Source organism: Cohnella yongneupensis, from assembly GCF_042655785.1.
Taxonomy (GTDB): domain Bacteria; phylum Bacillota; class Bacilli; order Paenibacillales; family Paenibacillaceae; genus Cohnella; species Cohnella yongneupensis.
Window position 1 is genome coordinate 1 of record NZ_JBHSNC010000003.1, and the last position, 55,144, is coordinate 55,144.

Consider the following 55,144-nt stretch of genomic DNA (forward strand, 5'->3'; position numbering starts at 1 on the left):
AACGCATTGCTTCGCAATGCTGCCTACGGTCTGCGGTTCGCCTCGACTCCGTCGAGCGATGGTGCAGCCTTTTACAGATGTCTATTTGCAGCGACCCTCGGGTCGCTGTTTTTTTTGCGTTCTTAAAACGAAAAGTGTTCCTTCTTTACGTGTCATTAGTTGGAATCTTTCTTTTGAAGACTCGACATTCTATTACAAAAAAGAATAAATTATCTATTAATTTACTATATAACCCCGGGTTAATATGCTATCATCACCTAGAATAAATACGTTATTCAAAAAAATTATTTAAGGGTGGCTATTACAGTGAAGAAATTTATCATGCTATTATCCCTAGCGCTTATCATGCTCGGATTAGTTATACCCATCAATTCTTTTGCTGCTACTGCCTATAGCGGTTCGAGCGGAAAGGCTTGGTACAACAGCTTCCCGACATCTACCAGCACAACGGACTTAGATCCCTCATTCAAACCAAACGTAGATAAGTTTATTGAGGCGCTCAAGGCCGCAGGAGTCAAAGTGACGATCAACGCGTCAAAAAGGCCGGCAGAAAGGGCTTGGTTAATGCATTACTCCTGGTTGATTTATAAAAATAAAATAAGCCCCAAAGATGTACCTGTTAATACAGACATTAACATTCAATGGGTTCATCCTAATGACGATAAAAAATATACAAAGTCTAAGCAGGCTGCGAAGGAAATGGTTATGGCGTATGAAATAAGTGTATTAGACGTAGCGCCTGCGCTTAACTCTTACCACATTTCGGGGAAAGCTATTGATATGAATACGACTTGGACAACAAAAACGATTACGATTAAAGACGCGAACGGTAAAGATGTAAAGATCTCCAGCGGTAAAAAAGACGGAACGAACCCCGAATTGATCAAAGTCGGAGCTACATATGGTGTTATTCACTACTCTCCAGTTAGCAAGGATAAAGTTCACTGGTCTACGGATGGTCATTAAAATTAATGGCGAGGCTGTTCTCATGGTCATCGAAAGGTGACTTAGGGGCAGTCTCATTTTTCAATTACGTCATCAAATTGATCTCGTTCTTATTAAATGAGGAGTCGATTGTAAATACTTAAAACATCGGTAAGCGCCGGGTTCGACACATGGATAATTGAATAAAAGCCTGCTTCAAGCACTGATCCTACAATGTTGCAAATTATCTGAATATGAGTATAATGATGTTATAGTCAAAGAAAGTCAAAGTCAGATGCACTCCGGAAGGAGATGAGCGATGCGTAACATTTCTGATCTAATCGAACATTACTTAAAGCAAATTTTACAGACCAGCTCGGAAGGTACCGTCGAAATCCAAAGGAGCGAATTGGCTGACAAATTTTCTTGTGTCCCATCACAAATCAACTACGTGATCAGCACCAGGTTCACCCTCGAGAAGGGCTATTACGTGGAGAGCAAACGCGGAGGCGGCGGTTATATTCGCATTCAGCGCGTAGATCTACCTTCGCTCGAGGCCGTTCAGCGGCATGTGTCGCACACGGTCGGGGCGGAAATCGATCAGACGTCGGCTGAAGGGTTGATCTACCAATTAGAGGAAGCAGATTTTCTATCCGAACGCGAGGCGCGGCTCATAAGGGCTGCGATTACCCGAGAGGCATTATCCATCGGGCTCCCGCTTAGAGATCAAATTCGCGCTAAGCTGTTGAAGGCGATGTTAGTGACGCTACTGACGAAGTAGCGGTCTCGAGCTTTTCCGCAACGGCTGTACTTTTGAAAGGAGGCGATGCCATGCAGTGCCAGGAGTGCGGCAAGCGTCCAGCTACGCTGCATTTTACGAAAATCGTTAACGGAGAGAAGACGGAGCTTCATATTTGCGAAGCGTGCGCCAGAGAGAAAGGCGAACTGATTCCAGGCACGCAAGCCGGGTTCTCCATCCACAATCTGATCTCCGGGTTGCTCGACTTCGAGACGACGAACGCGAGCGTGACGAAGCAGCAACCGCTCAAATGCGAGACGTGCGGAATGACTTACGCGCAGTTCAGCAAAATCGGACGTTTCGGCTGCAGCCATTGCTACAAGCAATTCGCGGAGCGGTTAGATCCTTTACTTAAGCGAGTGCATGGCAATACCGTTCACGTAGGCAAAGTGCCTAAGCGCGCGGGCGGACGTCTCAAAACGAAGCGCGAGATCGATCGGCTGAAGAAGGAAATGCAGGGGCGCATCGAGCGCGAGGATTTCGAATCGGCCGCGCAGCTGCGTGACCGGATACGCGAGCTAGAGAAAGAAATGAGCAGCTGAAAGGCAGGTGAGGCGCTATGGCGAATCGAAAATATGTGAAGCATGCGCTAAGCGAATGGATGGAAGACGAAGGCGCGGAAGCCGACGTCGTAATCAGCAGCCGCGTTCGGATCGCGCGCAACTTGCGGGGAATGCCTTTTCCGATGATGGCCACCCCGGCTCATGCCTCTACGGTGATGGAGCAATTGCTCGGAGTCGCGGAGAACGGCAGGTTGAACGGATTAGGGAAGTTAGAACAAATCCGGCTATCGGAGTTGACCGAGCTCGAGAAGCTGGTCATGGTCGAAAAGCATTTAATAAGCCCAAACCTTGCGAATGAATCGCGAAGCGGCGCATTAATATTAAGCTATAACGAAGATGTTAGCATTATGATTAACGAAGAAGACCATCTTCGCATTCAATGTTTAAGCCCGGGTTTTCAAATTCGGGAAACGTGGGATCGCGCGACTAAGATCGATGACATCTTCGAAGAACAAGTCGATTACGCCTTCGACGAAAAACATGGTTACTTAACGAGCTGCCCTACTAACGTCGGTACCGGTATTCGGGTTTCCGTCATGATGCACTTACCGGCGCTCGTCATGACCGGGCAAATTAACCGAATCCTTACCGCCGTCACGCAAGTCGGGTTAGCTGTTCGCGGATTGTATGGTGAAGGTAGCGAAGCTACGGGTAACTTGTTCCAAGTGTCCAATCAGATCACGCTCGGTCAGTCCGAACAAGAAATTATCGAGAATTTGCATCAAGTTGCCAAACAGATGATCGAGCATGAAAAGGCGGCAAGAAGCAAGTTGTTCGCCGATAATCGCCCTCGCGTCGAAGATCGCATTCGCCGTTCATACGGCGTTTTATCGCAAGCGATTATTATGGATTCGAAGGAAGCCGCCCAGCGGTTGTCGGATTTAAGGCTCGGCGTCCATCTAGGGCTAATGCCCGAGCTGAACGACCGGACGATTAACGAATTGCTGGTCGCTACGCAACCGGGTTTCCTGCAAATGACGTTCGGGGAAGCAATGAATCCGGAAGATCGGGACCGGTCGAGAGCCCAATATATTCGTACCCGACTGGCAACAAATTCATAAATGATTTATTCCAATTTTAATAGGGAGGTGTTGTCTCATGATGTTCGGAAGATTTACTGAACGCGCGCAGAAAGTATTGGCGCTGGCGCAAGAAGAAGCTGTGCGACTGGGACACAACAACATCGGCACGGAGCATATCCTGCTCGGGTTGATCCGTGAAGGCGAAAGTATCGCCGCGAAAGCATTGATCGCATTAGGACTCGGATTGGAGAAAATTCAAGACGAGGTCGAGTCGCTGATCGGCCGCGGTCAAGAACAACCGACCAACATCGCTTATACGCCGCGCGCCAAAAAGGTTATCGAGCTATCGATGGACGAAGCGCGTAAATTAGGTCATACGTACGTCGGCACGGAGCATATCCTTCTCGGTCTTATTCGCGAAGGCGAAGGCGTCGCTGCCCGCGTACTCAATAACCTTGGCATTAGCCTGAACAAAGCGCGCCAGCAAGTACTCCAACTGCTGGGCAGCAACGAAAGCGTACAATCGAACCATGGTCCGTCGGCAAACGTCAGCACGCCGACATTGGACGGATTGGCTCGCGACCTTACCGCAAGCGCGCGCGACGGCAACATCGATCCGGTCATCGGCCGGGCGAAAGAAATCGAACGCGTCATTCAAGTGCTTTCCCGCCGCACGAAGAACAATCCGGTGCTGATCGGCGAACCGGGCGTTGGTAAAACGGCGATCGCGGAAGGATTGGCTCAACGCATAATCAATAACGAAATTCCCGAGACGTTACGCGACAAACGCGTCATGACGCTCGATATGGGCTCCGTCGTTGCCGGTACGAAGTACCGCGGGGAGTTCGAGGACCGTTTGAAGAAGATCATGGACGAAATTCGCCAAGCCGGCAACGTTATCCTGTTCATCGACGAGCTTCATACGCTCATCGGGGCTGGTGGCGCGGAAGGCGCAATCGATGCTTCCAACATCCTGAAGCCTGCGCTTGCGCGTGGCGAACTTCAATGCATCGGCGCGACGACGCTCGACGAGTACCGCAAATATATCGAGAAGGATGCAGCGCTCGAGCGCCGTTTCCAACCGATCACGGTCGATCAACCGACGCCTGCGGAGGCGATTCAAATTTTGCACGGCTTGCGCGACCGTTATGAAGCCCATCACCGGGTGAAAATTACGGACGATGCGATCGTCGCGGCCGTTAAGCTGTCCGACCGCTACATTACCGATAGATTCCTTCCGGATAAAGCGATCGACCTCATCGACGAGGCCGGTTCGAAGGTAAGGCTGAACTCTTACACGGTACCGCCTAACCTGAAGCAACTGGAATCCCGTCTCGAGGATATTCGCAAGGAGAAGGACGCCGCCGTTCAAAGCCAAGAATTCGAGAAGGCGGCAGCGCTTCGCGATACGGAACAGAAGATCCGCGAAGAGCTCGATCATACGAAGAACCAATGGAAAGAGAAGCAAGGTCGCACCGATTCCGAAGTAACGCCGGAGGATATCGCTCAAGTTGTGGCTAGCTGGACCGGCATTCCGGTAAGCAAGCTGGCGGAAGAAGAGACCGAGCGCTTGCTCAAGATGGAGAGCATCCTGCACGACCGCGTCATCGGCCAAGACGAAGCGGTTAAATCCGTCGCCCGTGCGATCAGACGCGCCCGTGCCGGACTCAAAGATCCGAAACGTCCGATGGGCTCGTTCATTTTCCTTGGCCCTACCGGCGTCGGTAAAACCGAGCTCGCCCGCGCCATCGCCGAAGCGATGTTCGGAGACGAGAACGCCGTAATCCGGATCGATATGTCGGAGTATATGGAGAAGCACTCCACGTCCCGTCTCGTCGGAGCGCCTCCGGGTTACGTCGGCTACGAAGAGGGCGGCCAATTGACGGAGAAAGTCCGTCGCAAGCCGTACTCGGTCGTCCTGCTCGATGAAATCGAAAAAGCGCACCCTGAAGTATTCAACGTGCTGCTTCAAGTGTTGGAAGACGGCCGTCTCACCGATTCCAAGGGTCGTTCCGTCGACTTCCGCAACACGCTCATCATCATGACGTCCAACGTCGGCGCCGAGCAAATCAAGCGTAACTCGACGCTCGGCTTTACCGCCGCGCAAGACTCGAACCGCGACTATCAGAACATGAAGGAAAAAGTGCTCGCCGAGCTGAAGAAATCGTTCCGTCCGGAGTTCCTCAACCGGATCGACGAATCGATCGTCTTCCATCCGCTTAACGAAGAGCACATCGCTCAGATCGTAACGCTTATGGCCGATGATCTTCGTAAGCGTCTGATCGAGCAAGACATCAGCTTCGATCTTACCGAAGCCGCGAAAAACTTCCTCGCCAAGGAAGGGTTTGATCCGCAGTACGGCGCTCGTCCGCTTCGCCGCGCGATTCAGAAGCACATCGAGGACCGCCTGTCCGAAGATCTGTTGTTGGGCAAAATCAATAAAGGCAACACGCTCGTCATCGACGAGGAAGAAGGCGGTTTAGTGGTCAGACAGAAGGACGAAGTGGCTGCTACCCAAAGTTAAACGTGGTTAAATAATAATATAAGCAATTGATTATTTATCACCCTTGGGCTCGGCTAGCCATAAGCTAGCATAAGCGCATTGCGGTTAGAATGACTCCCCGTGCCGCCGTTCATTCGGCGAATGGCGCGGGGAGTTTTTTTCGTGACCGTAGAAGGGAGCAGATTGCTTATGTTTCGTAGACGGGGCGGAAGCGGTTGGAGTCGGCTCATTCATGATCTTCTCGGGGGTATAATAGCCGTAGTATTGCTCATCGTATTTCTAAAGCTATTCCTAGTCTTACTGTGGATGTCGGGAGGATTAATTATTCTCGTGGTGTTGTTATGGCTGGCATGGAAATGGTTCGGCTAAAGTTTTAACTATCGCCCAGGACATGGTAAACTTCTTATGTAGAGGGAAGGGGCAACCTATCCATGGCCAAAGTCAAAGTGAAGTTCGCTTGTACCGAATGCGGAACGGAATCCCCGAAATGGTTAGGCAAATGCCCGGGGTGCGGCGCTTGGAACACGATGGTCGAGGAAACCGAGACCGTCGTCAAAGCACCTGTCGGACGGGGCGGACTGCATCGTACGAAAGAAAAGGCGCGTTCTATCATAGATATAGAAAGTAGCCGAGAACCGCGCGTGCCGACCGGCTTGTCCGAGCTCAATCGCGTGCTCGGTGGAGGGCTCGTACCGGGTTCGTTACTGCTCGTCGGCGGAGATCCGGGTATCGGCAAATCGACGTTACTGTTGCAAACTTCGCACATGCTTTCCGCTCAAGGCCTGAAGGTACTGTACGTATCGGGGGAAGAATCGGTTAGGCAGACGAAGCTGCGCGCGGATCGGCTAGGCGCGCTTAACGATAGGTTATACGTGCTTTGCGAGACGAACCTTGAAGTCATCGAGGAGGCTATCACGGAGGTTGAACCGGATTTTCTCGTCATCGACTCGATTCAGACCGTTTACCGGCCGGAGATCGCCTCGGCGCCGGGCAGCGTCGCCCAAGTCCGGGAATGCACGGCTCATTTCATGCGCATCTCCAAGGTGAACGGGGTAGCGACCGTGCTTGTCGGCCACGTCACGAAGGAAGGAGCCATAGCCGGTCCGCGACTGCTCGAGCATATGGTCGATTGCGTGCTTTATTTCGAAGGAGAGCGGCATCATTCTTATCGTATTTTACGCGCGGTGAAAAACCGCTTCGGGTCTACGAATGAAATCGGCATTTTCGACATGACGGAAGACGGCCTTCGGGAAGTGACGAATCCGTCCGAGTTGTTCTTATCCGAACGGCCGCTCGGCGTATCCGGATCGACCGTCGTGGCCAGCATGGAAGGAACCCGTCCCGTGCTCGTGGAGCTGCAGGCGCTCGTCGCTCCGACGCATTTTCCGTCTCCGCGGCGAATGTCTTCTGGATTGGATCACCATCGGATGTCGCTAGTTATCGCGGTATTAGAGAAGCGAATGGGCATGTTCCTGCAAAACCAGGACGCGTATTTGAACGTAGCGGGCGGCGTTAAGCTCGATGAACCGGCGGCGGATTTGGCGGCGGCGGTCAGTCTGGCTTCCAGCTTCAAAGATTTGCCGACGCGTCCGTATGACGTCGTGTTCGGCGAGGTAGGCTTGACTGGCGAGGTTCGGGCGGTCTCCAGGGCGGAGCAGAGGGTGAAAGAAGCGCATAAACTCGGCTTTAAGCGGGTCATCCTGCCGGAAGCTAGCATGAAGGGCTGGCAACCGCCGGCGGGTATCGAGCTGCGGGGGGTCAAGTCGGTCGCCGAGGCGCTCAAAGCAGCGTTGGAATAGGGGGTATCGATAACATCATGAAGGATGCCAAAGAAAAAGAGATAAAAGACAAGGAACAGCTACAGCAGGAGACGATGAACCAACTGCTTCAGATGGTCGCGCCGGGAACTCCTTTTCGCGCGGGACTAGAGAACGTGCTGCGTGCCAAGACCGGTGCGCTAATCGTAGTGGGCTACAGTCCGGAACTGAATGAAGTCATCGACGGAGGCTTCTCCATCAATTGCGAATTTAGTCCGAACTACTTGTATGAGCTCGCGAAGATGGACGGAGCTATTATTCTAAGCGAAGACGCGAAGCGCATTTTATACGCGAATACGCAGTTGATACCGAATCCGGGCATTAGCTCTACGGAAACCGGCATCCGGCATCGGACAGCGGAGCGCGTCGCGAAGCAGACGGGTAAGCTCGTCGTATCGATCTCGCAAAGACGCAACGTCATCACGCTCTATCAAGGACAATTACGCTATGCGCTGAAGGAAATGGGCGTAATTCTGACCAAGGCGAACCAAGCGATTCAGACGTTGGAGAAGTATCGCGCGGTGCTGACTCAAGCGCTTACGAATTTGTCTGCATTAGAATACGAAGAATTGGTTACCATGCATGAGGTCGCCCATGTTTTCCAACGCGCCGAGATGGTGTTAAGAATCAAGAACGAAATTAACCGGTACGTGCTGGAGCTTGGCAACGAAGGCCGATTAATTAGCATGCAGAAAGAAGAACTCGTCGGAACGGCGGATGAAGAAGCTTGGCTGCTGCTGAAAGATTACGCGAAGGACGATAGCGACGAGAAGGTCAAAGAAATCCAGACGGCCGTCCGCAAGCTGTCTTCCGAGGAGTTGCTCGATTCGGCGTTGCTCATTCGGTTGCTAGGCTACCCTTCCTTAAGCACGGTCGTCGAGGAAGGACTTATGCCGCGCGGTTACCGCATGCTTAGCAAAATCCCGAGACTTCCTAGCGTGATTATCCATAACTTGGTGGATCGGTTTAGCGCGTTGCCGCATATCGTGATGGCTTCGATCGAAGAACTAGACGAAGTGGACGGCATCGGCGAGGTTCGGGCTCGTACGATCAAGGACGGATTAAAGCGAATTCAAGAACAGGTGTTTATTGACAGACAGATTTAACGAGACTACAATTGAATCTGGTCTTTCATCACGAAACGCACAGTCAAATACGCGCCGAATCGCGCGCTTAACCTTCACACCCATAGGGCATAGTAAAGTCGAGGTGGCAACCATGATCACTAAATCCATACCGAATTTGTTCACCATCGGGAACTTGTTCCTGGGCGTGATCGCGATCATAATGGCGTTTAACGATGAACCGAACACCGCGGCGCTGCTGGTCATAATCGCCATGCTCATGGATGGGCTGGATGGTCGGGTCGCACGAGCGCTTAACGTGCAAAGCGAATTCGGCAAAGAATTGGATTCGCTGTCCGACGTCATCTCCTTCGGAGTCGCGCCAGCGTTCATTATGTACCAAGCGGCTTTTCAAGACGTCAACCCTGCAATGGCATGGATCGTCACGGCCGTTTTCCCGATCTGCGGTGCATTAAGGCTTGCGAGGTTTAACGTTATCGCAGGCATTCCGGGTTACTTTATCGGGTTGCCGATTCCGGCGGCCGGCGGAGTTCTCGCAACGCTCGCCTTGTTCAACTCGGAGCTTCACTTCTCGCTATTGCTCATTAGCACGCTAGCTTTATCGTTCTTAATGGTTAGCAACATGAAATACCCGAACTTCAAAAAGCTTGGTCTTCCTAAAGCGGCCATGTGGTCGATCCCGATCGTCGTAGCCGGCGCGGCAGTACTTGCGTACTTGTTCCAAGAAGCGATCCCGAAAGTCATACTCGCGCTGTTGCTCGTATACGCGCTTTGGGGCTTAAAAAAAAACGTTGAGCGACTGTTGCCACGACGACTGCGCGGCAGAAGACGCCATGGGCACGAAGAGGAAGAAAGCAGATCCAAACATAGCGCATAACGAACAATACATCAGGAAGCATCGGACAACCTTCGACGAAGGTTCCGGTGCTTTTTTTGATCAAATAAGCAATAACGCCTCCATTCCCTCTCGCTCGAGGGAATGGAGGCGTTACTCGTTAAGGGCGAGCCTTGCGTTAAGTTAAATTAAACCAACCAAGCGTGGAGCATTTCTCGGCTTCCTTATTGACGACGTCTTGGAGGTTGATCTCAAGAGCGTTGCACAACGCGGACATATAGAACAAGTTCTTGCCCATCTCGCTGCGGATCGCTTCGCGGCAATGCTCGCAAAGATGGCCTTCCATGTGAGACTTCGATTGCCGATTCGCTTGATCGAGCTCCATGTCGGCGGAAAAGCCTTGGTGTCTTGCGTTAAGTTCGATGCAACCGCACTCGGTGATCGACTTGGCTACGGCCCGATTGACGGCTGCGTTGGATTGGCTGTACTTGGTTACGACATCGAGCAAGCTGCGATGACGGAGCAACAGTTCCGACACCTGACTCTGGAATTGCTGGAGCGTAGGTGCGCTCATCCATTCCCACCTCGGTTACCTTAAATTTACTTTTCCACCTCTCATTATAGTGCAAGGAGCTAGGAATTTCAAAAGAAGTTCGCGATTTGGGCCAACTAAAAGATGCGTCGTCGGCGAACGATTAGGTTTCCGGAAATTGGAACATACTAGTAACGATAATTATGACCTTTTACGGGTTAGGAGTGATTTATTAATGATGATGAGAAGAGTTATCCAAATCGCCGGGGTGCTGATAGGGGCATTGCTTGGACAACAAATGTCGGTGTGGCGGACGACCGGCGGCGCTCAGTGGATGGATCCGTTGCTCGGCGCCAATTCGGGCTCCGGAAACACGTTCGCGATGGCGGTAGGCGCATTAGTAGGCTTCATGCTCGCGACGTCGATCGCGAATCCGCTTGCCCGCGCGTTGCAGCGCGGTATCGATCGGTTGTCGGTATTTCCGATGGCGGATTTGCTGTCCGGTTCGGTCGGTTTGACTTTCGGTCTAGCGCTATCGTCTTTCCTGTATCCGTTCGTGACCGATATTCCCCATGTCGGAGAAGTGCTCGCGGCAGGCATCGCGCTGACGTTGGGCTATGCAGGCATTAGAATCGGCATGCGCAAGCGAGACGAGATCGGCGATTGGATGCGTTCCCGCAAAGTCGCGGAGACGGGCAAGGAAGAAGGCCCGCGTTACGAGGAGCACAAAATTCTAGATACGAGCGTCATTATTGATGGACGGATCGCGGACATTTGCAAAACCGGGTTCATCGAAGGCACGTTGGTCATTCCGGAATTCGTGCTGGAGGAGCTGCAGCATATCGCGGATTCATCCGACTTGCTGAAGCGGAATCGCGGACGCAGAGGTCTCGACATTCTGAACAAAATTCAGAAGGAGCTCGACGTTCGGGTGCTTATTTACGAGGATGCGTCGGAAGAGCCCGGCGAAGTGGACAGCAAGCTGGTGAAGCTGGCGAAGGCGATGAAGGGAAAAGTCGTCACGAACGACTTCAACCTGAACAAGGTGTGCGAGCTGCAAGGCGTATCGGTGCTCAACATCAACGACTTGGCTAACGCGGTCAAGCCTGTCGTGCTTCCGGGCGAAGAGATCGTCGTGCAAGTGATCAAGGACGGCAAAGAACATGGACAAGGCGTCGCGTACTTGGACGACGGCACGATGATCGTCGTGGAAGGTGGGCGGGATTTCATCGGAACGACGATGGAGGTGCTCGTGACGAGCGTGCTTCAGACGTCCGCGGGCCGCATGATCTTCGCGAAGCCGAAGCTATTGGAAAAAGCGCTCTGACAAGGTATGATATTAAGAATACGGGCGGGACGCGCGTTACGGTCCCGTCTTTCTTATGTTTACATAACGGCCTTGTGAGGAGATAACGCGATGGATTGGGGAGCCGTCATCGTCGCCGCCGGTCGCGGAACCCGAATGGGAGCGGCGGACAACAAAATCTATTTGACGCTGGACGGACGCCCGGTGCTCGCTCATGCGCTCGAGGCGTTCGAGCTATGCGCCGCGGTAACTTCCGTCGCGATCGTGGTGGCGCCGGGAGAAGAGTCGAGAGTAGCCGACATCGTGCGGGCCGAAGGCTTCGCGAAAGTGTCGGAGATCGTCCCTGGAGGCTCGGAGCGGCAGGACAGCGTCTATATAGGACTAACGGCGCTTCGGACAGACGGCGTGCTTGTCCATGACGCTGCAAGGCCTCTCGTCACGTCGGCGCAGATCGAAGCGTGCTGCCGGGCGGCGGAGGCGGAAGGCGCTGCCGCGCTCGCCGTCCCCGTTAAAGATACGATCAAGGTGTCCGACGGAGCGGGATTTATCGTGTCGACGCCGGAGCGTCGAACTTTATGGAGCGTCCAGACGCCGCAGGCTTTCCGACGCGAAGAGCTCATGGAGGCGCATCGTCTAGCCCGATCGGAGCAGGCAACGGCGACGGACGACGCGATGTTGCTGGAGCGTCTAGGCCGCAAAGTGGCCATCGTGAGCGGAGACTACAGCAATTTGAAAATAACGACGCCGGAAGATTTGCCGATCGCGGAGCTTTTGCTCGCCCGGCGGCGTAGGGAGAGTGACGGAACATGATTCGAGTGGGACAAGGGTTCGACGTGCATCAGCTCGTAGAAGGCAGACCGTGCATCATCGGCGGCGTAACGATTCCGTACGACAAAGGACTGCTAGGGCATTCCGACGCGGACGTCCTGCTGCACGCGATTAGCGACGCGGTACTTGGAGCGCTCGCGCTCGGGGATATCGGCAAGCATTTTCCGGATACGGATCCGGCTTATGAAGGCGCGGACAGCGTTAGGCTGCTAGAGCACGTATGGGAGCTTGCGGCGGAGCGAGGCTACAAGCTAGGCAACGTCGACGCTACGATCATCGCCCAAGCACCGAAAATGGCGCCGTATATCGGACAGATGGTATCGGTTATCGCAAAAGCGCTAGGCGGCGAGGAGACCGACGTAAACGTGAAGGCGACGACGTCCGAACGTCTCGGCTTTACCGGTCGCGGAGAAGGCATCGCGGCGCAAGCGGTCATCTGCTTGATTAAGAAGTAACAGGCTACTTTCAAACGTTCAACGTTCTCAAGGGAGGAATCATCATGTCTACTAAAGTTCGCGTACGCTACGCGCCGAGCCCAACCGGACATCTGCATATCGGCAACGCTCGCACGGCGATCTTCAACTACCTGTTCGCGCGCCATCATGGCGGCGAGTTCATTATCCGCATCGAAGACACGGACCTGAAGCGCAACATCGCGGGCGGAGAAGAAAGCCAGCTTACCTACTTGAAATGGCTCGGCGTGGATTGGGACGAGAGCATTGATCGGGTCGGCAACTACGGTCCTTACCGTCAAACCGAGCGTCTCGACATTTATGCCGATCATACGAAGCAGTTGCTAGACAATAAGCGCGCGTATTTGTGCTATTGCAACGAGGAAGAGCTGGAGCGGGAGCGCGAGGAGCAATCCGCGCGCGGCGAGACGCCGAAATACTCGGGCCGCTGCCGCAACCTTACAGACGCGGAGCGCGAGAAGCTTGCGGCGGAAGGGCGGATTCCGAGTGTACGATTCACGGTGCCAGCTGAGCGTATGTATACGTGGAACGATACGGTTAAAAGCGAAATCTCGTTCCGGTCCGATGACTTCGGCGACTTCGTTATCGTCAAGAAGGACGGCATTCCGACGTACAACTATGCGGTAGCCGTCGACGATCATCTGATGGCGATCACGCACGTACTGCGCGGAGAAGACCACATTACGAACACGCCGCGCCAGTTAATGATTTACGAAGCGTTCGGATGGACGCCGCCGGAATTCGGCCATATGACGCTCATCGTCAACGATCAGCGCAAGAAGCTGTCCAAGCGCGACGAATCGATCGTCCAATTCATCGAACAATACGATAAGCTAGGCTTCCTTCCGGAAGCGCTGTTCAACTTCATTACGTTGCTCGGTTGGTCTCCGGAAGGCGAACAAGAGATTTTCGGCCGCGAGCAACTCATCGAGATCTTCAACGCGAACCGGTTGTCCAAGAGCCCGGCCGTATTCGATACCGCCAAGCTGAATTGGATCAATCAACATTACTTGAAGCAAGCGACGCCGGAGCAGGTCGTCGCGCTTTGTTTGCCGCATCTGAAGGCGGCAGGCCGTCTTAGCGAGGAACCGGGTGAGCAAGAGCTCGCATGGGCGAGCGTTCTCGTCAACTTATTCCGCGACCATTTGCGCTTCGGCGCCGAAATCGTGTCTTTATCGGACTTGTTCTTCGCGGACGTGCCGGAGCTCGACGATGAAGCGAAACAGGTTATGTCCGAAGCTACGGTGCCGACCGTACTCGCTGCGTTTCGCAATCAAGTGGAGGCCGCGGGCGACGAAGGCTTCACGGTCGACAACATGAAGGCGCTGATCAAAGCGGTGCAGACGGAGACGGGAGTGAAAGGCAAAGGCCTGTTCATGCCGATCCGCGTCGCGCTTACCGGTCAAATGCACGGTCCGGATCTTAACGGGACGATTTGGCTGCTCGGACGCCAGCGCGTGCTGGAGCGGCTCGGAGGCAGCTTGGCGTAGCGTCTGTAATCGCTCGATAAGCCCGACTCTCTTGTCACCATAAGGGCATTGGGATATACTTGTTTTATATCGAACATGTGCGTCGAACAGGAGAAGTACGTTTTGCCCCGCGAATGACCAGAGAAGGCGGCCAAGGCTGGAAGCCGCCCCATTCCGACGAAACCGAAATGCGCCTAGGAGCCGCGCCGCTGATTGGTCAACCAAAGGCATCGCGAAGCTACTCTTTGCGTTGTGCTAGGGAAGACAGGGTAAGCGGCGCCGGATCGTCCCCGTTAACGGACGATGGAGTTCGCCGGCTACGTCGGCGCAAGCAGAGTGGGACCGCGTATCGTACACGTCTCTGCAGCGAAAGCTGCAGAGGCGTTTTTTTATTTTATAATCGCAGTCCTCGATGAATAAGCTCGGTCACAGATGGGGGAATGGACATGGGGTTCTGGAGCAACGTTAAATCCGATATCGACGTCATCCGCGAGAACGATCCGGCAGCGCGTAATCGGTTCGAAATCATTTTTTCATACTCGGGCTTGCACGCCATTTGGTCTCATCGGATCGCGCATTTCTTTTACCGGCATAGGTGGTTTACGGTCGCGCGGTTCATCTCGCAAATCAATCGGTTTTTCACCGGCATCGAAATTCATCCGGGAGCGAAGATCGGGCGCAGGTTGTTCATCGACCATGGCATGGGCGTCGTAATCGGGGAAACGTGCGAAATCGGAGACGACGTCGTCATCTATCAAGGGGTTACGCTCGGGGGTACGGGCAAAGAAAAAGGGAAGCGGCATCCGACGATCGGCAACCGGGTCGTTATTGCTTCAGGCGCGAAGGTATTGGGCTCGTTCACCGTTGGAGACAATGCAAGCATAGGAGCGAACTCGGTCGTCCTGCGTGAAGTACCGCCTAATAGCACGGTCGTCGGCATCCCGGGCCGTATCGTAAAACGCGATGGCAGGCGAGTCGGGGATCGGCTGGATCATACCAGCTTGCCCGATCCGGTCATCGAGACGTTCCGCTTTATGCAGAAGGAAATCAACGATCTTAGACGCGAAGTGGAACGGCTCAAGGGCGAGAGCGGATGTTCCGACGAAGAGCAGAAGAAGGAAGACGAGAAAGCCGCGGAAGCCGTCGGAGCCGTCTATCTATACGATATTTAATCCATTTCTTTAAAGGAGCATGAATACGTGAATCTCAAAATATACAACAGCATGACAAGGACGGAAGAGCCGTTCGTACCGCGCGAAGCGGGCAAAGTCAACATGTACGTGTGCGGTCCGACGGTGTACGACTACATCCATATCGGCAACGCGCGTCCCGTTATTTTCTTCGATGTCGCCCGGCGGTATTTGGAGTCGCAAGGTTTGGCGGTCAATTACATCGTGAACTTCACGGACGTCGACGATAAAATGATTCGCAAAGCGAACGAGCTAGGTTGCACGGTGCCCGAGTTGGCGGAGCGGTTCATCGCGGCGTTCAAGGAAGATCGAGACGGACTCGGCGCCAAACCGGCGACGATTCAACCGCGCGTTACGGAGACGATTCCGGAAATCATCGAATTCATCGACGGCCTCGTGAAGAAGGGTTCGGCTTACGAAAACGGCGGAGACGTCTATTTCCGCACGGGGACGTTCCCCGAATACGGCAAGCTGTCGCATAAAAACTTGGACGAATTGCAATACGGCATTCGGATCGACGTCGACGAGCGCAAAGAAAGCCCTCAGGACTTCGTGTTATGGAAAGCAGCGAAGCCTGGCGAGATCTATTGGCCTAGCCCTTGGGGCGACGGACGTCCGGGTTGGCATATCGAGTGCTCCGCGATGGTGCGCAAATATGCCAGCGAAACGCTCGACATTCACGGAGGCGGACACGACCTTCAATTCCCGCACCACGAATGCGAAATCGCGCAGTCGGAGTCGCTTACGGGAGAGCCTTTGTCCCGTTATTGGATGCACAACGGTTTCGTTAACATCGATAACCAAAAGATGTCGAAGTCGTTAGGTAACGGCATTAACGTTCGCCAATTGCTTAAGCTGGCTAAAAAAGAATCCATCCGCTATCTCATGTTGGCGACGCACTATCGCAGCCCGCTGAACTTCAGCGACGATATCCTTCATCAAGCCGACAGAAGCGTAGAGCGACTCGCGAATTGCCGGGATAACGTCATGCACCGGCTATCCACCGTCGCGAAAGGTTCGCTGTCGCTACCGCAAGACGAAGCACTGCAAGCGCGGCTATCCGATATCCAAGCGGAGTTCAACGCGCGCATGGACGACGACTTCGGCACGCCGGACGCGATCACGGCGTGGTTCGGGCTCGTAGCGGAAGCGAACAATTATTTGCAGCGGGAATCGGTCAGCGAAGCGGATTTGCTGGCGATTCTGCAGCGGATCGAAGAGATGGACGAAGTGCTTGGCTTATTGCCGGCTAAAGAAGAAGAGGGCTTGCTTGACGAGGAAGTCGACGCGCTCATCGCCGAACGCGCGGAAGCGCGGAGCAGCCGCAACTGGAAGCGGGCGGACGAAATACGCGATTTATTGGCGGAGCGGGGCATCGTATTGGAAGATACGCCGCAAGGCATGCGCTGGCGGCGCAAATGACGAAGCTGCCGAACGAAGCCGTACAACCGCCCGTAATCGCTCCCGTTCTGCCGCCGGACACTCCGGTGAACTTATTAAATCCCGTCGTGCTTGCTTATGTCGGCGACGCGGTGTTCGAGATTTATGTAAGGCAGCGCCTCGTTGCCGGACGCGCGCGCAAGCCGCATGAATTGCACCGCGCGGCTACCCGTTACGTATCGGCGGCCGCGCAAGCGAAGTTGTTGACGAGATGGCAGCCGCTGCTGACGGAAGAGGAAGCCGACATCGTTCGGCGCGGCCGCAACACGAAGTCGGGACAGCCTCCGAAGAACGCCGACCCTGCCGATTATCGGTATGCGACGGCGTTGGAGTGTCTCGTCGGCTATTTGTACTACCATGGCGCTCAAGAAAGGCTGGAGCAGTTGATCGGGCTCGCCTTCGAGGATATCGAACGAGTAAGAGAGGAAGATAAACGTGAACAATCGTAACGAAGGCGGCAAACCCGTGGGAAGCCGTCCGTTCGGCAAGGGGCCGGGATCGGACAAGCGCAAGGACGGCTGGAACCGTTCGGGCGGCAACGGTCGCAGAAATGCCGCGCTACCTTCATCCGTAGCACCCGCGGCGCGCGTTAGCGACGTACGCGAAAGCTTAGAGGCGGACGAGTTGACGGATGAGCCGGTAATCCAAGGCGGCGGCAACGAAGAGGAAATGATCGCGGGCAAGCATCCGGTTATGGAAGCGATGAAGGCTGGACGCGCGCTTAATAAGATTTTCTTGTTCAATCAGGCACAGCGGCACCTCGTCCAGCCCATTATGGAAGAAGCCAAAGCTCGCGGAATCGTCGTGCAAATGGTCGACAAACGCAAGCTGGATCAGCTTGCGCCCGAGATGCAGCATCAAGGCGTCGTCGCGCAGGCGGCACCTATCGCTTACGCCGAAGTCGAAGATTTGCTCGCAAAGGCGAAGGAGAAGGGCGAATCGCCGTTCATCGTCCTGCTCGACGAAATCGAGGATCCGCACAATCTCGGCTCTATTTTGCGTACCGCGGATTGCACAGGCGTTCATGGGGTCATCGTTCCTAAGCGCAGAAGCGCGGGTCTGACGGCCGTCGTGGCGAAGACGTCCGCCGGAGCCGTGGAATACGTTCCGGTCGCGCGGGTAGCCAATCTCGTTCAGACGATGGAGAAGCTGAAGGAAGCCGGGCTTTGGATCGCCGGCGCGGACGCGGGAGCGCCTCAAAGCTTCCACCAGACGAAGCTGACCGGACCGCTCGCGATCGTCATCGGAAGCGAAGGCAAAGGACTATCGCGGCTAGTGAGGGAGAGATGCGACTTTATATTGTCGCTTCCGATGTTCGGCCACGTTAATTCTTTAAATGCTTCGGTCGCGGCCGGCGTCATTTTATACGAAGTAGTGCGTCAGCGCCATGCTGCAACGTGAGGATGTCCTGCTCGTCGACGGTTACAACATCATCGGCGCGTGGCCGGAGCTTGCGACGCTGAAGTATGAAAAGCTCGAGAACGCTCGCGATCGCCTGCTTGAATTGATGGCGGACTATCAGGGGTTTTCCGGCGTAACCGTCATCGTCGTATTCGACGCGTATCATGTGTCCGGCGGGACGGGCTCGGATTTTCGTCATCGCAAGCTCAGGGTCGTCTTCACGCGGGAGCGGGAGACGGCCGACGAATGCATCGAGCGGCTGGTCGGGGATTGGATATCCGTCAAGCGCAATGTGTACGTTGCCACGTCCGATCTGACCGAGCAGCACGTCGCGTTCGGAAGGGGCGCTTTGCGGGTTACCGCCCGGGAGCTGAAGCTCGCGGTCGAGCAGAGTCGCAGCGACATCCAGACGACGATCCGGAGGGAACCGGCGACGAAGCGCAATACGCTCGACAGCGTGCTTAATGACGACATTTGGCGAAGGTTGGAGTTAATGAGAAGAGGGCAAGGCGAGAAACCGAAGGGTGATGGCGATAATTAACATTTTTACCACGGTAGAAACGCGAGGAATAGCCGCAAATCCATTGACGCTATAGGGTTTATCAAGTATATTGATAGTAGTCTGGTAGTTTTCTAGGTTCCAGTGCGCCAATTAGACCGGAGGGATGTTCGTGAGCGTCGACTTGGAGAGGCTGGCAACACGTGAATACGACTTCAAGACCGACGAGGACATCGTGGAAGACGTCCGACTAGGCGACAGTGAAGCGCTGGAATTTCTTATTAATAAATACCGCAATTTCGTACGCGCCAAAGCGCGATCGTATTTCTTGATCGGCGCGGAGCGGGAAGATATCGTGCAAGAAGGCATGATCGGCCTCTACAAAGCGATCCGCGACTTCAAGGGCGATAAGCTGGCTTCCTTCAAGGCTTTCGCCGAGCTCTGCATCACGCGACAGATTATTACCGCTATCAAGACCGCGACGCGACAGAAGCATATTCCTTTGAATTCATACGTTTCATTGGACAAGCCGATTTACGATGAAGATTCCGACCGAACGTTGCTCGACGTCATTTGCGGCTCGAGAGTATGCGACCCGGAAGAGATGATCATCAACCAGGAAGAATTTTACGGGCTTGAAGATAAGATGTCGGAAATCCTCAGCGATCTAGAGCGTAAAGTATTGATGCTCTATCTGGATGGACGATCTTATCAGGAAATCGCCGTCGACCTGGATCGCCACGTGAAGTCCATCGATAATGCCCTCCAGCGCGTTAAGCGCAAGTTGGAGCGTTACTTGGAAGTACGCGATATCGTAAGCTAATGTTCATGAACTCATAACGATAACCAAGCAGCGCAATGCAAGCTGCTTTTTTATTTGTCCGTATGCCGGTTGCGCCGAGCCGCTCCTAATCTTTCAAACCGCAGGGTTAAACACAGCGAAAAGTTGGAAGAATGGTGCTATGCTCTGAGGCCAACCGTCAATTTCGACGCGTTTCGCTTGCGCGGCGGGCGATTCCGAATGACGTCTATTAAATTATTGCCAGTATTCTGCTCGACGGTTTTCGTTGACATCGATTTAGCCCTGTGATAAATTGTTTTAGTAACCTTAAGGTGGCGTCTTATGCGCAGGTCTGAATCATCGGCGAAACACCAGGTTTCGTTGTCGTGACGGTACGCCGTTGCCCAGCGAATCCTATTCGGCCTTGGTTCTCCAAGCTGGGTTTTCCGCCGTATGGTTGTCTTTTTATGAAGTAGTAATCCCGGGAGGTGGAAGGGATGCGGGTGATCATCACTCTCGCGTGCACGAGCTGCAAGCAACGGAACTATACGTCGAGCAAGAACAAACGGACGCACTCCGATCGCATCGAGTTGAAGAAGTTCTGCAAATTCTGCAACGAACATACTCCTCATCGCGAGACGCGCTAAGTCCTAGGAGGAATTGACGTGCTGGCCAAAATGAAACAGAGCTTTGGGTCCTTTTTTTCGTTTTTCGGCGACAGTTGGGGCGAACTGAAGAAAGTCCGTTGGCCTAGCCGGAAAGAGCTAATCAGTTATACGGTTGTCGTTATCGTGACCGTGTTGCTGGTAACGGTCTACTTCTGGGGACTGGACATCGGCATTTCATCCCTCGTTGAACTTGTCGTTTGACGCAGGAACCTAAAGGTGGCTTTTCCATGGAGAAAAGATGGTATGTAGTACACACGTACTCCGGTTACGAGAACAAGGTTAAAGCTAACCTGGAGAAACGCGTGGAGTCTATGGGTATGCAAGACAAAATCTTCCGCGTACTTGTTCCGATGGAAGAGGAGATTGTCAACAAGGACGGCAAGAAGAAGACCGTGATGCGCAAAGTGTATCCCGGCTATGTTCTCGTTGAGATGATTCAAACGGACGATTCATGGTATGTGGTTCGCAACACGCCGGGCGTAACCGGATTTGTTGGTTCCACGGGATCGGGATCGAAGCCGACCGCTCTATTGCCTGAAGAAGTGGAGCAAATTTTGCATCACATGGGTATGGAGGAGCCGAAGCCGGTCATCGACTTCGAGCTTAAGGAGAGCGTCCGCGTTAAAGTGGGTCCTTTCGCCGATTTTGTCGGGTCTGTTGAAGAAATTCTACCCGAGAAGAGCAAGCTGAAAGTTCACGTTAACATGTTTGGCAGGGAAACCCCGCTTGAGTTGGATTTCACTCAGGTGGAAAAGATATAAATATCTTCAGCATAGTTGGGGTTTCTTGAAAGAGCGGGAGGGACTTCTGTTCCGTTGAACCGCATTACTGGGCAAGGAGGTGTGCATCATGGCAAAGAAAGTCATCAAATTGGTGAAGCTGCAAGTTAACGCGGGTAAAGCTAACCCTGCGCCGCCGATCGGTCCTGCACTTGGTCAAGCTGGCGTAAACATCATGGCATTCTGTAAGGAGTTCAATGCTCGTACTGCTGATCAAGCTGGTCTGATCATTCCAGTCGTAATCACGGTATACGAGGATCGTTCTTTCACGTTCGAGACGAAGACGCCACCAGCTGCTGTATTGCTGCGCGTCGCTGCAGGTATCTCTAAAGGATCCGGCGAGCCGAACAAGAAAAAAGTTGCTACGGTTAAACGCGATAAAGTGCGTGAAATCGCCGAGCAAAAAATGCAAGATCTTAACGCGGCTTCCGTCGAAGCGGCTATGCGTATGGTCGAAGGTACTGCCCGTTCCATGGGCGTTACGATCGTAGACTAATTACCGTATCGGGTTCGCCCGTTCGGTTAGACGGATGCAGGTTGACGATCGGACTTTTGGCCTTCGGTTAAAGGTGCGATTGCCAGAATGGTCCGTCGGTTTTTGCGAATCCGATTCGCGAAGACTGTGGGAGGAGACTTCCGTTAAAACCACACAAGGAGGAGTTCAACATGGCTAAACACGGCAAGAAATACGTAGAATCCGCTAAGCTGTTCGACCGTGACGCGACGTATACGTCCGCACAAGCGATCGATCTAGTTAAAAAAGCGGCATCGGCTAAGTTCGACGAAACCGTCGAAGCAGCTGTCCGTCTCGGCGTTGACCCGAGAAAGCAAGACCAAAACGTGCGCGGCGTCGTCGTCCTGCCTCACGGCACGGGTAAAACGCAACGCGTCCTCGTATTCGCGAAAGGCGAGAAGCTCAAAGAAGCTGAAGCTGCCGGCGCGGATTATGTAGGCGATGCTGAGCTTATTCAAAAGATCCAACAAGGTTGGTTCGAGTTCGACGTTTGCGTAGCGACGCCGGATATGATGAGCGAAGTAGGTAAATTGGGCCGTATTCTCGGGGGTAAAGGTTTGATGCCTAACCCTAAAGCAGGCACGGTAACGAATGATGTTGCCAAAGCTATCGCTGAGATTAAAGCCGGTAAAATCGAATACCGTCTGGACAAAGCCGGACAAATTCACGCTCCTATCGGCAAAGTTTCCTTTGATGCTGAGAAGCTCAACGAGAACCTTAAAGCTCTTATGGATGCGTTGAACCGTGCGAAACCTGCTTCCTCGAAAGGCGTATACCTGAAAAACATCTCGATCTCTTCGACGATGGGCCCAGGCGCACGCATTGAAGCGGCTGCATTTCGTTTATAGAACGGCTTAGGCCGTTTTTACGGTAAAAACTAACTTTGACATCGCATTACCCATCGTGGTAAGCTGATGAAGCTAAAAACGAATATGGATACCGTAGACCGTAGGTGCTGCATGTAATCTTCGCGATAATGTGCGCTTAATTTCCTACCGAGGTGTGTGGATATAATTTTCCGTTGCTCAGGATGCTTACATCTTGTTGCCTGGTGAAAAATCATGTCATGCCTCCGCTAAGTCCGCGGGGGCATTATTTATGCCCTCGAGGACGGGGACGAGAATAAAGATGCGGTATATCGAGACTTTAGGAGGTGTACACAATGGCAAATGCGAAAATCATCGAAGCGAAACAACAAGAAGTTGACGTGATCGCATCGAAACTGCGCGAAAGCACAACGACGGTCGTTGCTGACTATCGCGGTCTGAACGTAGCGCAAGTAACGTTGCTCCGCAAACAACTTCGCGAAGCTGGTGTTGATTTCCAAGTTCTGAAAAACTCCCTCGTTAGCCGCGCTGCGGCAAACGTAGAGTTGACTGAACTGGACGCAATCCTGGCCGGCCCTACGGCTGTTGCTTTCAGCAAAGACATCATTGCTCCAGCGAAAATCATTAGCGATTTCGCGAAGAAGAACGATGCGTTGAAAGTAAAAGGCGGAATCGTCGAAGGACGTTTCGTAGACGCTGCTCAGATCAAAGCTCTGGCCGACCTGCCTTCCCGCGAAGGTTTGCTGTCCATGTTGCTTAGCGTCCTGCAAGCGCCTATGCGCAACGTGGCACTCGCTGTCAAAGCAGTCGCAGAGAAGAACGAAGCAAGCGCGTAATACCGGTTTAAACAAACTTAAGCAGATCATATGATCTCAAAATAATGGAGGGTAATCCCATGAGCAAAGAGCAAATCTTGGAAGCCATCAAGGCAATGACCGTTCTTGAATTGAACGATCTCGTTAAAGCAATCGAAGAAGAATTCGGCGTAACTGCTGCAGCTCCAGTTGCAGTTGGCGGCGCAGTAGCAGTAGCAGAAGTTGAAGAGCAAACTGAGTTCGACGTTATCCTTCTTGATGCTGGCGCATCGAAAATCAACGTTATCAAAGTTGTTCGTGAAATCACGGGTCTTGGCTTGAAAGAAGCTAAAGACGTTGTTGACAACGCTCCTAAAGCAATCAAAGAAAAAGTTGCTCAAGAAGAAGCTAACGCAGTTAAAGCTAAGCTTGAAGAAGCTGGCGCTAAAGTCGAAGTTAAGTAAGAAGCGAATCCACAAACCCCTTGGAGATTTTCTTCGAGGGGTTTGTTCTCGTCTATATTGGCGTAAGATGACTAAGGGTGAGAAGCGATATGAACGATCATTACTATTCGAACAAGCCGAAGTCGGCCAGCAACCGACAGTCTTTCGCGGCTTCGCTTCGAGGCTTTACCTTTCGGCTGACATCGGACGCGGGCGTGTTTTCGCGGGACGGGGTGGACTTCGGAAGCCGAGTGCTAATCGACTTGATGGAGATCAAGCCGGATGATCATGTGCTCGACGTTGGTTGCGGTTATGGACCGATGGGGCTAACGGCTGCTCGCCTTGCGCCGCAAGGACATGTAACGATGATCGATATTAACGAGAGGGCAGTCGAGCTGGCCAAACATAACGCAGCCGAGAATCGCATTGAGAATGCGTCATTCTTGCCGAGCGATCTGTTCGACGCGGTAAAGGATCGGACCTTCGACGTCATTTTGTCGAATCCGCCGATTCGGGCAGGCAAAGCCGTCGTACATAAGCTGCTGACCGATGCGTATGATCATCTTCGCCCAGGCGGATCGCTATGGATCGTCATTCAGAATAAGCAGGGCGCGCCGACTGCGCGGGCTAAGCTTGAAGAAGTTTTCGGTGACGATAACGTTGTCGAGATCGGTAAAGACAAAGGCTTCCGCGTTTACCGCAGTACTCGATAAGAAAAACAAACCATTTGCGCGGTCCCTCTGGACAGCGTCAATTGTTTATGCTTGACTTGACATTTCCGCTGTGGTATTATTAAAAAATGTCAGTATTAGGATGGGCTAATTGTCTTTCAAGCATAGCGTATTCGAACTCCGATCCTTTCCCGGGAATAAATTCTTGCTAAATGGCGTATAATGGGTTTGTTTTGGGGCAAGGACAGGATGGGTTGCCATTGTGCCGCCAACCGGCGCATAAGGGCTTTTCTTTATTTTTGTGTTGAAGCAGACTTAAGGGGTGAGGTTAAGTTGGCAGGACATCTTGTTCAGTATGGTCGCCGCGCGCGGCGCAGCTACGCCCGCATTAATGAAGTGTTGGACGTCCCTAACCTGATCGAAATCCAGCAGCAATCGTACCAGAAGTTTTTGGACGAAGGGCTGCGCGAGATTTTTCAGGATATTTCGCCAATCACGGACTTTACGGGTAATCTCGTGCTGGAATTCATCGATTACAGCTTAGGGGAACCGAAATATTCAGTCGATGAATCGAAGGAACGCGATGTTACTTATGCGGCTCCGCTACGCGTTAAAGTACGGCTGCTTAACAAAGAGACCGGAGAGGTCAAGGAACAGGAAGTGTTCATGGGCGATTTCCCGCTTATGACGGAGACCGGCACGTTCATTATCAATGGTGCGGAACGGGTCATCGTCAGCCAGCTGGTACGCTCCCCGAGCGTCTACTACAGCACGAAGGTAGACAAGAACGGTAAGAAGACGTATACCGCAACCGTAATCCCGAACCGCGGAGCATGGCTCGAGCTCGAGACGGATGCGAAAGACATCATCTACGTTCGTATCGACCGTACGCGGAAAATTCCGGTGACGGTGCTTCTGCGTTCCCTCGGCTTCGGCACGGACGCGGAAATTCTAGACCTGCTCGGCCAAGACGAATACATTCGCAATACGTTGGAAAAGGACAACACGGACTCTACCGAGAAAGCGCTCATCGAAATCTACGAGCGTCTTCGTCCGGGCGAGCCGCCGACGCTCGAGAACGCGCGCAGCTTGCTGATCGCACGCTTCTTCGATCCGAAGCGCTATGACCTTGCCAACGTAGGTCGCTATAAAATCAATAAGAAGCTTCATATTAAGAACCGGTTGTTCAACCAACGGCTAGCGGAGACGCTCGTGGATCCTTCCACAGGCGAGATTATCGCCGAAGCTGGGCAAATGATCGACCGTCGTCTGCTCGACCAAATTCTTCCTATGCTGGAGAAGAACGTCGGCTTCAAGACTCACCGCGTAACCGGTGGCGTTATGGAAACGGAAGATATTCCGTTGCAAAGCGTAAGCGTGTATTCTCCGATCGAGGACGGTAAGGTCGTTAAGGTTATCTCCAACGGCATCATCGACAAATCAGTGAAGAACATTACGCCGGCGGACATTATCTCATCGATCAACTACTTCATGAACTTGCTGCAAAGCATCGGAAGCACGGACGATATCGACCACTTGGGTAACCGTCGTCTGCGTTCCGTCGGCGAATTGCTGCAAAACCAATTCCGCATCGGCTTGTCCCGTATGGAGAGAGTCGTTCGCGAGCGTATGTCCATTCAGGATCAAAACGCGATCACGCCGCAAGCGCTGATCAACATTCGTCCGGTCATCGCGGCGATCAAGGAATTTTTCGGTTCCTCGCAACTCTCGCAGTTCATGGACCAAACGAACCCGCTCGCAGAGCTGACGCATAAGCGTCGTCTGTCCGCGCTCGGACCAGGCGGTCTGACGCGTGAACGCGCCGGCTTCGAAGTCCGCGACGTTCACCACTCGCACTATGGACGGATGTGCCCGATCGAGACGCCGGAAGGTCCGAACATCGGTCTGATCAACTCGCTGTCGACGTTCGCTCGCATTAACGAATACGGCTTCATCGAAGCGCCGTACCGTAAAGTCGATCCGAACAACAACTGCGTAACCGACGAGATCGTGTACATGACCGCGGACGAGGAAGATAACTATATCATCGCGCAAGCGAACGCGAAGCTGAACCCTAACGGTTCATTCGTGGAAGAGAACGTTATCGTCCGCTACAATAAACAAACCGATAACATCTTGACGATGCCGAGCGACCGCGTTGACTACATGGACGTATCGCCGAAGCAAGTCGTATCCGTCGCAACGGCGATGATTCCGTTCCTAGAGAACGATGACTCCAACCGCGCGTTGATGGGATCCAACATGCAACGTCAAGCCGTACCTCTGCTTGTTCCCGAAGCGCCTTTCGTCGGCACAGGGATGGAGTACAAGTCCGCTAAGGACTCCGGGGTATGTATTGTGTCCAAATATGACGGAATCGTTGAACGGGTTTCCGCTAACGAAATCCAGCTTCGCCGCGTCGAGGTTATCGACGGCAAAGAAGTCAAAGGCGATATCGTCAAGTACAAGCTTCAGAAATTCATGCGTTCCAACCAAGGAACATGCATTAACCAACGTCCGCTCGTTAAGCGCGGCGAAGTTATCAAAAAAGGCGACATCATGGCCGACGGTCCTTCGACGGAAACCGGCGAATTGGCGCTTGGACGTAACGTCGTCGTTGCCTTCATGACTTGGGAAGGTTACAACTACGAGGATGCGATTCTGCTATCTGAGAAGCTTGTACGCGAAGACGTCTATACTTCGATTCATATCGAAGAATACGAGTCCGAAGCGCGCGACACGAAGCTCGGGCCTGAAGAAATTACTCGCGACATTCCTAACGTCGGCGAAGACGCGCTTCGCAATCTCGACGAGCGCGGCATTATCCGCGTCGGCGCGGAGATCAGCGCTGGAGACATTCTCGTCGGTAAAGTTACGCCTAAAGGCGTAACCGAGCTGACGGCTGAAGAACGCCTCTTGCACGCGATCTTCGGAGAGAAAGCTCGCGAAGTTCGCGATACGTCGCTCCGCGTACCTCACGGTACGGACGGTATCGTCGTAGACGTGAAAGTGTTCACGCGCGAGAACGGCGACGAGTTGCCGCCTGGCGTTAACCAATTGGTTCGTGCTTACATCGCCCAGAAGCGTAAAATCTCCGAAGGCGACAAAATGGCCGGACGGCATGGTAACAAAGGGGTTATCGCTCGTATTCTGCCTGAAGAAGACATGCCGTTCCTGCCGGACGGTACGCCTGTACAAGTCGTACTGAACCCGCTGGGGGTACCTTCGCGGATGAACATCGGTCAAGTACTTGAAGTTCACTTGGGCATGGCTTGCCGGATACTCGGCATTCATGCCGCAACGCCGGTCTTCGACGGCGCACGTGAGCACGACGTGTTCGATACGATGGAAGAAGCCGGCATGCAACGTAACGGTAAATGGCGTCTGCGCGACGGACGTTCGGGCGAAGAGTTCGAACGCGAAGTTACGGTCGGCGTTATGTATATGATCAAGCTCGCGCACATGGTCGACGACAAAATCCATGCCCGTTCCACGGGTCCATACTCTCTCGTTACGCAACAGCCGTTGGGCGGTAAAGCTCAGTTCGGCGGTCAGCGCTTCGGGGAGATGGAAGTATGGGCACTCGAAGCCTATGGCGCGGCTTACACGCTTCAAGAGATTCTTACCGTCAAATCCGATGACGTTGTCGGCCGGGTGAAGACGTACGAATCGATCGTCAAAGGCGAGAACGTGCCAGAGCCAGGCGTTCCTGAATCGTTCAAAGTTCTGATCAAGGAACTTCAGAGCTTGGGTATGGACGTTAAGATCTTGTCCGGCGACGAGCAAGAGATTGAAATGAAAGAAATGGACGACGAAGAAGATGCCGCTGGCGATAAGCTGAACCTCAATCTTGAAGGCTCGGAAGTCGGTGTGGAATAGTGCTGCTTGATCTGCGTGCCGACGGTATCGCAGATTAGCAATCACGATTAGCGTAAGGCGCGTTCCTTAGGTGGTGCGCTCCTGCGTTCACGGAAGACTTTTGCACCTGCATGCGCTAGCTTGCAGGTGCGAAGGTTGCTCGTGGCGTGACGCCGGGCCTTCGGGGCCGTCGTTAAGATCTGAAATCTTAGCAACGATGAAGGAGGGCTTGCTCCTTGTTAGACGTCAACAACTTTGAGTTCATGAAGATCGGTCTCGCTTCACCAGATAAGATCCGGTCTTGGTCGAGAGGCGAAGTCAAAAAGCCGGAAACGATCAACTACCGTACGCTTAAGCCAGAGAAAGAAGGCTTGTTCTGCGAGAAGATTTTCGGTCCGACGAAGGACTGGGAATGTCATTGCGGTAAATATAAACGCGTTCGTTATAAAGGCGTCGTCTGCGATCGTTGCGGCGTCGAAGTTACGCGCGCCAAAGTTCGCCGCGAACGGATGGGCCATATCGAATTGGCTGCTCCTGTTTCGCACATTTGGTACTTCAAAGGAATTCCGAGCCGTATGGGCCTTGCGCTCGATATGTCTCCGCGTTCGCTCGAAGAGATTATCTACTTCGCTTCGTATGTCGTAACGGATCCGGGCGATACGCCTCTCGAGAAGAAACAACTGCTTTCCGAGAAGGAATACCGCAGCTACCGCGAGAAGTATGGTTATGCTTTCTCCGCGGGCATGGGTGCCGAAGCGGTTAAGAAGTTACTTCAAGATATCGATCTGGATCGCGATCTTGAAATGCTGAAGGAAGAGCTTCGCACGGCACAAGGCCAACGCCGTAACCGCGCGATCAAGCGTCTGGAAGTCGTTGAATCTTTCCGTAACTCCGGTAACTTGCCGGATTGGATGATTCTAGACGTACTTCCGGTCATTCCTCCGGAACTTCGCCCGATGGTTCAATTGGACGGCGGTCGCTTCGCGACTTCCGACTTGAACGACCTGTACCGTCGCGTTATCAACCGTAACAACCGCCTCAAGCGTCTACTCGACCTTGGCGCGCCGGATATTATCGTACAGAACGAGAAGCGCATGCTGCAAGAAGCGGTAGACGCCTTGATCGATAACGGTCGTCGCGGCCGTCCGGTAACGGGACCAGGTAACCGTCCGTTGAAATCCCTCAGCCATATGCTGAAAGGTAAACAAGGTCGCTTCCGTCAGAACTTGCTCGGTAAGCGCGTTGACTACTCCGGTCGTTCCGTTATCGTCGTTGGACCAAGCCTTAAGATGTATCAATGCGGTTTGCCGAAGGAAATGGCGCTCGAGCTGTTCAAGCCTTTCGTTATGAAGGAGCTTGTACTGAAGGGGCTTGCCCACAACATCAAGAGCGCGAAACGCAAAGTCGAACGCGTTAGCCCGGAAGTGTGGGACGTTCTCGAGGAAGTTATCAAAGAACATCCGGTATTGCTTAACCGCGCGCCGACGCTTCACAGACTCGGTATCCAAGCATTCGAGCCGATCTTGGTCGAAGGCCGTGCCATTAAGCTTCACCCGCTCGTATGTACGGCTTACAACGCCGACTTCGACGGTGACCAAATGGCTGTTCACGTACCATTGTCTGCTGAAGCGCAAGCGGAAGCTCGTCTTCTCATGCTTGCTTCCGGCAACATCTTGAACCCGAAAGACGGCAAGCCGGTCGTAACTCCATCCCAGGATATGGTTCTCGGCTGTTACTATCTCACGATGGATAACAAAGAAGCCACGGGATCTGGTATGAGAGTCGCGAACGTAAATGAAGCAGTATCGGCTTACTATCGTAATGCAGGTATTGGTCTTCATGCGCGTGTCGTCATTCCGGTAAGAGAGTTGAAGAAGAAGTCTTTCACGCCGCAGCAGCAAGAAGCTTTGATCGTCACGACGATCGGTAAGATTATCTTTAACGAAATTTTCCCGGATACGTTCCCGTACATCAACGAGGCAACGAAAGCAAACCTCGTGAAGGGCACGCCGGAGAAATATTTCATTTACGATAAGGGCGCTAACATCGATAAGATCATCGATGAAATGCCGATTGCCGGAGCTATAGGCAAAGAGTATTTGGGTCAAATTATCGGCGAGTGCTTCCGTATTTACCATACGACGAAGACCTCGATGATTCTTGATAACATTAAGCAACTCGGTTTCACGTACTCGACTCGCGCAGGTATCACGGTAGCCGTCGCTGACGTTATCGTACCGCAAGAGAAGACGCTTATCCTTCAGCAGTCCGAAGAGCGCGTTAAAGTCGTTACGACTCAATACCGCCGCGGTCTGATCACGGATGAGGAACGTCGTGACCGCGTTATCGAGATTTGGAGCAAGTCCAAGGATGAAATCACGGAAATCTTGATGAAGTCCATGGACCGTTACAACTCGATCATGCTCATGGTTGATTCCAAAGCGCGTGGTAACAAATCTCAGATTACTCAGCTCGGCGGTATGCGCGGTCTGATGGCGAACCCATCCGGTCGCATCATCGAGTTGCCGATCAAATCGAACTTCCGTGAAGGCCTGACGGTATTGGAGTACTTCATCTCCACTCACGGAGCACGGAAAGGTCTTGCCGATACCGCACTACGTACAGCTGACTCGGGTTACTTGACTCGTCGTCTAGTAGACGTAGCCCAAGACGTTATCGTTCGCGAGGACGATTGCGGAACGGACAAAGGCATTACCGTATCCCGGATCGAGGACGGCAAAGAGGTTATCGAGGATCTGTTCGACCGTATCGAAGGCCGTTATGCTTTCGAGACGATCCGCAATCCGGAAACGAAAGAAATCATCGTCCATCGCAACGAGCTCATCGATACGCCTAAGGCCGAAGAGATCGTTCGCGTAGATATTAAGAAAGTGCCTATCCGTTCCGTTCTTAGCTGCCGTGCCCGTCATGGCGTTTGTAAGCTTTGCTACGGTCGTAACCTGGCTACCGGTAAAAAGGTTGAAATCGGTGAAGCGGTCGGTATTATTGCCGCTCAATCGATCGGCGAACCGGGAACGCAGCTCACGATGCGTACGTTCCATACCGGGGGCGTTGCAGGGGATGATATTACGCAAGGTTTGCCGCGGATTCAGGAGCTCTTCGAAGCTCGGAACCCGAAAGGTCAAGCGATCATCTCCGAAATGGACGGCGTAGTCAAAGAAATTCGCGAGACGAAAGACCGTCGCGAGATCGAAATTCAAGGTGCGGCAGAATCCAAGGTATACCCTGTCAGCTACGGCTCGCGTATCCGCGTAGCTCAAGGCCAACAAGTGGAAGCCGGCGACGAGCTCACCGACGGTTCGATCGATCCGAAGGAAATGCTGCGTATCAAAGGCATCCGTGGCGTTCAAAACTATATCCTGCAAGAAGTTCAACGCGTTTACCGTAACCAAGGCGTAGAAATCAACGATAAACACGTCGAGGTTATGATCAAGCAGATGCTCCGCAAAATCCGCATCGTTGATCCGGGAGACACGATCCTTCTTCCAGGCGCATTCGTGGACATTCACGAGTACGAAGCAGCGAACCGCGACGCGATCCTTGCCGACAAAGAACCGGCGGTAGCCCGCCCTGTATTGCTCGGTATTACGAAAGCATCGCTAGAGACGGACTCGTTCCTCTCCGCGGCTTCGTTCCAAGAGACGACACGCGTTCTTACCGACGCTGCCATCAAAGGCAAAGTCGACCGCTTGCTCGGTCTTAAGGAGAACGTCATTATCGGTAAGCTCATCCCTGCAGGTACGGGGATGGCGCGCTATCGCAACATTCGCCTGGTATCGCCTTTCGACGAACCGACGGACGAAGCGGCAGAGCTCGAGCCGGTTGGCGTAGAATAAGCTCATTCATTTCGTGTGAATTCAGTAAGAGAGCGGATACCCTTGCGGTATCCGCTTTTTTGTTAAACGTAGTGAAAATGCCGGTTAATCCCGCCTTAACTTTTCTTGACACGGCCAAGGCGAAGTGATAATATGTTCTAGTGTGTGCCGGACGTGTGCCATTCTGGTCTCCTGGAGGTCGTAGTCGGATGACAACGGTTAATAAGAGATTACAGAGCGGGCAAGCACGAATCGGCATGAAGCAGACGTTGAAATCGGTGGAGCTAGGCGAAGCCATTCAAGTCTATGTAGCGCAAGATGCAGATCCCCGAATGTTAAAGAGAATCGAACAGCTGTGTATGCAGCACAACGTCCCTATGACGGTGGTCGATTCGATGAACAGCTTGGGTAAATCATGCGGCATTGGAGTCGGCGCAGCGATGGCTGCGATCGTTGAGGATAAGTAAGTCGGGTTTGATACGGATATCGTCTTGATAGGTGTAAATCTTGAAGGAAGAAGTCCGGTCGAGCCCTTTCTCGTCTCTCAAAATGAACCGCCTGGATCTGTGGACTTCACAAGCGGCGCATCGGTCGTGTCGTCTTCATTAGTTTATTATGCATCTATCATCGGAAGGGGGTGGCAACATGCCAACAATTAACCAGCTAGTACGTAAAGGTCGTCAACCGAAAGTGGTCAAATCGAAATCCCCTGCACTGCAAAGAGGCTTCAACGCCCTGAAGCGTGAGGAAACGGATTTGAGCGCGCCTCAAAAACGCGGGGTTTGCACCCGTGTAGGCACGATGACGCCTAAAAAACCGAACTCTGCACTTCGTAAATACGCTCGTGTACGTCTAACGAACCGTGTCGAGGTGACAGCGTACATCCCAGGTATCGGACACAACTTGCAAGAGCATAGCGTTGTTCTGATTCGTGGCGGTCGTGTAAAAGACCTTCCAGGGGTTCGTTATCACATCGTTCGCGGCGCATTGGATACTGCAGGCGTAAACAACCGCAAGCAGGCTCGTTCCAAATACGGCACGAAGAGACCAAAAGTTAAGAAATCCTAATAGGCCGTTAGGCGATTTGATCGCCTAACAGCTCAGCTAGATGAACAGGAATGAGAAAGGAGGAATTTTTCGATGCCACGTAAAGGACCAGTAACGAAACGGGACGTGCTCCCGGATCCGTTATATAACAGCAAGCTCGTTACGCGCCTTATCAACCGTATTATGATCGACGGTAAGAGAGGCGTTGCTTCGCAACTTCTGTATGATGCATTCAACTTGATTAAAGAGCGTTCGGGTAAAGATCCAATGGAGGTCTTCGAAGCTGCTATCAAGAACATCATGCCTGTACTTGAAGTTAAAGCACGCCGCGTTGGCGGTGCCAACTACCAAGTGCCGATCGAAGTTAAGCCAGAGCGTCGTACGTCCCTTGGACTGCGTTGGTTGGTTAACTACTCCCGCAACCGCGGCGAGAAGACGATGGAAGAGCGTCTGGCGGCTGAAATCCTGGATGCTTCCAACAACACGGGAGCTGCAGTGAAGAAGCGTGAGGACACTCACAAAATGGCAGAAGCGAACAAAGCGTTCGCTCACTACCGCTGGTAGGATTTGTTGGACACATCGATTGTCGGGATCGCCGAGCGAACCTGTCATCGAAGGTCCTTTAGCAAGTCAAATGAAGGGAGACAGACGTCATGGCAAGAGAGTTCTCCTTGCAAAATACGCGTAATATCGGCATTATGGCGCATATTGACGCGGGTAAAACCACGACGACTGAGCGTATCTTGTTCTACACCGGCCGCGTTCACAAAATCGGAGAGGTGCATGAAGGCGCCGCTACGATGGACTGGATGGAACAAGAGCAAGAGCGCGGAATCACGATTACGTCCGCAGCTACGACTGCTCAGTGGAAGGGTCACCGCATCAATATTATCGACACTCCGGGTCACGTTGACTTTACGGTAGAGGTCGAGCGCTCCTTGCGCGTATTGGACGGGGCAGTTGGCGTATTTAGCGCCAAAGAAGGCGTAGAGCCTCAATCCGAGACGGTATGGCGTCAAGCCGACCGTTACGGCGTACCTCGTATCGCTTATGTTAACAAAATGGATATCATCGGCGCGGACTTCCTGAACGTCGTTAAAGACATGAAGGAACGCCTTGGCGCTAATGCTGTCGCAATCCAACTGCCGATCGGCGCAGAGAACGTATTCACGGGTATGATCGACCTCGTTGAGATGGTCGCTTACAAATACCAAGACGATCTCGGCAAAGATCCGGTTACGGGCGACATTCCGGCAGAACTGCAAGCACAAGCTGAAGAGCTTCGCGCAGTGCTCGTCGAGAAAGTAGCGGAACTTGACGAAGAGTTGATGATGAAGTATCTGGAAGGCGAAGAAATTTCGATTCCGGAACTGAAAGCAGCTCTACGTAGAGGCGTCTGCGAAGTGAAAATCTTCCCAGTCGTTTGCGGTTCTTCTTACCGTAACAAAGGCGTTCAACCGATGTTGGATGCGGTCGTTGACTACCTGCCTTCTCCTGTAGACGTTCCTGATATCAAGGGACATCTCGACGACGGTACGGAAACGATCCGTAAATCGGATGACAGCCAGCCGTTCTCGGCACTGGCATTCAAAATCATGACCGACCCGTTCGTCGGTAAGTTGACGTTCTTCCGCGTATATTCCGGCGTTCTGAATGCTGGCTCTTACGTTGTGAATGCAACGAAAAACAAACGCGAACGCGTAGGCCGTATTCTTCAAATGCATGCGAACAGCCGTCAAGAAATCAGCATCGTGTATGCTGGTGACATCGCAGCTGCAGTAGGCTTGAAAGATACGACGACCGGTGACACGTTGTGCGACGAGAAAAACCCAGTTATCCTGGAGTCGATGAACTTCCCAGAGCCGGTTATCCAGCTCGCGGTAGAACCAAAGACGAAGGCTGACCAAGACAAAATGGGTATCGCGCTGCAAAAACTGTCCGAGGAAGATCCTACGTTCCGCGCTCACACGGACGAAGAAACTGGACAAACGATCATCGCGGGTATGGGCGAGCTCCACTTGGAGATTCTCGTCGACCGTATGCTTCGTGAGTTCAAGGTTGAAACGAACGTTGGTAAGCCGCAAGTTGCTTACCGCGAGACTTTCAAGTCTGCTGCACGCGTTGAAGGTAAGTTCGTACGTCAATCCGGCGGCCGTGGTCAATATGGCCATTGTTGGGTTGAGTTCGAACCACAAGAAGCAGGCGCAGGATTCTTGTTCGAGAGCAAAGTCGTCGGTGGAGCGATTCCGCGTGAGTATATTGCTCCGATCGGTGCTGGTATCGAAGAATCGATGAAAAATGGCGTACTCGCTGGCTTCCCGCTAGTTGACGTAAAAGCCACCGTAGTCGATGGTTCGTACCATGACGTCGACTCCAACGAGATGGCGTTCAAAATCGCCGGTTCGATGGCGCTTAAAGCAGCCAAGGAGAAATGTAACCCTTGCTTGCTCGAGCCGATCATGAAGGTCGAAGTTACGGTTCCGGAAGAATATTTCGGAGACGTAATGGGTATGCTGAGCTCCCGTCGTGGACGCATTGAAGGTACGGATTCGCGCTTCGGCGCTCAAATCATCCGCGCTAAAGTGCCTTTGGCGGAAATGTTCGGTTACTCCACGACGCTTCGTTCCGGTACGCAAGGTCGCGGCGTGTTCTCGATGGAACTGTCGCACTACGAAGAAGTGCCTAAGTCGATCGGCGAAGAAATCATCGCTAAGCACAAAGGCAACTAATCAAGTAGGAAATAGGTGTGAACGAGAACCGTAATGCGGTTCTCCACACCCCCACTATATTACTTTTTACTTATTAAGGAGGAAATTGAACCATGGGAAAAGCGAAGTTTGAACGTAATAAGCCGCACGTTAATATCGGTACGATCGGTCACGTCGACCACGGTAAAACGACATTGACGGCTGCAATCACGACTGTTCTTTCCAAAAGATATGGTGGAGCTGCAGTAGCATTCGACCAAATCGACAAAGCGCCAGAAGAGCGCGAGCGTGGTATCACGATTTCCACTGCACACGTTGAGTACGAGACGAACAACCGTCACTACGCTCACGTTGACTGCCCTGGACATGCTGACTACGTTAAGAACATGATCACCGGTGCTGCACAAATGGATGGCGCTATCCTCGTTTGTTCCGCTGCTGACGGCCCAATGCCGCAAACGCGCGAGCACATCTTGCTTTCCAAGCAAGTAGGTGTTCCTTACATCGTCGTATTCTTGAACAAATGCGACATGGTTGAAGACGAAGAATTGCTTGAGCTTGTTGAGATGGAAGTTCGCGACCTTCTGAACGAGTACGAGTTCCCAGGCGATGATACTCCAATCATCCGCGGTTCTGCTCGTGAAGCTCTTCAAAACCCTGACGGCCCTTGGGCTGACAAAATCGTTGAGCTGTTCGAAGCAGTCGACAGCTACATCCCACAACCAGAGCGCGCAACTGACAAGCCTTTCTTGATGCCAGTTGAGGACGTGTTCACGATCACTGGTCGTGGTACGGTTGCAACGGGTCGCGTTGAGCGTGGTATCGTTAAAGTCGGCGATGAAGTTGAAATCGTTGGCCTTCACGAAGAAACTCGCAAATCCGTAGTAACGGGCGTTGAAATGTTCCGCAAATTGCTTGACCAAGCACAAGCGGGCGACAACGTCGGCGCATTGCTTCGCGGCGTAGACCGTAAAGACATCGAGCGTGGACAAGTAATTGCAAAACCAAACTCCGTTAAGCCACACACTGAGTTTACGGCGCAAATCTACGTTCTGACTTCCGGTGAAGGCGGCCGTCATAAGCCTTTCTTCACAGGCTACCGTCCACAATTCTACTTCCGTACGACTGACGTTACGGGCATCATCAACTTGCCAGAAGGCACTGAGATGGTTATGCCAGGCGATAACATCACAGTTACGGTTTCCCTGATCGCTCCAATCGCTGTTGAAGAAGGCACGCGTTTCGCAATCCGCGAAGGCGGCCGTACGGTTGGCGCTGGCGCAGTTGCTTCCATCCAGAAGTAATCTGAGCTTAAACGCTAAGAAGGCTTTCCCCTCGGGGAAAGCCTTCTTTTTTGTTTCTTCTATATATAGAAGAAACGCATTCTATCTCGCTTTAATCTTGAGCGTAAATAAGCTCGTAACAATACCTCCCGCGCAAACCGTCGCCACCGACAAGAAGAACGTGTCGGCGCTAAACAACAAACCTCCGATGCTGACGATGATCGCGTCCAATAACCAGATAATAATTCCGACGTTGAGACGCCGGTTGTCCGTTAACAGCTTGGCTAGAAGATCCAATCCTCCGGTGCTTGTATTATAACGAAGCAATATACCGAATCCGAGACCGATGAACAGTCCTCCGATTACGGAGCTTGTAAAAGGATTGATTCGGATCTCATATCTAAAGTGGTAGGTATAGGGCTCGAGAACGTCTATGAAGTAGGAGAGGAATAGCATCCCGTATAAGCTGTGGAACAACATAATTTTATCCTTGAACCAAGCAAATACGAATACTGGAATGCTGCACACGAACAAGAAGAGACCTACGCGAACCTCGAACATGTAATTGGCTATCAGTGCCAAGCCGATGACTCCGCCGTCCAACACTTTGATGGGCATTAGGAAGAAGTCGATGCCTATTGCGATTAACATACATCCAATTATGATCGCCAAAAGCTTTGAAAACGAGAGCAACGTCAATCAGCCCCTTAAGTCAGCCTGTCTTAACTATATGGCGGACATGCGGGGCTGATGAGTGAGACTATTCGTTTTCAGTGACTATATTCTTATTAATGGGTGTTTTGAGCCTGCCTGTCAAAAGGATCGAGGTAAAGCTTGTTTTGCGAATCCACTTGAGCTAAGTATATGTCTTCATGTCGGGTGCCCAGCTGCTTGAGCTTGGCATTTAACCAGTTTTCGTTCAACCCGACTCTCTTTAACGAATCCTCCAGCACTTTGCCGTCCATGATAATGGTCATCGGGGCCTTTTCAGGCGTGACGACCATTCCGATGTCTGAAGGCGTTAACGGCTGATACTGTTTCTTCAATAATACGTTTAGTTCGCCGCTCGTATCCAATATCGCGAATTCAACCGTATCGATATTGAAGACGGAATTTCTTCGAAGCATTTCAAGCAGCTCGTCAGACGTTATTCGTTCCTTTTTTAAGTTGCGTTCCAAGATCTTACCGTTCTGAATCAATACCGTCGCTTTGCCATCGATGAGATCTCGAGCCTTTTTACTCTTCAATTGCAGGTATTCGATTGCGAGTGACAAGGTGACCCAAGCAACTAAAGCAACTAGACCCAACAACCAATGGGAATCCGTATCCAAAGACAGGTAAGCTGCCATGTTGCCGATCGAGATTCCGGTGATGTACTCGAAGGTCGACAACTGCGATACTTGTCTTTTGCCAAGAAGGCGAGTCAATACGAATAGTACGAGCACAGCCATAAGCGTACGAAAACTAACCTGCAACCATTCCGGCACCATGAACTCCTCCTCTGCGGGCTCGTACTAAGGTTATCCAGTTATGCGTTTCTTCATTAAAAGCATTGTTTGCCAACATCGTGCGCTCGTGGAACGAAGCCTTGCAAGACAAGGATTGTCCGATAAATTAGTTGTTGAAAATAAGCATAAATTATTGTTGCATTCACATGGGCAAATCGCTATAATAGTGAATGTTGGTCTGTGACTGTGCGTCGATGTGAGAGGTTGCCGACACACCCGGCCCCTTTGCCATAGAGTGGGAACGGGGTTGTGGCGGGTTATTCTCGCGGAGTATGTCCGATTCCAAAATTGGGCGAATGAAGGAGGGAATTATATGGCTAAGCAAAAAATCCGTATCCGTTTGAAAGCCTACGATCACCGTATCCTGGATCAATCCGCGGAGAAAATCGTAGAAACGGCAAAACGTACTGGTGCAGGTGTTTCTGGGCCAATTCCGTTGCCGACGGAAAAGCAAATCATTACGATTCTGCGTGCTGTGCATAAGTACAAGGACTCGCGCGAGCAGTTCGAAATGCGTACGCACAAGCGTCTGATTGATATCGTCAATCCTACGCCGCAAACAGTCGATGCGCTTATGCGTCTTGACCTGCCATCCGGCGTTGATATCGAAATCAAGCTTTAATCTAGAGTACAGCAACCATAATTAGATCCATCAAGGAAAAGAGGTGTCAACATGCCAGGAATCTTGGGACGTAAACTCGGAATGACTCAAATCTTCGCAGCGGACGGAAGCGTCGTGCCTGTAACGGTTATTGAAGCAACTCCGAACGTCGTGCTCCAAAAGAAAAGCTCGGACAACGACGGATACGAAGCAATCCAGCTCGGCTTCGCGGACAAACGCGAAAAGCTAGCTACTAAACCAGCCATCGGCCATGCTAAAAAAGCAGGCACGGCGCCCAAGCGCTTCATTCGCGAAATCAGCGGTTCGTCCGACCTCGAAGTCGGTGCGGAAGTCAAAGTTGACGTTTTTGCTGAAGGCGCGTTTGTTGACGTAACAGGTGTTTCCAAAGGTAAAGGAACTACGGGCGCAATCAAACGTTGGGGCTTCCAACGCGGTAAAATGACGCACGGTTCGAAATACCACCGCGGTAACGGTTCGCTTGCGACGATTCGCGACGCTAACCGCGTACCAAAAGGTAAAAAAATGCACGGCCGTATGGGTAGCGAAACGATCACCGTACAAAACCTTGAAGTCGTTAGAGTCGACCTCGAGCGCAACGTACTGTTGATCAAAGGCTCCGTACCGGGCGCGCGCAACAGCTACATCAAAATCCGCTCGTCGGTGAAGAAATAATTTACAACGGTTAAGAAAGGAGGACCACTCATGCCGAAAGTGACTGTTTATAACGTTGACGGCAAGCCGGTTAGCGAACTGGATCTGCCTGAAGCGATTTTCGGACTTCAGCCTAACACCCACGTTCTGCACAGCGCGGTATTGCTTCAACAAGCTTCGCTTCGCTCCGGAACGCACGACGTCAAAGGACGTTCGGAAGTTAGCGGTGGCGGACGTAAGCCTTGGAAACAAAAAGGAACCGGACGCGCGCGTCAAGGTAGTATCCGTTCGCCGCAATGGAAAGGCGGCGGTATCGTATTCGGACCTACTCCGCGTAGCTACGGATTCAAATTGCCTCGTAAAGTTCGTCGTTTGGCGATTAAATCGGCTTTGTCCAGCAAAGTCATCTCGAATCAAATCATCGTTCTGGATCAACTGAGCTTGTCCACGCCTAAAACGAAGGACTTCGCTAAAATCCTGAACAACCTCAAAGTTGAGCGCAAAGCACTTGTTGTTACCGCTAACTATGAGCAAAATGTGGCCCTGTCCGCACGTAACATCCCAGGCGTTAAATTTGTCGCTGCAGATGGAATCAACGTGCTTGACGTGATGAGACATGATCAACTGATCATCACGACGGAAGCGGTCGCTAAAGTTGAGGAGGTGTTCGCGTAATGAAGAACCCCCGCGATGTGATCAAACGGCCGGTAATTACGGAGCGCACAAGCGAATTCGTCGAACAACAGAAATACGTGTTCGAAGTTGACTTGAGAGCTAACAAAACGGAAATCAAGCAAGCGGTTGAAGCGATCTTCAAAGTTAAGGTCGTTAACGTCAATACGCTGCGCGTACCTGCTAAGCCTAAGCGCTATGGCAAACACAGCGGATATACTTCCGAATGGAAGAAAGCGTTCGTAACGCTGTCCGCAGATAGCAAGCCGCTCGAATTCTTCGAAGCGTCGGTTTGATAAGTCTCTAAAGTAAGGAGGGAAACCAAGTGCCAGTCAAAAAGTTTAATCCGACAACGCCGAGCCGCCGTCAAATGACGATGTCGACGTTCGAAGAAATTACGGCAACAACGCCGGAGAAATCTTTGCTTGCACCTCTGAGCAAACGCGCAGGTCGTAACCATCAAGGTAAGATCACTGTTCGCCATCACGGCGGCGGTCACAAGCGCAAATACCGGATCATCGATTTCAAACGCACGAAGGACGGCATTCCCGGCCGCGTGGCTACGATTGAATACGATCCGAACCGTACGTCTTACATCGCACTGATCAACTATGCAGATGGCGAAAAGACATACATCATCGCTCCTAAAGGGCTGAAAGTCGGAGATCAAATCTTCTCCGGTCCAGAAGCTGACATTAAAGTAGGTAACGCGCTTCCGCTCGAGAACATCCCGGTTGGTACGCTTATCCACAACATTGAGTTGAAACCAGGCAAAGGCGGCCAAATGGTTCGCGCTGCAGGTACGGAAGCTCAATTGCTCGGTAAAGAAACGCAATACGTGACCATTCGTTTGGCTTCCGGCGAAATCCGCCGCGTTCTCAAACAATGCCGCGCAACGATTGGTTCCGTAGGCAACCAAGACCACGAGCTGATTAACATCGGTAAAGCTGGTCGTAACCGTCATCTGGGCAAACGCCCAACCGTCCGCGGCGTCGTAATGAACCCGGTCGATCACCCGCACGGTGGTGGCGAAGGCCGTGCTCCAATCGGTCGCAAATCCCCGCTTTCTCCATGGGGCAAGCCAACGCTTGGCTACAAAACTCGCAAGAAGAAAAAAGCATCGAGCCAATATATCGTTCGTCGCCGCAGCAAGTAATTGCTTAGCGGCATGAACGCCACTCGCTCAAGCCGTGTCGAAGGGAGGAGCATTCCATGGGTCGCAGTTTGAAAAAAGGGCCTTTCGTGGATGGCTATCTGCTGAAAAAAGTGGAAGAGCTGTCCGGCAACAACAAAAAAGCCGTAATTAAAACTTGGTCTCGTCGTTCGACGATCTTCCCTCAATTCGTGGGCCACACGTTCGCAGTGTATGACGGACGTAAGCATGTGCCAGTATACGTATCTGAGGATATGGTTGGACATAAGCTCGGAGAATTCGCGCCTACGCGCACATTCAAAGGCCATTCCGACGACGACAAGAAAACGGGCAAACGATAAAAACCCTACGGTTGGCTAGGCCAACGTACGTAACGTAAGGGAGGAGGTACATCGATGTCTCAACAAGCGAAAGCTGTTGTGAATAACATTCGCATTCCGGCTCGCAAAGTCCGTCTGGTCGTAGACCTGATTCGCGGCAAAAAAGTGGGCGAAGCGATTGCCATTCTGCGCCACACGCCGCGTTCGGCATCTCCTGTTGTGGAGAAGCTGCTGAACTCTGCGATTGCTAACGCTGAACACAACTACCAGCTCGACGTGAACAAATTGGTCGTTTCTGAAGCCTTTGTCAACGAAGGTGCTACGATGAAACGATTCCAACCGCGTTCCCAAGGTCGCGCATTCAGCATCTTTAAGCGCTCCAGCCACATTACGCTGGTCGTATCCGAAAAATAAGGAGGGACAACGTGTGGGTCAAAAGGTAAATCCCGTCGGTCTTCGTATCGGCGTAATCCGTGATTGGGAATCCAAATGGTACGCTGACAAAGATTTCGGCACTCTTCTTATGGAAGATGTCAAAATCCGCGAATTCCTCAAAAATAAGCTTAAAGAAGCAGCGGTTTCCAAAATCGAAATCGAACGTGCTGCTAACCGCGTTAACGTAACGATTCATACGGCTAAGCCGGGTATCGTAATCGGTAAAGGCGGCGCAGAAGTCGAAGTGCTTCGCGGTCAACTGACCAAATTGTCCAACGGCAAAAAAGTGCACATTAATATCTCCGAGATCAAAAATCCGGAAATGGACGCGATCCTTGTTGCTGAGAGCATTGCTCAACAACTCGAACGCCGCGTATCCTTCCGCCGCGCGATGAAGCAAGCTATGCAACGCACGCAACGCGCCGGCGCTAAAGGTATCAAAACTTCCGTTAGCGGTCGTCTGGGCGGCGCGGAAATCGCTCGTCAAGAAGGCTACAGCGAAGGCACAGTGCCATTGCACACGCTTCGCGCAGACATCGATTACGGTACGGCAGAAGCGCATACGACATATGGCCGCATCGGCGTAAAAGTATGGATCTACCGTGGCGAAGTCCTTCCGACGAAGAAAAGAGCAGTTGAGGAAGGAGGCAACTAATCATGCTGGTCCCAAAACGCGTAAAACACCGCAAAGAACATCGCGGTAAAATGAAAGGTCGCGCAAAAGGCGGCGCTGAAGTGCATTTCGGTGAATTCGGTTTGCAAGCTATGGAGCCTTCCTGGGTAACAAACCGTCAAATCGAAGCTGCTCGTATCGCCATGACTCGTTACATCAAACGCGGTGGTAAAGTGTGGATCAAAATTTTCCCTGCTAAACCAATCACCCAAAAGCCTCTCGAGGTACGGATGGGTAGCGGTAAAGGTAACGTAGAAGCATGGGTCGCTGTAGTTAAGCCGGGCAAAATCTTGTTCGAGCTTGCAGGCGTATCCGAGGAGATCGCACGTGAAGCGATGCGTCTTGCTGCACACAAGCTGCCTATCAAGACGAAGTTTGTGAAACGTGAAGAACTGGGTGGTGAAGCAAATGAAAGCCAGTGAGTTTCGTAACCTGACTTCGGCGGAACTCGAACAGAAGATCGCCGGCTTCAAGGAAGAGCTGTTCAACCTCCGCTTCCAACTGGCTACTGGCCAACTGGACAACCCGCATCGCCTTGGCGACTTGCGGAAAGAAATTGCTCGGGCCAAAACGATTTTGCGCGAGCGTGAACTCGGCATCTCTTAATAACCCGAGAAAAGGAGGATTACCATGAGCGATCGTAACAACAACCGTAAAGTACAACTCGGTAAAGTCGTTAGCGACAAGATGGACAAAACGATTGTGGTAGCTGTTGAAACGTACAAAAAACACAGCCTTTACCACAAACGGATTAAATACACGAAGAAATTCAAAGCGCACGATGAGAACAATGATGCTCAAATCGGCGACACAGTAAGAATCATGGAGACCCGCCCGTTGTCGAAAGACAAAAACTGGCGTTTGATCGAAATCGTCGAGAAAGTCGTATTGGCTTAATCGACCGATCAGTGACTGAAAGGAGGACTTTGCGATGATTCAACCGTTTACGCGTCTTGCAGTTGCTGACAACTCCGGCGCTAAAGAATTGATGTGCATTCGCGTGCTTGGCGGTACAGGCCGCCGCGTAGGAGCCATCGGTGATCTGATCGTAGCTTCCGTAAAACAAGCAACACCAGGCGGCGTTGTCAAAAAGGGTGACGTAGTCAAATGCGTTATCGTTCGTACGAAACGCTCGGTGCGCCGTAAAGACGGATCCTATATCGCGTTCGATGAGAACGCGGCCGTAATCGTTAAAGAAGATAAGAGCCCACGCGGTACTCGTATCTTTGGACCAGTTGCACGCGAACTTCGCGAGCGCGACTTCATGAAAATCATTTCCCTGGCACCGGAAGTTCTATAACTAACGGTTTCGGAACCGAAGAAACAGGCTAGGAGGTGGACCCATGCCCCGTTTGAAAAAAGTGCTTGAATCGCACAACAATAAACTGCACGTGAAGAAAGACGATAACGTTATCGTCATCACGGGCAAAGATAAAGGGAAAAAAGGCCGCATTATCGCTGCGTATCCGCGCGAAAATCGTGTGCTTGTAGAAGGCGTCAATATGGTGAAGCGCCATACACGCCCGAACCCAACGAACCAACAAGGCGGTATCATCGAGCGCGAAGCGCCGATTCACGTGTCCAACGTGATGCATATCGATCCTAAGAGCGGCAAAGCGACTCGTGTCGGCTACAAAGTGCTCGAAAACGGCAAGAAAATCCGGATCGCTAAAAAATCCGGTCAAGAGATCGATTAATTCGAAAGTAAGACGGAAAGGAGGTCATTGTGACTCATGGCAGCAAGAATGAAGGAACGTTTTCAGAACGAAATCACTCCTGCTCTGATGCAGAAGTTTAGCTACAAGTCGGTTATGCAAGTGCCGAAGATCGAGAAAGTCGTCATCAACATGGGTGTCGGCGAGGCAGTCTCTAACTCCAAAATTATGGACAATGCCGTAGAGGATATGCAGAAGATCGCTGGTCAAAAACCAGTAATCACGCGTTCCAAAAAATCGATCGCAGGCTTCCGCCTTCGTGAAAATGTACCTATCGGCGCTAAAGTAACGCTACGCGGCGACCGTATGTATTACTTCCTGGACAAATTGTTCAACATTTCCTTGCCACGCGTACGTGACTTCCGCGGCGTATCGACCAAATCGTTCGATGGACGCGGAAACTACACGCTGGGCTTGAAAGAGCAATTGATCTTCCCGGAAATCGAGTATGACAAGATTGATAAAGTTCGCGGGATGGACATCGTCATCGTAACGACGGCGCAATCGGACGAAGAAGCGCGTGAGCTGCTCACCCAATTGGGTATGCCGTTTGCGAAGTGACGCCAACCCCGGCCTAATTAGCAAAAGGTACCCAATGGAGGTGTAAAGCAAGTGGCAAAAACATCGATGAAGGTCAAGCAACAACGCGAGCCGAAGTTTAAAGTCCAAGCTTACACGCGTTGCGAACGTTGCGGCCGTCCGCATTCGGTTCTTCAAAAGTTCAAGATCTGCCGGATCTGTTTCCGTGAGTTGGCATACAAAGGCCAGATTCCTGGCGTCAAAAAAGCGAGCTGGTAATCAGCCTAGTTCGGGAAGGAGGTTTACCCCATGGTTATGTCTGATCCAATTGCAGATATGCTGACGCGCATTCGCAACGCGAATCTAGTGCGTCACGAGTCTGTGGAACTGCCTGCATCCACGGTTAAGAAGCAAATTGCTGAAATCCTTAAACGTGAAGGCTTTATCCGCGACGCAGAATATGTAGAAGATAACAAACAAGGTTTGATCCGTATTTTCTTGAAATACGGCCCGAACAACGAGCGCGTTATCACAGGCCTCAAACGCATCAGCAAACCCGGCCTGCGCGTATACACGAAATCTAACGAAGTACCGCGCGTGCTGGGTGGCCTCGGCATCGCGATCATTTCCACATCCAAAGGCATCGTAACCGACAAGGAAGCCCGTCAAGGCAAATCCGGCGGCGAAGTGCTTTGCTACGTTTGGTAATTTAACTGTTACAAGATTGGAGGTGTACCCATGTCCCGTATTGGTCGCAAACCGATCCAGGTGCCTAGCAGCGTGAACGTGAACCTGGACAACAACGTAATCACGGTTAAAGGCCCGAAAGGTTCTTTGTCCCGTGAGTTGCATAAAGACATGAAAGTGTCTGTTGCTTCCGATGTTATTACTGTAGAACGTCCTTCAGATAACAAACTTCACCGCTCGCTGCACGGAACGACCCGCAGCGTAGTAGCTAACATGGTTAACGGTGTAACCGAAGGTTACATCAAGAACCTTGATCTGGTTGGTGTAGGTTACCGTGCAAGTAAATCCGGCGATAAGCTGGTATTGAACGTTGGTTACTCCCATCCGGTTGAAATCGTTCCTGCAAGCGGCATTGAGTTCGAAGTGCCAGCGCAGAACAGAATCATCGTTAAAGGGATCGATAAAGAAGCAGTCGGCGAGATTGCTGCTAAGATCCGCGCTGTTCGTCCTCCTGAGCCTTACAAAGGTAAAGGTATCAAGTACGAAGGCGAACGCATCCTTCGTAAAGAAGGTAAAGCAGGTAAGAAGAAGTAAGTTGAGAAGTAGGTTGCGGGTGGCCTAAAAACTGCCCATATGCAACGACAACTTGAAGGGAGTGACCTTTCGGATGATTTCCAAAGGCGATAAGAATAAAGCGCGCTTGAAGCGTCACCTTCGGGTGCGCAAGAAGATCACCGGTACGAACGAGCGTCCGCGCTTGTCCGTATTCCGTTCTTCCAAGCACATCTACGCGCAATTGATCGACGACGTCAAAGGCGTAACGCTCGCTAGCGCATCTACGGTTGACAAAGAACTTGCCGATATCGGCAATGGCGGTAACGTTGAGTCCGCTCGCAAAGTCGGCGAGCTCATCGCTAATCGCGCTAAAGCTAAAGGCTATGAGAACGTCGTGTTCGATCGCGGCGGCTACCTGTACCATGGACGTATCCAAGCGCTGGCTGACGCTGCACGCGAAGCTGGCCTTCAGTTTTAATTCACTTTTTGCACAAGGAGGTAAACGACTTGCGTGTAGATCCGAATACGTTGGAACTTACCGAAAAGATGGTTCAAATTAATCGCGTCTCCAAAACCGTAAAAGGCGGACGTAGAATGAGTTTCAGCGCACTAGTAGTTGTCGGCGACGGCAAAGGCTGGGTTGGCGCTGGTATCGGTAAAGCTTCCGAAGTTCAAGAAGCAATCCGTAAAGGCGTCGACGACGCTAAGAAAAAGCTCATTCACGTTCCATTGGTCGGCACGACCATTCCGCACACGGTTGAAGGACGCTTCGGCGCCGGCAAAGTGTTGCTGAAACCTGCTTCCGAAGGTACGGGCGTAATCGCGGGCGGTCCTGTCCGCGCAGTGCTCGAACTTGCTGGTGTCGGTGATATTTTGACGAAATCGCTCGGTTCCTCCAACTCCATTAACATGATCAATGCGACGTTGGAAGGGCTATCCCGCCTGAAACGCGCCGAAGACGTAGCGAAACTGCGCGGCAAAACCGTAGCAGAGCTATTCCGTTAAGGAGGGGAAACAGATGGCACAGCTTCAAATTACCCTCGTGCGCAGTTTGATCGGCCGTCCCGAGAACCAACGCCAATCGGTGCAAACTCTCGGACTTCGTAAGCTGCATCAAACTGTAGTTAGAGAAGATAACGTGGCAACTCGCGGTCTTGTTAATACCGTTAGCCACTTGGTCGAAGTTAAAGAAGTTTAAGATTTAATTAGCATAACTCTCAAGGAGGTGCGACGTACGATGAAATTGCATGAGCTATCTCCGAACGAAGGCTCGACGTTCACGCGGAAACGTGTTGGACGCGGCGCCGGAAGCGGTCTCGGCAAAACGTCCGGTCGCGGTCATAAAGGGCAAAACGCTCGTTCCGGCGGCGGTGTTCGTCCCGGTTTCGAGGGTGGTCAAAACCCACTTTACCGTCGAGTTCCTAAACGCGGCTTTAACAACGATCGTTTTGCTACTGAATTCGCAATTGTTAACCTGAACCAACTGAACCGTTTTGCGGCTGGTACTGATGTTACCCCAGATTTGCTTCTCTCCGAGGGCATTCTGAAGAACGCGAAAGACGGTATCAAGATTCTGGGCAATGGCGAACTGAATGTAGGGCTGACTGTTAAAGCTCACAAGTTTTCGCAGTCTGCAGTAGAAAAAATTCAGGCCGCCGGCGGTAAAACCGAGGTGATCTAATGTTCGCGACCGTCACTAACATTTGGAAGGTAGTGGACCTTCGCAGGAAGATCCTCTTTACCCTTTTCATCCTGTTTGTTTATCGCATCGGTGCCTTCATTCCGGTTCCGAACATTGACAAGGACGCACTGACGCAGGCTGGAACATCGGGTAGCGATTTGTTCGGCCTGCTGAATACGTTCTCCGGTGGTGCTCTGTTCCACTTCTCCATTTTTGCACTGGGTATCACTCCGTACATCACGGCTTCGATTATCGTTCAGTTGCTTTCGATGGATGTCATTCCGAAGTTCTCCGAATGGCAGAAGGAAGGCGAGAACGGTAAGCGTAAGTTAGCGCAGGTTACACGTTACGGGACGGTCATTCTTGGGATAATCCAAGCCTTCGCAACGGCCATCGGGTTCCACCGGATGTACGGTATGGTTATCGACCCTACGGTCGCTACCTACCTCATGATTGCGATTGTATTGACTGCAGGTACCGCGTTCTTAATGTGGTTGGGCGAACAGATCAACGAGAAGGGCGTAGGTAACGGGATCTCGATCCTCATCTTCGCTGCCATCGTTGCTGCTATTCCTAAACATGCACGCGATATCTATGCATCTCAATTCACGAACTCGGATCAAGTGTTTCTAAACGTCGTGAAGATGGTCGTCATCCTGCTCGTAATCATCCTGATTATTGCAGGGGTTATCTTCATTCAACAAGGCGTACGCAAAATTCCGGTTCAATACGCTAAACGGGTTGTCGGACAAAAAATGTACGGCGGCCAATCCACCCACATTCCTCTTAAGGTTAATGGGGCGGGCGTAATTCCGGTTATCTTCGCGGTATCGCTGCTTACATTCCCAATTACGATCGCGCAGTTCTGGTCGACGCATGGTTGGGCACAATGGGTCATCAATCATCTGTACTACGACAAGCCGCTCGGCATGTTGCTGTACGTATTGCTGATCATCGGTTTCACCTTCTTCTACACGTTCGTGCAATTCAATCCGCAACAACTTGCGGACAACATGAAGAAGAACGGCGGTTACATCCCGGGTATTCGTCCTGGTAAGCCAACGCAAGGCTATCTGATGCGCGTAATTACTCGCATCACGCTCGCTGGCGCTGTCTTCCTTGCACTGATCTCGGTATTGCCGGTATTCTTCGGAACGTTGGCTGACTTGCCGCGTACGGTTAAGCTCGGTGGTACTTCGCTCTTGATCGTTATCGGGGTCGCACTCGAGACGATGAAGCAGATCGAAAGCCAGCTGATCAAACGTCACTACAAAGGGTTTATCAATAAGTAATAACGAGTCGACAGGAGGAACAACAATGAACATTTTGTTTATGGGGCCTCCTGGCGCCGGTAAAGGAACGCAGGCAGAACGGATCGTCGAGCAATTCGGCGTTCCGCATATCTCCACCGGTGATGCGTTTCGTTTAGCCATGAAGCAAGGTACGCCGCTTGGATTGAAGGCGAAAGAGTACGTTGATCAAGGCCTTCTTGTTCCCGATGAAGTGACGAACGGCATCGTGCGCGATCGTCTTGCGGAGCCCGATTGCGCGAGCGGATTTCTGCTCGACGGGTTTCCTCGGACGTTAGCTCAAGCCGAAGCGTTGGACGGTATGCTAAGCGAAATGGGTCGCAAAATCGATCATGTCATCAACCTCAAGGTCGACCGCAGCTTCTTGCTCGCTCGCTTGACAGGCAGACGGATTTGTAAATCTTGCGGAACGACGTATCATATTCTTTTCAACCCGCCGAAGCAGGAAGGCATCTGTGATAAGGACGGGGGAGAGCTGTACCAGCGTTCCGACGATACGGAAGAAAAAGTCGGTACTCGTCTTGATGAGTATACTAGCAAGACGGCACCGCTTCTTACGTATTACGGCGACAAAGGATTGCTCCGCGAAGTAGACGGGGAGAAGGACATCGATGCGGTTACGGCCGAGATCGGTTCCCTTCTCAGAGGGTAATCGGCCATGATCGTATGCAAGTCTGACAAAGAACTGAACTTGATGCGTGAAGCAGGGCGGATCGTGGCGGAAACCCATCGTCTGATGAAGCAGGCTGTACAGCCTGGCGTCACAACCGCCGAATTGGATCGAATTGCGGATACGTACATTCGAAGCCAAGGCGCCGTCCCCTCTTTTAAAGGTTACAACGGTTTTCCGGCCAGCATATGCGCTTCCACTAACGAGGAACTCGTTCATGGGTTCCCCGGACCGAGGAAGCTCGTAGAAGGCGACATCATCAGCATCGATATCGGCGCGCAGTATAAAGGCTTCCATGGCGACTCCGCTTGGACCTACGGCGTCGGTCGCATATCCGATGAAGCGCAACGGCTGCTCGACGTGACCGAAGCATCGCTCTTCGCGGGGCTCGAGCTCGTTCGTCCAGACGTTCGACTGTTTACCGTTTCACACGGCATTCAGAAGGTCATCGAAGAAGCAGGTTTCTCGGTGGTTAGGGAGTACGTAGGTCACGGAGTAGGCAAAGACCTCCATGAGGAACCGCAAATTCCGAACTACGGTATGCCGGACCGCGGGCCTCGGCTTAAACCGGGAATGACGCTTGCGATCGAACCGATGGTTGTCGTAGGAGAACGCTACGTGAAGACGTTGTCCGATAATTGGACCGTCGTCACGGTCGACGGATCGCTGTGCGCGCATTTCGAGCATACGATTGCCGTAACCGAAGACGGGTACGAAATCTTAACCCGTGCGTAAAGCTAGGTGAATGCAATGACGCTAAACGTGAAGCTCGTACCCGGAGACATCGTGAAAAGCCGGCGTGGAAGAGACGAAGGAGAGCTCTTAATCGTAATCTCCATAGTCGATGAGCGATTCGCGCTCGTGGCTGACGGCGGCAACCGCCGATTCGATCGGCCCAAACGCAAAAACGTGCTGCATCTCGAACCGATCGGGTTCCGTAGCGAAGAAGTCGCGAATAGCCTTCGCGATACCGGACGCGTGACCAACGCGAAACTCCGGTTCGCTATAGGACAATTCGAACACGTGACGAATGAAGGGCGTACGACGGGCACTGACCCGGAGTTCGTACCTGATGCGCATGCTGACGAGAAAGGAGAATGACGGTGGCCAAAGAGGACGTCATCGAGGTGGAAGGAACGGTCATTGAACCGCTGCCGAATGCGATGTTCAAGGTAGAACTCGAGAACGGACACCAGATCCTGGCGCATGTTTCCGGCAAGCTTCGGATGCATTTCATCCGGATTCTGACAGGAGACAAAGTTGTTATCCAGCTATCGCCCTATGATCTGACGCGGGGCCGTATCACCTACCGCAAATAAGTTCGTCCGGTCTACCACATAAAGGAGGACATTATCATGAAGGTGAGACCTTCGGTCAAGCCGATTTGCGAAAAATGCAAAGTCATTCGCCGCAAAGGCAACGTGATGGTTATCTGCGAAAATCCGAAACACAAACAAAAACAAGGTTAATTATGAGGAGGTGCTCCTAACGTGGCACGTATTGCTGGTGTTGACCTTCCACGCGACAAACGCGTAGAAATCGCCCTGACGTACATCTTCGGAATTGGCAAGTCCACTTCCCAGAAGATAATTGCAACTACAGGGATCAATCCCGACACTCGCGTTCGCGATCTGACAGAAGACGAGCTTGCTCGCCTTCGTGAAACGATCGACAAATCGCAGAAGGTCGAGGGCGACTTGCGTCGCGAAATTGCACTAAACATCAAGCGACTGATCGAGATCGGCTGCTATCGTGGCGTCCGTCATCGCCGCGGCCTCCCGGTTCGCGGACAACGTTCGAAGACGAACGCGCGTACGCGCAAAGGTCCTCGTCGTACAGTAGCGAACAAGAAGAAGTAATAAGGGGGGTTAACAAACATGGCACAAAAAGGCAAGAAAGTCGTTCGTACCAAGCGTCGTGACCGTAAAAATATCGACTCGGGCGTTGCACATATCCGTTCGACGTTCAACAACACGATCGTGACGATTACGGACCCGCACGGTAATGCGGTCTCCTGGGCGAGCTCCGGCAACCTTGGCTTTAAAGGCTCCCGCAAAAGCACGCCGTACGCAGCCCAAATGGCAGCGGAATCTGCAGCGCGCGCTGCGATGGAGCACGGTATGCGTCTCGTTGAAGTCATGGTTAAAGGTCCTGGCGCAGGCCGCGAAGCTGCGATTCGTTCGTTGCAAGCCGCTGGTCTTGAAGTCAGCATGATCAAAGACGTGACTCCGATCCCGCATAACGGATGCCGTCCTCCGAAGCGCCGCCGCGTATAAGCCGCGTTGCTCCTGTGGTATCAAACAAGAACAACTTGAGAATAATGGTTGTAACGGTTAGGCATACTACATGGTTTACCCGATAAAGAGTAAGCCTCATGAATTGAGTGCTGAATCATTGCAATTAGGGTGAGCAATCGGCAACGTCCAGCGACGTTTTGAAGGAGGTAATGGTTGTGATAGTGATCGAAAAGCCGAAAATCGATTCGGTGGAAATTCAAGATGATAAGAGATATGGCAGGTTTGTCGTAGAACCGCTTGAACGCGGTTATGGGATGACCCTGGGCAATTCTCTTCGCCGAATTCTGTTGTCGTCCTTGCCGGGCGCAGCCGTCGTATCGGTACAGATTGATGGCGTGCTTCATGAATTTTCCACGATTCCGGGTGTTATAGAGGATGTGACGGAAATTATCCTCAACCTGAAGCGTTTGTCCCTCAAGATCCACTCCGACGAGGAGAAAGTTCTTGAGATCGACGCGGAAGGCGATGGCGTCGTCACAGCTGGCGATATCCGCGCGGATAGCGACGTGGAGATCCTTAATCCGGATCTGCACATTGCTACGCTTGCGGCAGGCAGCAGACTTCATATGCGTATCTTCGCCAGACAGGGACGTGGTTACGTTCCGGCGGATCGCAATAAGAAGGATGACCAACCGATCGGTGTTATTCCAATCGACTCGATCTACACGCCGATTACGCGCGTGAATTATCAAGTCGAGAATACCCGCGTCGGCCAAGTAACGAACTATGACAAGCTCACACTCGAAGTGTGGACCGACGGAAGCATTCGGCCAGAAGAAGCGGTAAGCTTGGGCGCGAAAATTTTGACGGATCACTTGTCTTTGTTCGTTGGCCTTACGGATGAAGCTAAAGACACGGAAACGATGAAAGAAAAGGAAGAGGACAAAAAAGAGAAAGTGCTCGAGATGACGATCGAAGAGCTAGATCTTTCCGTTCGCTCCTACAACTGCCTCAAACGCGCTGGCATCAATACCGTTCAAGAGCTGATCACGAAAACCGAAGAGGACATGATGAAGGTTCGCAACTTGGGCCGTAAATCCCTCGAGGAAGTTCAAGAGAAGCTCGAAGAACTGGGACTGGGTCTTCGCTTCGAGGAATAGCATCGTTAATGATTGATAGCATCAAGTGATGAGCAATCGTCACGCACAAGGGAGGGAAAACAGATGGCTTATCAAAAACTGAGTCGCGATTCCAGCGCACGGAAAGCACTTTTCCGTGACTTGGTTACCGACCTGTTCCTGTACGAGCGCATCCAAACGACCGAAGCGAAAGCTAAGGAAGTGCGCTCCATTGCCGAGAAGTTAATTACTCTCGCTAAACGCGGTGACCTGCACGCGCGTCGTCAGGTAGCAGCATTCGTGCGTCGTGAAACCCTTACCGGTGATCAAGACGCCATCCAAAAACTGTTCTCCGATTTGGCGCCGCGTTACGCGGAGCGTCCAGGTGGATATACACGCATCTTGAAGCTTGGACCTCGCCGCGGAGATTCCGCTCCGATGGTGTATCTCGAGCTCGTAGATCGCGCGTAAGAACGGAGCAAAGAAGGATGGACCGAATCAAGCATTCGGATCATCCTTTTTTTGTGGGAACAATCGTGAAGGCGGCGAGGAAATGCGCAATATCGGGTTGCTCGTCAGTTATGACGGTACGGATTATTTCGGCTTCCAAAGCCAACCTGGAGGCAATACGGTACAAGACCGGATTGAGGAAGCCATCTTTGCACTGTCGGGAGAACGCGTGAAGCTGGTGGGCTCGGGCCGTACGGACGCTGGCGTTCATGCGAGAGGGCAAGTGGCGAACTTCCTGACCATGTCGAGCATACCGGCAGAACGTTGGGCGCTTGCGCTCAATGTGAGATTGCCGGACGATATCGTCATTCAATCCGCATTTGACGTGCCGGAGAACTTCCATTCCCGAAGGGGAGCCATACGCAAAACTTATCGTTATTCGATTAATTGCAATCGTATACCGGACTTGTTTCGACGTAGATACGAGCTACATCATCCAACGCCGCTGAATATCAATGCGATGCGCAGCGGATTGACGTATTTGATTGGCGAGCACGACTTTTCTTCTTTCACTTCGCCTTTGTCCACGAAGCCGAGTCATATTCGGACGGTGCTAGATGCGAGAATCGAAGTGGAGCCGCCGGTGAATATCGAATTCGGCGTTCCGAATGCTTATCATACCGCTGCTTGGGACGGTGGCAGGTACCCTGGGAAGGAACGCGGGGTGGCTCACATCCATATTACCGGCAACGGATTTCTATATAATATGGTACGGATTATCGCCGGTACGATCATTCAAGTTGGCGAGGGTAAACGTCGTCCGGAAGAGATCGCATCGATCCTTGCAGCTCGGAGTCGAGCGAAGGCTGGACCGACGGCGATGCCGCACGGATTGACGCTCTGGGAAGTCGCGTACGAACCCTTTTCGGATTTTACGGCTAACGAGATATCGGAATAATTATTACTTGCGTATATGCCTAAAATCATGTACAATAAATTTTGTGCTTTCTTCACGGCTACCCACGGCCCCAGTGGAGAACAGTCACGCTATTTTGCTGTGTATGACCAAATCGATTATTCCCTAGATCAGAATGTCGATCATATACATCGAAATCAACTAACAATAACAACGATCAGCATTAGACGGAACTGATGGAACACATACAAGTAGGGCAACATTCCCGAAGGAGGAACTTTCATGCGTATCACTTACATGGCTAAAGCGACCGAAATCGAGCGCAAATGGCTTTTGATCGACGCTGAAGGCAAGACG

Annotated in this window: 70 protein-coding genes and 1 other annotated feature (1 of these 71 cut by a window edge); of the genes, 67 read left to right on the forward strand and 3 right to left on the reverse strand. The window is 52.1% G+C overall.

Going from position 1 to position 55,144, the window contains the following annotated elements; translation table 11 throughout:
- Window positions 1-306: 306 nt before the first annotated feature.
- The 9 genes from ACFPQ4_RS00690 to pssA all read left to right on the forward strand — a co-directional run bounded on the left by ACFPQ4_RS00690 (window position 307) and on the right by pssA (window position 9,590).
- A complete protein-coding gene (locus ACFPQ4_RS00690) occupies window positions 307-966 on the forward strand; it encodes a hypothetical protein (protein WP_378109784.1) in 660 nt (219 codons plus the stop codon).
- A gap of 277 nt (window positions 967-1,243) precedes the next feature.
- A complete protein-coding gene (locus ACFPQ4_RS00695) occupies window positions 1,244-1,705 on the forward strand; it encodes a CtsR family transcriptional regulator (protein ID WP_378109785.1) in 462 nt (153 codons plus the stop codon).
- Between the two features lie 50 nt (window positions 1,706-1,755).
- Entirely contained in the window at window positions 1,756-2,265 is a 510-nt protein-coding gene (locus ACFPQ4_RS00700) for a UvrB/UvrC motif-containing protein (protein WP_378109786.1), read from the forward strand.
- A 17-nt stretch (window positions 2,266-2,282) separates the two neighbouring features.
- Window positions 2,283-3,347: a protein arginine kinase gene (locus ACFPQ4_RS00705; RefSeq protein ID WP_378109787.1), complete on the forward strand. Its 1,065-nt coding sequence runs from the start codon at window positions 2,283-2,285 to the stop codon at window positions 3,345-3,347.
- Between the two features lie 37 nt (window positions 3,348-3,384).
- A complete protein-coding gene (clpC, locus tag ACFPQ4_RS00710) occupies window positions 3,385-5,832 on the forward strand; it encodes an ATP-dependent protease ATP-binding subunit ClpC (protein WP_378109788.1) in 2,448 nt (815 codons plus the stop codon).
- Between the two features lie 168 nt (window positions 5,833-6,000).
- Window positions 6,001-6,180: a hypothetical protein gene (locus ACFPQ4_RS00715; RefSeq protein WP_378109789.1), complete on the forward strand. Its 180-nt coding sequence runs from the start codon at window positions 6,001-6,003 to the stop codon at window positions 6,178-6,180.
- 62 nt (window positions 6,181-6,242) lie between these two features.
- Window positions 6,243-7,610, forward strand: coding sequence for a DNA repair protein RadA (radA, locus tag ACFPQ4_RS00720; RefSeq protein ID WP_378109790.1), 1,368 nt, complete (start codon window positions 6,243-6,245; stop codon window positions 7,608-7,610).
- Between the two features lie 17 nt (window positions 7,611-7,627).
- Window positions 7,628-8,734 (forward strand): DNA integrity scanning diadenylate cyclase DisA, encoded by a 1,107-nt coding sequence (gene disA, locus ACFPQ4_RS00725; protein ID WP_378109791.1) that lies wholly within the window; start codon window positions 7,628-7,630, stop codon window positions 8,732-8,734.
- Window positions 8,735-8,846: 112 nt separating this feature from the next.
- Window positions 8,847-9,590, forward strand: a complete 744-nt coding sequence (gene pssA / locus ACFPQ4_RS00730) for a CDP-diacylglycerol--serine O-phosphatidyltransferase (protein WP_378109792.1) — start codon at window positions 8,847-8,849, stop codon at window positions 9,588-9,590.
- Between the two features lie 136 nt (window positions 9,591-9,726).
- Here pssA and ACFPQ4_RS00735 read toward each other — a convergent pair whose 3' ends face one another.
- Window positions 9,727-10,122, reverse strand: coding sequence for a nucleoside triphosphate pyrophosphohydrolase family protein (locus ACFPQ4_RS00735; RefSeq protein WP_378109793.1), 396 nt, complete (start codon window positions 10,120-10,122; stop codon window positions 9,727-9,729).
- 196 nt (window positions 10,123-10,318) lie between these two features.
- Here ACFPQ4_RS00735 and ACFPQ4_RS00740 point away from each other — a divergent pair, with 196 nt between their 5' ends.
- From ACFPQ4_RS00740 to tuf, 25 genes are all read left to right on the forward strand, one after another.
- Window positions 10,319-11,407, forward strand: coding sequence for a PIN/TRAM domain-containing protein (locus ACFPQ4_RS00740; protein WP_378109867.1), 1,089 nt, complete (start codon window positions 10,319-10,321; stop codon window positions 11,405-11,407).
- Window positions 11,408-11,497: 90 nt separating this feature from the next.
- Window positions 11,498-12,196: a 2-C-methyl-D-erythritol 4-phosphate cytidylyltransferase gene (gene ispD / locus ACFPQ4_RS00745; protein WP_378109794.1), complete on the forward strand. Its 699-nt coding sequence runs from the start codon at window positions 11,498-11,500 to the stop codon at window positions 12,194-12,196.
- A complete protein-coding gene (gene ispF, locus ACFPQ4_RS00750; protein ID WP_378109795.1) occupies window positions 12,193-12,669 on the forward strand; it encodes a 2-C-methyl-D-erythritol 2,4-cyclodiphosphate synthase in 477 nt (158 codons plus the stop codon). Before ispD ends, ispF begins: the two co-directional genes overlap by 4 nt.
- Window positions 12,670-12,713: 44 nt before the next feature.
- Window positions 12,714-14,177 carry a glutamate--tRNA ligase gene (gene gltX / locus ACFPQ4_RS00755; protein ID WP_378109796.1) on the forward strand — a complete coding sequence of 488 codons (1,464 nt, stop codon included), beginning with the start codon at window positions 12,714-12,716 and terminating at the stop codon, window positions 14,175-14,177.
- Window positions 14,178-14,602: 425 nt separating this feature from the next.
- The gene (gene cysE / locus ACFPQ4_RS00760) at window positions 14,603-15,328 is read left to right on the forward strand and encodes a serine O-acetyltransferase (RefSeq protein ID WP_378109797.1); all 726 of its coding nucleotides are present in this window, start codon (window positions 14,603-14,605) and stop codon (window positions 15,326-15,328) included.
- 27 nt (window positions 15,329-15,355) lie between these two features.
- Entirely contained in the window at window positions 15,356-16,768 is a 1,413-nt protein-coding gene (cysS, locus tag ACFPQ4_RS00765) for a cysteine--tRNA ligase (RefSeq protein WP_378109798.1), read from the forward strand.
- Window positions 16,765-17,235: a Mini-ribonuclease 3 gene (locus ACFPQ4_RS00770; RefSeq protein ID WP_378109800.1), complete on the forward strand. Its 471-nt coding sequence runs from the start codon at window positions 16,765-16,767 to the stop codon at window positions 17,233-17,235. The genes cysS and ACFPQ4_RS00770 overlap by 4 nt, the downstream gene beginning before the upstream one ends.
- A gap of 220 nt (window positions 17,236-17,455) precedes the next feature.
- Window positions 17,456-18,187, forward strand: a complete 732-nt coding sequence (rlmB, locus tag ACFPQ4_RS00775) for a 23S rRNA (guanosine(2251)-2'-O)-methyltransferase RlmB (RefSeq protein ID WP_378109868.1) — start codon at window positions 17,456-17,458, stop codon at window positions 18,185-18,187.
- A complete protein-coding gene (locus ACFPQ4_RS00780; protein ID WP_378109802.1) occupies window positions 18,174-18,728 on the forward strand; it encodes an NYN domain-containing protein in 555 nt (184 codons plus the stop codon). Before rlmB ends, ACFPQ4_RS00780 begins: the two co-directional genes overlap by 14 nt.
- Window positions 18,729-18,858: 130 nt before the next feature.
- Entirely contained in the window at window positions 18,859-19,509 is a 651-nt protein-coding gene (gene sigH, locus ACFPQ4_RS00785) for an RNA polymerase sporulation sigma factor SigH (RefSeq protein ID WP_378109804.1), read from the forward strand.
- A gap of 455 nt (window positions 19,510-19,964) precedes the next feature.
- On the forward strand, window positions 19,965-20,114 hold the full coding sequence (gene rpmG, locus ACFPQ4_RS00790; protein ID WP_378109805.1) for a 50S ribosomal protein L33: 150 nt from the start codon (window positions 19,965-19,967) through the stop codon (window positions 20,112-20,114).
- 12 nt (window positions 20,115-20,126) lie between these two features.
- Entirely contained in the window at window positions 20,127-20,336 is a 210-nt protein-coding gene (gene secE / locus ACFPQ4_RS00795) for a preprotein translocase subunit SecE (RefSeq protein ID WP_378109869.1), read from the forward strand.
- 26 nt (window positions 20,337-20,362) lie between these two features.
- Complete coding sequence (nusG, locus tag ACFPQ4_RS00800; RefSeq protein ID WP_378109807.1) at window positions 20,363-20,896, forward strand: transcription termination/antitermination protein NusG; 534 nt, start codon at window positions 20,363-20,365, stop codon at window positions 20,894-20,896.
- An 88-nt stretch (window positions 20,897-20,984) separates the two neighbouring features.
- The gene (gene rplK, locus ACFPQ4_RS00805; protein ID WP_378109808.1) at window positions 20,985-21,410 is read left to right on the forward strand and encodes a 50S ribosomal protein L11; all 426 of its coding nucleotides are present in this window, start codon (window positions 20,985-20,987) and stop codon (window positions 21,408-21,410) included.
- Between the two features lie 170 nt (window positions 21,411-21,580).
- Window positions 21,581-22,276 carry a 50S ribosomal protein L1 gene (gene rplA / locus ACFPQ4_RS00810; RefSeq protein WP_378109809.1) on the forward strand — a complete coding sequence of 232 codons (696 nt, stop codon included), beginning with the start codon at window positions 21,581-21,583 and terminating at the stop codon, window positions 22,274-22,276.
- Between the two features lie 73 nt (window positions 22,277-22,349).
- Window positions 22,350-22,536, forward strand: a sequence feature (ribosomal protein L10 leader region).
- Between the two features lie 54 nt (window positions 22,537-22,590).
- On the forward strand, window positions 22,591-23,091 hold the full coding sequence (gene rplJ / locus ACFPQ4_RS00815) for a 50S ribosomal protein L10 (protein ID WP_378109810.1): 501 nt from the start codon (window positions 22,591-22,593) through the stop codon (window positions 23,089-23,091).
- Window positions 23,092-23,150: 59 nt separating this feature from the next.
- A complete protein-coding gene (gene rplL, locus ACFPQ4_RS00820) occupies window positions 23,151-23,513 on the forward strand; it encodes a 50S ribosomal protein L7/L12 (RefSeq protein WP_378109811.1) in 363 nt (120 codons plus the stop codon).
- An 89-nt stretch (window positions 23,514-23,602) separates the two neighbouring features.
- Entirely contained in the window at window positions 23,603-24,205 is a 603-nt protein-coding gene (locus tag ACFPQ4_RS00825) for a class I SAM-dependent methyltransferase (protein WP_378109813.1), read from the forward strand.
- A 291-nt stretch (window positions 24,206-24,496) separates the two neighbouring features.
- Window positions 24,497-28,042: a DNA-directed RNA polymerase subunit beta gene (gene rpoB, locus ACFPQ4_RS00830; RefSeq protein WP_378109814.1), complete on the forward strand. Its 3,546-nt coding sequence runs from the start codon at window positions 24,497-24,499 to the stop codon at window positions 28,040-28,042.
- 215 nt (window positions 28,043-28,257) lie between these two features.
- Window positions 28,258-31,878: a DNA-directed RNA polymerase subunit beta' gene (gene rpoC / locus ACFPQ4_RS00835; protein WP_378109815.1), complete on the forward strand. Its 3,621-nt coding sequence runs from the start codon at window positions 28,258-28,260 to the stop codon at window positions 31,876-31,878.
- Between the two features lie 188 nt (window positions 31,879-32,066).
- A complete protein-coding gene (locus ACFPQ4_RS00840; RefSeq protein WP_378109816.1) occupies window positions 32,067-32,324 on the forward strand; it encodes a ribosomal L7Ae/L30e/S12e/Gadd45 family protein in 258 nt (85 codons plus the stop codon).
- Between the two features lie 178 nt (window positions 32,325-32,502).
- A complete protein-coding gene (gene rpsL, locus ACFPQ4_RS00845; RefSeq protein WP_378109817.1) occupies window positions 32,503-32,925 on the forward strand; it encodes a 30S ribosomal protein S12 in 423 nt (140 codons plus the stop codon).
- Between the two features lie 72 nt (window positions 32,926-32,997).
- Window positions 32,998-33,468 carry a 30S ribosomal protein S7 gene (gene rpsG / locus ACFPQ4_RS00850; protein WP_378109818.1) on the forward strand — a complete coding sequence of 157 codons (471 nt, stop codon included), beginning with the start codon at window positions 32,998-33,000 and terminating at the stop codon, window positions 33,466-33,468.
- An 89-nt stretch (window positions 33,469-33,557) separates the two neighbouring features.
- Window positions 33,558-35,633 carry an elongation factor G gene (gene fusA / locus ACFPQ4_RS00855; protein ID WP_378109819.1) on the forward strand — a complete coding sequence of 692 codons (2,076 nt, stop codon included), beginning with the start codon at window positions 33,558-33,560 and terminating at the stop codon, window positions 35,631-35,633.
- Window positions 35,634-35,725: 92 nt separating this feature from the next.
- Window positions 35,726-36,916, forward strand: coding sequence for an elongation factor Tu (gene tuf / locus ACFPQ4_RS00860; protein ID WP_378109820.1), 1,191 nt, complete (start codon window positions 35,726-35,728; stop codon window positions 36,914-36,916).
- A gap of 81 nt (window positions 36,917-36,997) precedes the next feature.
- Here the strand turns inward: tuf and ACFPQ4_RS00865 are convergent, their stop codons facing one another.
- Both ACFPQ4_RS00865 and ACFPQ4_RS00870 read right to left on the reverse strand, forming a co-directional pair.
- Window positions 36,998-37,594: a YitT family protein gene (locus ACFPQ4_RS00865; protein WP_378109821.1), complete on the reverse strand. Its 597-nt coding sequence runs from the start codon at window positions 37,592-37,594 to the stop codon at window positions 36,998-37,000.
- A gap of 89 nt (window positions 37,595-37,683) precedes the next feature.
- Window positions 37,684-38,385 carry a DUF421 domain-containing protein gene (locus ACFPQ4_RS00870; RefSeq protein WP_378109822.1) on the reverse strand — a complete coding sequence of 234 codons (702 nt, stop codon included), beginning with the start codon at window positions 38,383-38,385 and terminating at the stop codon, window positions 37,684-37,686.
- Window positions 38,386-38,716: 331 nt separating this feature from the next.
- Here ACFPQ4_RS00870 and rpsJ point away from each other — a divergent pair, with 331 nt between their 5' ends.
- The 33 genes from rpsJ to rplM form a co-directional block, all read left to right on the forward strand.
- A complete protein-coding gene (gene rpsJ, locus ACFPQ4_RS00875; protein ID WP_027087350.1) occupies window positions 38,717-39,025 on the forward strand; it encodes a 30S ribosomal protein S10 in 309 nt (102 codons plus the stop codon).
- A 51-nt stretch (window positions 39,026-39,076) separates the two neighbouring features.
- On the forward strand, window positions 39,077-39,697 hold the full coding sequence (rplC, locus tag ACFPQ4_RS00880) for a 50S ribosomal protein L3 (protein WP_378109823.1): 621 nt from the start codon (window positions 39,077-39,079) through the stop codon (window positions 39,695-39,697).
- Between the two features lie 30 nt (window positions 39,698-39,727).
- Window positions 39,728-40,351, forward strand: a complete 624-nt coding sequence (rplD, locus tag ACFPQ4_RS00885; RefSeq protein ID WP_378109824.1) for a 50S ribosomal protein L4 — start codon at window positions 39,728-39,730, stop codon at window positions 40,349-40,351.
- Window positions 40,351-40,644, forward strand: coding sequence for a 50S ribosomal protein L23 (gene rplW / locus ACFPQ4_RS00890; protein ID WP_378109825.1), 294 nt, complete (start codon window positions 40,351-40,353; stop codon window positions 40,642-40,644). Before rplD ends, rplW begins: the two co-directional genes overlap by 1 nt.
- Window positions 40,645-40,673: 29 nt before the next feature.
- Window positions 40,674-41,504: a 50S ribosomal protein L2 gene (gene rplB, locus ACFPQ4_RS00895; RefSeq protein ID WP_378109827.1), complete on the forward strand. Its 831-nt coding sequence runs from the start codon at window positions 40,674-40,676 to the stop codon at window positions 41,502-41,504.
- 56 nt (window positions 41,505-41,560) lie between these two features.
- Window positions 41,561-41,842, forward strand: a complete 282-nt coding sequence (gene rpsS, locus ACFPQ4_RS00900) for a 30S ribosomal protein S19 (RefSeq protein WP_378109828.1) — start codon at window positions 41,561-41,563, stop codon at window positions 41,840-41,842.
- A 54-nt stretch (window positions 41,843-41,896) separates the two neighbouring features.
- Window positions 41,897-42,235, forward strand: coding sequence for a 50S ribosomal protein L22 (gene rplV, locus ACFPQ4_RS00905; RefSeq protein ID WP_378109829.1), 339 nt, complete (start codon window positions 41,897-41,899; stop codon window positions 42,233-42,235).
- A 13-nt stretch (window positions 42,236-42,248) separates the two neighbouring features.
- Window positions 42,249-42,911 carry a 30S ribosomal protein S3 gene (gene rpsC / locus ACFPQ4_RS00910; protein WP_378109830.1) on the forward strand — a complete coding sequence of 221 codons (663 nt, stop codon included), beginning with the start codon at window positions 42,249-42,251 and terminating at the stop codon, window positions 42,909-42,911.
- A 2-nt stretch (window positions 42,912-42,913) separates the two neighbouring features.
- The gene (gene rplP, locus ACFPQ4_RS00915; protein ID WP_378109831.1) at window positions 42,914-43,351 is read left to right on the forward strand and encodes a 50S ribosomal protein L16; all 438 of its coding nucleotides are present in this window, start codon (window positions 42,914-42,916) and stop codon (window positions 43,349-43,351) included.
- Window positions 43,338-43,535, forward strand: coding sequence for a 50S ribosomal protein L29 (gene rpmC, locus ACFPQ4_RS00920; protein WP_378109832.1), 198 nt, complete (start codon window positions 43,338-43,340; stop codon window positions 43,533-43,535). Before rplP ends, rpmC begins: the two co-directional genes overlap by 14 nt.
- A 24-nt stretch (window positions 43,536-43,559) precedes the next feature.
- Entirely contained in the window at window positions 43,560-43,826 is a 267-nt protein-coding gene (gene rpsQ / locus ACFPQ4_RS00925) for a 30S ribosomal protein S17 (protein WP_378109833.1), read from the forward strand.
- Window positions 43,827-43,860: 34 nt separating this feature from the next.
- Window positions 43,861-44,229, forward strand: a complete 369-nt coding sequence (gene rplN, locus ACFPQ4_RS00930; protein WP_378109834.1) for a 50S ribosomal protein L14 — start codon at window positions 43,861-43,863, stop codon at window positions 44,227-44,229.
- 43 nt (window positions 44,230-44,272) lie between these two features.
- Entirely contained in the window at window positions 44,273-44,626 is a 354-nt protein-coding gene (rplX, locus tag ACFPQ4_RS00935) for a 50S ribosomal protein L24 (protein WP_378109835.1), read from the forward strand.
- 36 nt (window positions 44,627-44,662) lie between these two features.
- Entirely contained in the window at window positions 44,663-45,205 is a 543-nt protein-coding gene (gene rplE, locus ACFPQ4_RS00940) for a 50S ribosomal protein L5 (protein WP_378109836.1), read from the forward strand.
- Between the two features lie 51 nt (window positions 45,206-45,256).
- The gene (locus ACFPQ4_RS00945; RefSeq protein ID WP_378109837.1) at window positions 45,257-45,442 is read left to right on the forward strand and encodes a type Z 30S ribosomal protein S14; all 186 of its coding nucleotides are present in this window, start codon (window positions 45,257-45,259) and stop codon (window positions 45,440-45,442) included.
- Between the two features lie 30 nt (window positions 45,443-45,472).
- Window positions 45,473-45,871 (forward strand): 30S ribosomal protein S8, encoded by a 399-nt coding sequence (gene rpsH / locus ACFPQ4_RS00950; protein WP_378109838.1) that lies wholly within the window; start codon window positions 45,473-45,475, stop codon window positions 45,869-45,871.
- A gap of 30 nt (window positions 45,872-45,901) precedes the next feature.
- Window positions 45,902-46,444 carry a 50S ribosomal protein L6 gene (gene rplF / locus ACFPQ4_RS00955; RefSeq protein WP_378109839.1) on the forward strand — a complete coding sequence of 181 codons (543 nt, stop codon included), beginning with the start codon at window positions 45,902-45,904 and terminating at the stop codon, window positions 46,442-46,444.
- Between the two features lie 73 nt (window positions 46,445-46,517).
- Complete coding sequence (rplR, locus tag ACFPQ4_RS00960; protein ID WP_378109840.1) at window positions 46,518-46,883, forward strand: 50S ribosomal protein L18; 366 nt, start codon at window positions 46,518-46,520, stop codon at window positions 46,881-46,883.
- 29 nt (window positions 46,884-46,912) lie between these two features.
- Window positions 46,913-47,410: a 30S ribosomal protein S5 gene (rpsE, locus tag ACFPQ4_RS00965; RefSeq protein WP_378109842.1), complete on the forward strand. Its 498-nt coding sequence runs from the start codon at window positions 46,913-46,915 to the stop codon at window positions 47,408-47,410.
- Between the two features lie 13 nt (window positions 47,411-47,423).
- Window positions 47,424-47,603: a 50S ribosomal protein L30 gene (rpmD, locus tag ACFPQ4_RS00970; RefSeq protein WP_378109843.1), complete on the forward strand. Its 180-nt coding sequence runs from the start codon at window positions 47,424-47,426 to the stop codon at window positions 47,601-47,603.
- A 39-nt stretch (window positions 47,604-47,642) separates the two neighbouring features.
- Complete coding sequence (rplO, locus tag ACFPQ4_RS00975; RefSeq protein WP_378109844.1) at window positions 47,643-48,086, forward strand: 50S ribosomal protein L15; 444 nt, start codon at window positions 47,643-47,645, stop codon at window positions 48,084-48,086.
- Window positions 48,086-49,378, forward strand: coding sequence for a preprotein translocase subunit SecY (gene secY / locus ACFPQ4_RS00980; RefSeq protein ID WP_378109845.1), 1,293 nt, complete (start codon window positions 48,086-48,088; stop codon window positions 49,376-49,378). Before rplO ends, secY begins: the two co-directional genes overlap by 1 nt.
- 25 nt (window positions 49,379-49,403) lie before the next feature.
- The gene (locus tag ACFPQ4_RS00985; protein WP_378109846.1) at window positions 49,404-50,048 is read left to right on the forward strand and encodes an adenylate kinase; all 645 of its coding nucleotides are present in this window, start codon (window positions 49,404-49,406) and stop codon (window positions 50,046-50,048) included.
- A gap of 6 nt (window positions 50,049-50,054) precedes the next feature.
- Window positions 50,055-50,801, forward strand: coding sequence for a type I methionyl aminopeptidase (gene map, locus ACFPQ4_RS00990; RefSeq protein WP_378109847.1), 747 nt, complete (start codon window positions 50,055-50,057; stop codon window positions 50,799-50,801).
- A 15-nt stretch (window positions 50,802-50,816) separates the two neighbouring features.
- Window positions 50,817-51,167, forward strand: a complete 351-nt coding sequence (locus ACFPQ4_RS00995) for a hypothetical protein (RefSeq protein WP_378109848.1) — start codon at window positions 50,817-50,819, stop codon at window positions 51,165-51,167.
- A 2-nt stretch (window positions 51,168-51,169) separates the two neighbouring features.
- A complete protein-coding gene (gene infA, locus ACFPQ4_RS01000) occupies window positions 51,170-51,385 on the forward strand; it encodes a translation initiation factor IF-1 (protein ID WP_035121186.1) in 216 nt (71 codons plus the stop codon).
- 36 nt (window positions 51,386-51,421) lie between these two features.
- Window positions 51,422-51,535, forward strand: a complete 114-nt coding sequence (gene rpmJ, locus ACFPQ4_RS01005; RefSeq protein ID WP_003333770.1) for a 50S ribosomal protein L36 — start codon at window positions 51,422-51,424, stop codon at window positions 51,533-51,535.
- Between the two features lie 21 nt (window positions 51,536-51,556).
- Window positions 51,557-51,925, forward strand: coding sequence for a 30S ribosomal protein S13 (rpsM, locus tag ACFPQ4_RS01010; protein ID WP_378109849.1), 369 nt, complete (start codon window positions 51,557-51,559; stop codon window positions 51,923-51,925).
- A gap of 18 nt (window positions 51,926-51,943) precedes the next feature.
- Complete coding sequence (gene rpsK / locus ACFPQ4_RS01015; RefSeq protein ID WP_027087378.1) at window positions 51,944-52,342, forward strand: 30S ribosomal protein S11; 399 nt, start codon at window positions 51,944-51,946, stop codon at window positions 52,340-52,342.
- Window positions 52,343-52,518: 176 nt separating this feature from the next.
- Window positions 52,519-53,463: a DNA-directed RNA polymerase subunit alpha gene (locus tag ACFPQ4_RS01020; protein WP_378109850.1), complete on the forward strand. Its 945-nt coding sequence runs from the start codon at window positions 52,519-52,521 to the stop codon at window positions 53,461-53,463.
- Between the two features lie 63 nt (window positions 53,464-53,526).
- Complete coding sequence (rplQ, locus tag ACFPQ4_RS01025; protein ID WP_378109851.1) at window positions 53,527-53,892, forward strand: 50S ribosomal protein L17; 366 nt, start codon at window positions 53,527-53,529, stop codon at window positions 53,890-53,892.
- An 82-nt stretch (window positions 53,893-53,974) separates the two neighbouring features.
- Window positions 53,975-54,829: a tRNA pseudouridine(38-40) synthase TruA gene (gene truA / locus ACFPQ4_RS01030; protein ID WP_378109852.1), complete on the forward strand. Its 855-nt coding sequence runs from the start codon at window positions 53,975-53,977 to the stop codon at window positions 54,827-54,829.
- Window positions 54,830-55,069: 240 nt separating this feature from the next.
- Window positions 55,070-55,144, forward strand: the beginning of a protein-coding gene (gene rplM / locus ACFPQ4_RS01035) for a 50S ribosomal protein L13 (protein ID WP_378109854.1). It continues 363 nt past the right edge of the window; 75 of the gene's 438 nt are visible here — the first part of the coding sequence; it begins with the start codon at window positions 55,070-55,072; its stop codon lies off the right edge, out of view.

Coding starts and splice junctions, on each gene's coding strand:
- ACFPQ4_RS00695 (WP_378109785.1), top strand. CDS start 1,244: ATGCGTAACATTTCTGATCTAATCGAACATTACTTAAAGCAAATTTTA.
- ACFPQ4_RS00700 (WP_378109786.1), top strand. CDS start 1,756: ATGCAGTGCCAGGAGTGCGGCAAGCGTCCAGCTACGCTGCATTTTACG.
- ACFPQ4_RS00705 (WP_378109787.1), top strand. CDS start 2,283: ATGGCGAATCGAAAATATGTGAAGCATGCGCTAAGCGAATGGATGGAA.
- clpC (WP_378109788.1), top strand. CDS start 3,385: ATGATGTTCGGAAGATTTACTGAACGCGCGCAGAAAGTATTGGCGCTG.
- ACFPQ4_RS00715 (WP_378109789.1), top strand. CDS start 6,001: ATGTTTCGTAGACGGGGCGGAAGCGGTTGGAGTCGGCTCATTCATGAT.
- radA (WP_378109790.1), top strand. CDS start 6,243: ATGGCCAAAGTCAAAGTGAAGTTCGCTTGTACCGAATGCGGAACGGAA.
- disA (WP_378109791.1), top strand. CDS start 7,628: ATGAAGGATGCCAAAGAAAAAGAGATAAAAGACAAGGAACAGCTACAG.
- pssA (WP_378109792.1), top strand. CDS start 8,847: ATGATCACTAAATCCATACCGAATTTGTTCACCATCGGGAACTTGTTC.
- ACFPQ4_RS00735 (WP_378109793.1), bottom strand. CDS start 10,122: ATGAGCGCACCTACGCTCCAGCAATTCCAGAGTCAGGTGTCGGAACTG.
- ACFPQ4_RS00740 (WP_378109867.1), top strand. CDS start 10,319: ATGATGAGAAGAGTTATCCAAATCGCCGGGGTGCTGATAGGGGCATTG.
- ispD (WP_378109794.1), top strand. CDS start 11,498: ATGGATTGGGGAGCCGTCATCGTCGCCGCCGGTCGCGGAACCCGAATG.
- ispF (WP_378109795.1), top strand. CDS start 12,193: ATGATTCGAGTGGGACAAGGGTTCGACGTGCATCAGCTCGTAGAAGGC.
- gltX (WP_378109796.1), top strand. CDS start 12,714: ATGTCTACTAAAGTTCGCGTACGCTACGCGCCGAGCCCAACCGGACAT.
- cysE (WP_378109797.1), top strand. CDS start 14,603: ATGGGGTTCTGGAGCAACGTTAAATCCGATATCGACGTCATCCGCGAG.
- ACFPQ4_RS00770 (WP_378109800.1), top strand. CDS start 16,765: ATGACGAAGCTGCCGAACGAAGCCGTACAACCGCCCGTAATCGCTCCC.
- rlmB (WP_378109868.1), top strand. CDS start 17,456: ATGATCGCGGGCAAGCATCCGGTTATGGAAGCGATGAAGGCTGGACGC.
- ACFPQ4_RS00780 (WP_378109802.1), top strand. CDS start 18,174: ATGCTGCAACGTGAGGATGTCCTGCTCGTCGACGGTTACAACATCATC.
- rpmG (WP_378109805.1), top strand. CDS start 19,965: ATGCGGGTGATCATCACTCTCGCGTGCACGAGCTGCAAGCAACGGAAC.
- nusG (WP_378109807.1), top strand. CDS start 20,363: ATGGAGAAAAGATGGTATGTAGTACACACGTACTCCGGTTACGAGAAC.
- rplK (WP_378109808.1), top strand. CDS start 20,985: ATGGCAAAGAAAGTCATCAAATTGGTGAAGCTGCAAGTTAACGCGGGT.
- rplA (WP_378109809.1), top strand. CDS start 21,581: ATGGCTAAACACGGCAAGAAATACGTAGAATCCGCTAAGCTGTTCGAC.
- rplJ (WP_378109810.1), top strand. CDS start 22,591: ATGGCAAATGCGAAAATCATCGAAGCGAAACAACAAGAAGTTGACGTG.
- rplL (WP_378109811.1), top strand. CDS start 23,151: ATGAGCAAAGAGCAAATCTTGGAAGCCATCAAGGCAATGACCGTTCTT.
- ACFPQ4_RS00825 (WP_378109813.1), top strand. CDS start 23,603: ATGAACGATCATTACTATTCGAACAAGCCGAAGTCGGCCAGCAACCGA.
- ACFPQ4_RS00840 (WP_378109816.1), top strand. CDS start 32,067: ATGACAACGGTTAATAAGAGATTACAGAGCGGGCAAGCACGAATCGGC.
- rpsL (WP_378109817.1), top strand. CDS start 32,503: ATGCCAACAATTAACCAGCTAGTACGTAAAGGTCGTCAACCGAAAGTG.
- rpsG (WP_378109818.1), top strand. CDS start 32,998: ATGCCACGTAAAGGACCAGTAACGAAACGGGACGTGCTCCCGGATCCG.
- fusA (WP_378109819.1), top strand. CDS start 33,558: ATGGCAAGAGAGTTCTCCTTGCAAAATACGCGTAATATCGGCATTATG.
- tuf (WP_378109820.1), top strand. CDS start 35,726: ATGGGAAAAGCGAAGTTTGAACGTAATAAGCCGCACGTTAATATCGGT.
- ACFPQ4_RS00870 (WP_378109822.1), bottom strand. CDS start 38,385: ATGGTGCCGGAATGGTTGCAGGTTAGTTTTCGTACGCTTATGGCTGTG.
- rpsJ (WP_027087350.1), top strand. CDS start 38,717: ATGGCTAAGCAAAAAATCCGTATCCGTTTGAAAGCCTACGATCACCGT.
- rplC (WP_378109823.1), top strand. CDS start 39,077: ATGCCAGGAATCTTGGGACGTAAACTCGGAATGACTCAAATCTTCGCA.
- rplD (WP_378109824.1), top strand. CDS start 39,728: ATGCCGAAAGTGACTGTTTATAACGTTGACGGCAAGCCGGTTAGCGAA.
- rplW (WP_378109825.1), top strand. CDS start 40,351: ATGAAGAACCCCCGCGATGTGATCAAACGGCCGGTAATTACGGAGCGC.
- rpsS (WP_378109828.1), top strand. CDS start 41,561: ATGGGTCGCAGTTTGAAAAAAGGGCCTTTCGTGGATGGCTATCTGCTG.
- rplV (WP_378109829.1), top strand. CDS start 41,897: ATGTCTCAACAAGCGAAAGCTGTTGTGAATAACATTCGCATTCCGGCT.
- rplP (WP_378109831.1), top strand. CDS start 42,914: ATGCTGGTCCCAAAACGCGTAAAACACCGCAAAGAACATCGCGGTAAA.
- rpmC (WP_378109832.1), top strand. CDS start 43,338: ATGAAAGCCAGTGAGTTTCGTAACCTGACTTCGGCGGAACTCGAACAG.
- rpsQ (WP_378109833.1), top strand. CDS start 43,560: ATGAGCGATCGTAACAACAACCGTAAAGTACAACTCGGTAAAGTCGTT.
- rplN (WP_378109834.1), top strand. CDS start 43,861: ATGATTCAACCGTTTACGCGTCTTGCAGTTGCTGACAACTCCGGCGCT.
- rplX (WP_378109835.1), top strand. CDS start 44,273: ATGCCCCGTTTGAAAAAAGTGCTTGAATCGCACAACAATAAACTGCAC.
- rplE (WP_378109836.1), top strand. CDS start 44,663: ATGGCAGCAAGAATGAAGGAACGTTTTCAGAACGAAATCACTCCTGCT.
- rpsH (WP_378109838.1), top strand. CDS start 45,473: ATGGTTATGTCTGATCCAATTGCAGATATGCTGACGCGCATTCGCAAC.
- rplF (WP_378109839.1), top strand. CDS start 45,902: ATGTCCCGTATTGGTCGCAAACCGATCCAGGTGCCTAGCAGCGTGAAC.
- rplR (WP_378109840.1), top strand. CDS start 46,518: ATGATTTCCAAAGGCGATAAGAATAAAGCGCGCTTGAAGCGTCACCTT.
- rpmD (WP_378109843.1), top strand. CDS start 47,424: ATGGCACAGCTTCAAATTACCCTCGTGCGCAGTTTGATCGGCCGTCCC.
- rplO (WP_378109844.1), top strand. CDS start 47,643: ATGAAATTGCATGAGCTATCTCCGAACGAAGGCTCGACGTTCACGCGG.
- secY (WP_378109845.1), top strand. CDS start 48,086: ATGTTCGCGACCGTCACTAACATTTGGAAGGTAGTGGACCTTCGCAGG.
- ACFPQ4_RS00985 (WP_378109846.1), top strand. CDS start 49,404: ATGAACATTTTGTTTATGGGGCCTCCTGGCGCCGGTAAAGGAACGCAG.
- map (WP_378109847.1), top strand. CDS start 50,055: ATGATCGTATGCAAGTCTGACAAAGAACTGAACTTGATGCGTGAAGCA.
- ACFPQ4_RS00995 (WP_378109848.1), top strand. CDS start 50,817: ATGACGCTAAACGTGAAGCTCGTACCCGGAGACATCGTGAAAAGCCGG.
- rpmJ (WP_003333770.1), top strand. CDS start 51,422: ATGAAGGTGAGACCTTCGGTCAAGCCGATTTGCGAAAAATGCAAAGTC.
- rpsK (WP_027087378.1), top strand. CDS start 51,944: ATGGCACAAAAAGGCAAGAAAGTCGTTCGTACCAAGCGTCGTGACCGT.
- rplQ (WP_378109851.1), top strand. CDS start 53,527: ATGGCTTATCAAAAACTGAGTCGCGATTCCAGCGCACGGAAAGCACTT.
- truA (WP_378109852.1), top strand. CDS start 53,975: ATGCGCAATATCGGGTTGCTCGTCAGTTATGACGGTACGGATTATTTC.